The sequence below is a fragment of the Clostridium sp. AF22-10 genome, assembly GCF_003478725.1.
GTDB classification, from domain to species: Bacteria; Bacillota; Clostridia; order Lachnospirales; family Lachnospiraceae; genus Otoolea; species Otoolea fessa.
This window is the reverse complement of record NZ_QUFZ01000005.1, coordinates 1-57,671: the sequence shown is the minus strand read 5'-3', so window position 1 is coordinate 57,671 and position 57,671 is coordinate 1. Positions and strand designations below refer to the sequence as shown.

The 57,671-nt window shown below is 51.1% G+C and carries 45 protein-coding genes, 3 pseudogenes and 3 riboswitches (1 of these 51 running past the window's edge); of the genes and pseudogenes, 8 read left to right on the top strand and 40 right to left on the bottom strand.

All coding sequences use genetic code 11. The features are described 5' to 3' along the window. The 3 genes from rplC to DWX91_RS05040 form a co-directional block, all read right to left on the bottom strand. Window positions 1-101 carry the beginning of a 50S ribosomal protein L3 gene (gene rplC / locus DWX91_RS05050; RefSeq protein ID WP_022360575.1) on the bottom strand. It extends 535 nt beyond the left edge of the window, so only the first 101 of its 636 coding nucleotides appear in the window; the start codon lies at window positions 99-101; its stop codon lies off the left edge, out of view. Window positions 102-206: 105 nt separating this feature from the next. Next, a complete protein-coding gene (gene rpsJ, locus DWX91_RS05045; protein ID WP_022360576.1) occupies window positions 207-524 on the bottom strand; it encodes a 30S ribosomal protein S10 in 318 nt (105 codons plus the stop codon). Between the two features lie 423 nt (window positions 525-947). Then, the gene (locus DWX91_RS05040) at window positions 948-2,336 is read right to left on the bottom strand and encodes an N-acetylmuramoyl-L-alanine amidase family protein (RefSeq protein WP_118471548.1); all 1,389 of its coding nucleotides are present in this window, start codon (window positions 2,334-2,336) and stop codon (window positions 948-950) included. A 407-nt stretch (window positions 2,337-2,743) separates the two neighbouring features. Between DWX91_RS05040 and DWX91_RS05035 the strand changes: the two genes are divergently transcribed. Next, window positions 2,744-3,610: a class I SAM-dependent methyltransferase gene (locus tag DWX91_RS05035; protein WP_117796499.1), complete on the top strand. Its 867-nt coding sequence runs from the start codon at window positions 2,744-2,746 to the stop codon at window positions 3,608-3,610. 46 nt (window positions 3,611-3,656) lie between these two features. On the opposite strand, the gene DWX91_RS05030 is transcribed toward DWX91_RS05035, so the two are convergent. The 8 genes from DWX91_RS05030 to DWX91_RS04995 form a co-directional block, all read right to left on the bottom strand. Further along, entirely contained in the window at window positions 3,657-4,451 is a 795-nt protein-coding gene (locus DWX91_RS05030) for a creatininase family protein (protein WP_107000797.1), read from the bottom strand. 183 nt (window positions 4,452-4,634) lie between these two features. Next, complete coding sequence (locus DWX91_RS05025; RefSeq protein ID WP_022360580.1) at window positions 4,635-5,246, bottom strand: ECF transporter S component; 612 nt, start codon at window positions 5,244-5,246, stop codon at window positions 4,635-4,637. A gap of 180 nt (window positions 5,247-5,426) precedes the next feature. Further along, window positions 5,427-5,544, bottom strand: a riboswitch (FMN riboswitch). A 271-nt stretch (window positions 5,545-5,815) separates the two neighbouring features. Next, complete coding sequence (locus DWX91_RS05020; protein WP_243017747.1) at window positions 5,816-6,997, bottom strand: S8 family peptidase; 1,182 nt, start codon at window positions 6,995-6,997, stop codon at window positions 5,816-5,818. 28 nt (window positions 6,998-7,025) lie between these two features. Further along, entirely contained in the window at window positions 7,026-9,047 is a 2,022-nt protein-coding gene (locus DWX91_RS05015) for an alpha amylase C-terminal domain-containing protein (RefSeq protein WP_243017748.1), read from the bottom strand. A gap of 189 nt (window positions 9,048-9,236) precedes the next feature. Then, window positions 9,237-11,105, bottom strand: coding sequence for an ABC-F family ATP-binding cassette domain-containing protein (locus DWX91_RS05010; protein WP_118538448.1), 1,869 nt, complete (start codon window positions 11,103-11,105; stop codon window positions 9,237-9,239). Beyond that, window positions 11,102-11,872, bottom strand: a complete 771-nt coding sequence (locus DWX91_RS05005; protein ID WP_118471552.1) for an exodeoxyribonuclease III — start codon at window positions 11,870-11,872, stop codon at window positions 11,102-11,104. Before DWX91_RS05005 ends, DWX91_RS05010 begins: the two co-directional genes overlap by 4 nt. Before the next feature lie 136 nt (window positions 11,873-12,008). After that, window positions 12,009-13,199, bottom strand: coding sequence for a dicarboxylate/amino acid:cation symporter (locus tag DWX91_RS05000; RefSeq protein ID WP_117796583.1), 1,191 nt, complete (start codon window positions 13,197-13,199; stop codon window positions 12,009-12,011). Window positions 13,200-13,235: 36 nt separating this feature from the next. Next, window positions 13,236-14,162 carry a nucleotidyltransferase family protein gene (locus DWX91_RS04995; protein WP_107001017.1) on the bottom strand — a complete coding sequence of 309 codons (927 nt, stop codon included), beginning with the start codon at window positions 14,160-14,162 and terminating at the stop codon, window positions 13,236-13,238. A gap of 287 nt (window positions 14,163-14,449) precedes the next feature. On the opposite strand from DWX91_RS04995, the gene DWX91_RS04990 reads away from it, so the two are divergent. Beyond that, the gene (locus DWX91_RS04990) at window positions 14,450-14,812 is read left to right on the top strand and encodes a helix-turn-helix domain-containing protein (RefSeq protein ID WP_022360587.1); all 363 of its coding nucleotides are present in this window, start codon (window positions 14,450-14,452) and stop codon (window positions 14,810-14,812) included. A 127-nt stretch (window positions 14,813-14,939) separates the two neighbouring features. On the opposite strand, the gene DWX91_RS04985 is transcribed toward DWX91_RS04990, so the two are convergent. From DWX91_RS04985 to DWX91_RS04955, 7 genes are all read right to left on the bottom strand, one after another. Continuing rightward, the gene (locus DWX91_RS04985; protein WP_107000800.1) at window positions 14,940-16,577 is read right to left on the bottom strand and encodes an ABC-F family ATP-binding cassette domain-containing protein; all 1,638 of its coding nucleotides are present in this window, start codon (window positions 16,575-16,577) and stop codon (window positions 14,940-14,942) included. 142 nt (window positions 16,578-16,719) lie between these two features. Then, on the bottom strand, window positions 16,720-18,219 hold the full coding sequence (gene malQ, locus DWX91_RS04980; RefSeq protein ID WP_118538446.1) for a 4-alpha-glucanotransferase: 1,500 nt from the start codon (window positions 18,217-18,219) through the stop codon (window positions 16,720-16,722). 14 nt (window positions 18,220-18,233) lie between these two features. Continuing rightward, window positions 18,234-19,415 carry a dihydroorotase gene (locus DWX91_RS04975; protein WP_118538444.1) on the bottom strand — a complete coding sequence of 394 codons (1,182 nt, stop codon included), beginning with the start codon at window positions 19,413-19,415 and terminating at the stop codon, window positions 18,234-18,236. A gap of 216 nt (window positions 19,416-19,631) precedes the next feature. Beyond that, on the bottom strand, window positions 19,632-20,009 hold the full coding sequence (locus DWX91_RS04970; protein WP_022360591.1) for a VOC family protein: 378 nt from the start codon (window positions 20,007-20,009) through the stop codon (window positions 19,632-19,634). After that, window positions 20,006-20,722, bottom strand: coding sequence for an MBL fold metallo-hydrolase (locus tag DWX91_RS04965; RefSeq protein ID WP_118538442.1), 717 nt, complete (start codon window positions 20,720-20,722; stop codon window positions 20,006-20,008). The genes DWX91_RS04970 and DWX91_RS04965 overlap by 4 nt, the downstream gene beginning before the upstream one ends. 210 nt (window positions 20,723-20,932) lie before the next feature. Continuing rightward, window positions 20,933-21,349 carry a thioesterase family protein gene (locus DWX91_RS04960; RefSeq protein ID WP_118523490.1) on the bottom strand — a complete coding sequence of 139 codons (417 nt, stop codon included), beginning with the start codon at window positions 21,347-21,349 and terminating at the stop codon, window positions 20,933-20,935. A 120-nt stretch (window positions 21,350-21,469) separates the two neighbouring features. Continuing rightward, window positions 21,470-21,943: a zinc ribbon domain-containing protein gene (locus DWX91_RS04955; protein ID WP_412693831.1), complete on the bottom strand. Its 474-nt coding sequence runs from the start codon at window positions 21,941-21,943 to the stop codon at window positions 21,470-21,472. 259 nt (window positions 21,944-22,202) lie between these two features. Between DWX91_RS04955 and DWX91_RS04950 the strand changes: the two genes are divergently transcribed. After that, window positions 22,203-23,150 (top strand): DNA-3-methyladenine glycosylase family protein, encoded by a 948-nt coding sequence (locus tag DWX91_RS04950; protein ID WP_117796506.1) that lies wholly within the window; start codon window positions 22,203-22,205, stop codon window positions 23,148-23,150. Here DWX91_RS04950 and DWX91_RS04945 read toward each other — a convergent pair. The 14 genes from DWX91_RS04945 to glgB form a co-directional block, all read right to left on the bottom strand. Next, on the bottom strand, window positions 23,147-24,004 hold the full coding sequence (locus DWX91_RS04945; protein ID WP_022359449.1) for an EamA family transporter: 858 nt from the start codon (window positions 24,002-24,004) through the stop codon (window positions 23,147-23,149). The genes DWX91_RS04950 and DWX91_RS04945 overlap by 4 nt on opposite strands. A 6-nt stretch (window positions 24,005-24,010) precedes the next feature. Further along, window positions 24,011-24,889: a radical SAM protein gene (locus DWX91_RS04940; protein ID WP_117796508.1), complete on the bottom strand. Its 879-nt coding sequence runs from the start codon at window positions 24,887-24,889 to the stop codon at window positions 24,011-24,013. Next, window positions 24,852-26,573, bottom strand: coding sequence for a metallophosphoesterase (locus tag DWX91_RS04935; RefSeq protein WP_118538438.1), 1,722 nt, complete (start codon window positions 26,571-26,573; stop codon window positions 24,852-24,854). Before DWX91_RS04935 ends, DWX91_RS04940 begins: the two co-directional genes overlap by 38 nt. Next, window positions 26,570-27,067 (bottom strand): pyridoxamine 5'-phosphate oxidase family protein, encoded by a 498-nt coding sequence (locus DWX91_RS04930; protein ID WP_118538436.1) that lies wholly within the window; start codon window positions 27,065-27,067, stop codon window positions 26,570-26,572. Before DWX91_RS04930 ends, DWX91_RS04935 begins: the two co-directional genes overlap by 4 nt. Next, entirely contained in the window at window positions 27,067-28,083 is a 1,017-nt protein-coding gene (locus DWX91_RS04925; protein WP_022359453.1) for a LysR family transcriptional regulator, read from the bottom strand. The genes DWX91_RS04930 and DWX91_RS04925 overlap by 1 nt, the downstream gene beginning before the upstream one ends. Before the next feature lie 378 nt (window positions 28,084-28,461). After that, window positions 28,462-28,959, bottom strand: a complete 498-nt coding sequence (locus DWX91_RS04920; RefSeq protein ID WP_107000811.1) for an NUDIX hydrolase — start codon at window positions 28,957-28,959, stop codon at window positions 28,462-28,464. 24 nt (window positions 28,960-28,983) lie between these two features. Next, window positions 28,984-29,682: a hypothetical protein gene (locus DWX91_RS17185; RefSeq protein ID WP_243098974.1), complete on the bottom strand. Its 699-nt coding sequence runs from the start codon at window positions 29,680-29,682 to the stop codon at window positions 28,984-28,986. Continuing rightward, entirely contained in the window at window positions 29,634-30,446 is an 813-nt protein-coding gene (locus DWX91_RS17180; protein WP_243098973.1) for a metallophosphoesterase, read from the bottom strand. Before DWX91_RS17180 ends, DWX91_RS17185 begins: the two co-directional genes overlap by 49 nt. Before the next feature lie 282 nt (window positions 30,447-30,728). After that, window positions 30,729-31,001, bottom strand: coding sequence for a GIY-YIG nuclease family protein (locus tag DWX91_RS04910; protein ID WP_118469055.1), 273 nt, complete (start codon window positions 30,999-31,001; stop codon window positions 30,729-30,731). 467 nt (window positions 31,002-31,468) lie between these two features. Further along, complete coding sequence (locus DWX91_RS04905; RefSeq protein WP_118469053.1) at window positions 31,469-33,040, bottom strand: DUF3794 and LysM peptidoglycan-binding domain-containing protein; 1,572 nt, start codon at window positions 33,038-33,040, stop codon at window positions 31,469-31,471. Window positions 33,041-33,122: 82 nt separating this feature from the next. Then, window positions 33,123-33,803: a serine O-acetyltransferase gene (gene cysE, locus DWX91_RS04900; protein ID WP_022359459.1), complete on the bottom strand. Its 681-nt coding sequence runs from the start codon at window positions 33,801-33,803 to the stop codon at window positions 33,123-33,125. Window positions 33,804-33,949: 146 nt separating this feature from the next. Beyond that, window positions 33,950-34,513: an HD domain-containing protein gene (locus DWX91_RS04895; protein WP_118522233.1), complete on the bottom strand. Its 564-nt coding sequence runs from the start codon at window positions 34,511-34,513 to the stop codon at window positions 33,950-33,952. A gap of 43 nt (window positions 34,514-34,556) precedes the next feature. Then, window positions 34,557-35,447, bottom strand: coding sequence for a mechanosensitive ion channel family protein (locus tag DWX91_RS04890; protein WP_118469049.1), 891 nt, complete (start codon window positions 35,445-35,447; stop codon window positions 34,557-34,559). Between the two features lie 21 nt (window positions 35,448-35,468). After that, window positions 35,469-37,991: a 1,4-alpha-glucan branching protein GlgB gene (gene glgB, locus DWX91_RS04885; RefSeq protein ID WP_243098972.1), complete on the bottom strand. Its 2,523-nt coding sequence runs from the start codon at window positions 37,989-37,991 to the stop codon at window positions 35,469-35,471. A 549-nt stretch (window positions 37,992-38,540) separates the two neighbouring features. Between glgB and lepB the strand changes: the two genes are divergently transcribed. Continuing rightward, window positions 38,541-39,053: a signal peptidase I gene (lepB, locus tag DWX91_RS04880; protein ID WP_227589452.1), complete on the top strand. Its 513-nt coding sequence runs from the start codon at window positions 38,541-38,543 to the stop codon at window positions 39,051-39,053. Window positions 39,054-39,088: 35 nt separating this feature from the next. Beyond that, window positions 39,089-40,408: an aspartate kinase gene (locus DWX91_RS04875; protein WP_118538434.1), complete on the top strand. Its 1,320-nt coding sequence runs from the start codon at window positions 39,089-39,091 to the stop codon at window positions 40,406-40,408. Window positions 40,409-40,795: 387 nt separating this feature from the next. On the opposite strand, the gene DWX91_RS04865 is transcribed toward DWX91_RS04875, so the two are convergent. After that, entirely contained in the window at window positions 40,796-42,442 is a 1,647-nt protein-coding gene (locus tag DWX91_RS04865; protein WP_107000818.1) for a DEAD/DEAH box helicase, read from the bottom strand. A gap of 414 nt (window positions 42,443-42,856) precedes the next feature. Here DWX91_RS04865 and DWX91_RS04860 point away from each other — a divergent pair, with 414 nt between their 5' ends. Continuing rightward, on the top strand, window positions 42,857-43,669 hold the full coding sequence (locus DWX91_RS04860) for an amidohydrolase family protein (RefSeq protein ID WP_022359467.1): 813 nt from the start codon (window positions 42,857-42,859) through the stop codon (window positions 43,667-43,669). 96 nt (window positions 43,670-43,765) lie between these two features. On the opposite strand, the gene DWX91_RS04855 is transcribed toward DWX91_RS04860, so the two are convergent. Continuing rightward, window positions 43,766-45,424 (bottom strand): hypothetical protein, encoded by a 1,659-nt coding sequence (locus DWX91_RS04855; RefSeq protein WP_118538432.1) that lies wholly within the window; start codon window positions 45,422-45,424, stop codon window positions 43,766-43,768. 254 nt (window positions 45,425-45,678) lie between these two features. Then, window positions 45,679-45,758, top strand: a riboswitch (ZMP/ZTP riboswitch). A gap of 93 nt (window positions 45,759-45,851) precedes the next feature. On the opposite strand from DWX91_RS04855, the gene pflB reads away from it, so the two are divergent. Continuing rightward, on the top strand, window positions 45,852-48,146 hold the full coding sequence (gene pflB / locus DWX91_RS04850; protein ID WP_118538476.1) for a formate C-acetyltransferase: 2,295 nt from the start codon (window positions 45,852-45,854) through the stop codon (window positions 48,144-48,146). Window positions 48,147-48,148: 2 nt separating this feature from the next. Beyond that, window positions 48,149-48,960: pseudogene (locus DWX91_RS04845) on the top strand (radical SAM protein). A 195-nt stretch (window positions 48,961-49,155) separates the two neighbouring features. On the opposite strand, the pseudogene DWX91_RS04840 reads toward DWX91_RS04845, so the two are convergent. The 6 genes and pseudogenes from DWX91_RS04840 to DWX91_RS17175 form a co-directional block, all read right to left on the bottom strand. Then, window positions 49,156-49,844: pseudogene (locus DWX91_RS04840) on the bottom strand (response regulator transcription factor). A gap of 49 nt (window positions 49,845-49,893) precedes the next feature. Next, entirely contained in the window at window positions 49,894-51,369 is a 1,476-nt protein-coding gene (locus tag DWX91_RS04835) for a sensor histidine kinase (RefSeq protein ID WP_107000821.1), read from the bottom strand. 268 nt (window positions 51,370-51,637) lie between these two features. Further along, window positions 51,638-52,824: pseudogene (gene metK / locus DWX91_RS04830) on the bottom strand (methionine adenosyltransferase). A 78-nt stretch (window positions 52,825-52,902) separates the two neighbouring features. After that, window positions 52,903-53,046: riboswitch (SAM riboswitch) on the bottom strand. Window positions 53,047-53,142: 96 nt separating this feature from the next. Continuing rightward, window positions 53,143-54,435, bottom strand: coding sequence for a UDP-N-acetylglucosamine 1-carboxyvinyltransferase (locus tag DWX91_RS04825; protein WP_022359474.1), 1,293 nt, complete (start codon window positions 54,433-54,435; stop codon window positions 53,143-53,145). Window positions 54,436-54,725: 290 nt separating this feature from the next. Next, a complete protein-coding gene (locus DWX91_RS04820) occupies window positions 54,726-56,696 on the bottom strand; it encodes a hypothetical protein (RefSeq protein WP_243098971.1) in 1,971 nt (656 codons plus the stop codon). Between the two features lie 20 nt (window positions 56,697-56,716). Further along, window positions 56,717-57,205, bottom strand: coding sequence for a hypothetical protein (locus DWX91_RS17175; protein WP_243098970.1), 489 nt, complete (start codon window positions 57,203-57,205; stop codon window positions 56,717-56,719). Window positions 57,206-57,671 lie beyond the last annotated feature (466 nt).

Here is a 57,671-nt window from a genome sequence, read left to right as displayed (position 1 = left end):
ACACACGGTCCAGCCTGAAGAACGGTTACTGGAGTTAAAACTCCGTCTTCGTTGAAGATTTGAGTCATTCCGACTTTGGTAGCTAAAATCGCTTTCTTCATTAATCTGACCTCCTGTTTTTCTACAGCGGAACGCGTTCGTCAAACTCCCGCGTTCATCCTAGAACTGTCCAGATGTCTCTATCTAAACTAGTATAGGATTCTTAATTATTTGTTTTTCATCTTTACGTTGATGGACACGCCAGCCGGCATTTCCAGTCTCTGCAGTGCATCAACTGTCTTCTGGCTCGGAGCAATGATATCGATGAGTCTCTTATGAGTTCTCTGCTCGAACTGCTCTCTGGAATCTTTGTACTTATGAACTGCTCGCAGAATGGTTACTACCTCTTTCTTAGTTGGCAGCGGCACCGGTCCACTCACCTTTGATCCGTTTTTCTTTACAGTCTCAATGATTTTTGCAGCGGATGTATCTACCAGCTGATGATCATAAGCTTTCAGTGTGATTCTCATTACTTGACTTGCCATAAAAAAAGTCGCCTCCTTTTCGTACTATTAAGCACGACAAGCGGTGACTGTACACATACCCGTGTGTGTCCTCGCAGTCCACACACCAAATCCGTCATTTGTCTTCAGGATACTCTATTCTTGTACAGTGACTTGTCGCCAGTTTCCTAACTTGACATTCGCTCCGCGGAATAACCTGCTTATCATAAGCAGCAACCTCTCGTTTCATCGCTATCATGCCACAGCTTCGTTATAATAACACAGCTTTCTGGGAAATGCAAGTGTTTTTTTAAGAAAAAATCTATATTTTTCAAGAAAAAACAGGAGTTTCTTCTTCCGGTGGGTAATTACACCTTATATATAGAAGAAACTCCTGTTTATCCACAAGAATATATTTCCATGCAGAAATTTTATCTCAGTCGAGAAGACTCCCAGCTTTTTTAATTAATCCTCCCAATACGTCGGTTCCACCGGGGTTCTAGCCTCGTCGCTGCCATCGTCGCTTGTGCCGTCCACCTCTGTGACAACACCCGCAGAGCTTGTCTTAAACTTTGTGCCGTTCGCATCCTTCACGGTGCTGGATTTCACTACCTTGCCGCTCGTCGTTACCAGATAGTTTTTGTCATTGACTTCAATGACTTCATACTTGGTACCGCTGTCTGCCTTCTGAAGCTTACCCATGTAGTACAGGAATCCATCCTCCACACCTGAGTAGCCGCGTCCAGCCTTGTTGCCGCTGTCAGCGAAATAGAACTGTCCGGTCGTTCCGTCGCCCTCTACTACATTTCCCTTGCCTTTTACGACTGAGCTGGTCGCCTTGTCCGCGCCGAAGAAATAGCAGGCATACTGACCGCTCGTTCCTACCTCCAGACGTCTCAGACCATAGACCGGGTTGCCCTTCTCATTAAATAAGTAGGTAATATTGTTGATGCGAACCAGGTTGCTCGTCGAAGCGTCAGAAATCTTCGGACCCACCTTCGGCTCGCCGTTGCTTGAAAAATAATACCACTGTACATCGCTGCCGAGATCCAGATTGTAATCATCATCCTCCGGCGGAGTCGTGGAGAGCCAGCCAGTCTGTACCTGACCGTTGCTCTGATAATAACGGTAATTTGCAAATCCAGAGGAATTTCCCATATCGACCCAGCCGGTCTGCATCGCTCCGTTTTCGTCGAAGCAGTAGTAGGTTCCGTCAATCTTATACTGTTTATATTTAGCGCCGCCTAAAGAAGGCACATATTTCTTTCCTGAACTCTGAAAGTAGTACCAATGATGATCCTCATCATCGTCGCCGGGTTTCACTTCATCATCGTCCTTTTTGGTATCATCCGGATCTTCCAGATATGCCCAGCCGATCTGCATGACACCATCTGCATTCGTGTAGTAGGTGTCATCATCCACCCAGCCCGTCTGCATCGCTCCATCACCGTCGAAGTAATAGTACTTGCCGCCGATCTTGGACCAGCCGTCGGATACCATCTTTCCGCTGGTGGAGAAATAGTACCAGACCGTCGTAGCGGAAGTCTCGTTCCATGCCGGATTGCGCTTCGGCAGTTTCAGCCACTTGTCAGTCGCCATGATGCCGGTACTCTCGACAAAGTATTCGTCGTCCACCCAGCAGTTCGACGCGATGTTGCCCTGGGAATCGAGATAGCGCCAGAGATTGTCTGCGCCCTTCTTCCAGGTATTCGTCACCTTATTACCATTGTTGTCCACATATATCCAGCTGTTTCCAGACTGCTGCCAGCCTTCTGCCGCGTAAGATGTCAGGGTCGCCGCCCCTATCATCAGCGCTGCGGAAAGGACGCAGACTGCCAGTTTCTGTTTCTTCATATACAAGCCCTCCCAGTTCACGATTGATAACGTCTATTCTCCCACCTGCTGCGCATTCGCACACTTCCCGTCGTGTGGAGACTGCATCAGATGCTTATAACGCCTTGTTTTGTTCCAGATACGTGCAATCTATCATTTACCTAATATACATTTTAACAGGAGATGTAGGAATCTTCAAGGAGATTTATCTTTCAATTTATTTACTTTTTTGGCAGGAAGCCGTTCAAAAGGTTTGACACGCCAATCAATGACCGATATAATTAGGTATGCATTTCAACTGAACCGTTTTTTCCGGTCAGACAGACTGCGTTTTGGTTAGAAATGGCTTATGGATAACACCGATTATAAAGGCGGCAGATACCCTTTTCCGGGGTTTGCGCCTCATTTTTTTGAAAGGATAAAATTTTATGTGGATTGCAGATGGATGGAACGATTATGAAGTGATTGACTGCTCCGAAGGAGAGAAACTGGAGCGGTGGGGCGACTATCTTCTGGTTCGCCCGGACCCGCAGGTTATCTGGAACACCCCCAAGACACACCGCGGCTGGAAAAAGATGAACGGACACTACCACAGAAGCTCCAAGGGCGGCGGCGAATGGGAATTTTTCGACCTGCCGGAGCAGTGGTCGATCCATTACAAAGAACTGACCTTTAACTTAAAACCGTTCAGCTTCAAGCACACAGGTCTCTTCCCGGAACAGGCGGCAAACTGGGACTGGTTCGGTGACCGCATCCGCAATGCCGGACGCCCAATCAAGGTTTTAAACCTCTTTGCCTACACAGGCGGCGCTACCCTGGCGGCAGCCGCAGCCGGCGCCAGCGTGACCCATGTGGACGCCTCCAAGGGCATGGTAGCCTGGGCGAAGGAAAACTCCCGTTCCTCCGGGCTGGAAAATGCACCCATCCGCTGGATCGTCGATGACTGTGTGAAATTTGTTGAGCGTGAGATCCGCCGCGGCAACCATTACGACGGAATCATCATGGACCCGCCGTCCTACGGCCGCGGACCGAAAGGCGAGATCTGGAAGATCGAAACTTCGATTTACCCGTTCGTGCAGCTCTGTACGAAACTGTTATCGGACAACCCGCTCTTCTTCCTCATCAACTCCTACACCACCGGGCTGGCGCCGTCCGTCCTGACCTATATGCTCTCAACCGAAGTTGCCTCCACCCACGGCGGCACAGTGAAATCGGACGAGCTGGGACTTCCGGTTACCCGCACCGGACTGGTATTACCATGCGGTGCATCCGGACGCTGGGAATCTGGTAAATAACACTGGTATTCGGATGACATAGACACCCCATTTTTAAGTTTGATTCCTATTCATTCCAATCCCGGATATCTAACAGCCCCGGGACCAGTTCCCGCGCACTCGTCTCTAATATAATTCGCCCCTTCTCGGCGCTTGCACCAGACGGATCTCCTCCAATTCCAATCGGCGATCCGTCTTTTGTTTTCCAGTCCTCCGACACCCAGCCGATCGAAACCGGACCGTATGGCTTCAGGGCGCGGGTCTTCTCAAACGCCGTCGGCTCTCCCGCTTCCGAAAGTTCCAGCTTCACAAGACTCTCATCGACCGCCATTACCATCGATGTCTCCATCTCTCCACCGTGGAAATCCCAGATATTCCCCTTTGAAATCGTTGCTTTTACATCCGGATGACCAAATGCCCCCGATGAAAGGATAAACGGTGCAATCCCCAGCTCACTCCGAAGTTCCCGGCTTAAAACCTGCGCAATCGGCGCATTCCCACCATGGCATACCAAAAAAGCCAGCTTCTTAAAACCGTGATGCGCCAGGCTGACGCATATATCATATAAGAGATGATAGTAAGTGTCCGGCCGGACTGTGACCGAACCGCAGAAATTCTTATGCTCTGTACTTAAGCCCACCGGAATCACCGGAAACAGCAGCATCGGGAAGTCTTCTTCCCCCTCTGCCTCCAGTGCCTTTTTGATCTCCTGACTCATCGCCTCCGCGATAATATCATCCGTTCCCAGTGGTGCCTGATTGCCGTGCTGTTCCAGCGCCCCGAGCGGAATCAGGACAATCGTGTTCTCACGGTCCACCTGCTCCATTTCCCATCTTGTCAAATCTCTATAGTTACGTATCATAGTATCTCCTCCTCTTATAAAAACAGATATGTCTTTGCACGTTCCATCAAACAAAAAAGGATTGTCCGGGATTCTTCCCCCAGGCAGCTTTCCCAGCGGTTTCCCGACAATCCTTTCTATGAAATGGTTCTGCCGTTTCACAGCAAACAGCCAAATCCGTCAAACCATTCCTCTTATTTCATTTTATACTGCTTTCGGCACAATCTTCGCCGCACGCAGGCGTACAAACAAAAGCTGTCCAACGATATAGTTGAGTCCCACTTTCAATACGTTGAATGGGATCGTCGCCAGGATGATAAATCCATTCAGGTCTTTGATCGCCGGGTTGACCGACGCTACCATGCGGATCACTTCATCCAGCGGCAGGCTCATCGCTTTCGCATATAACGGAAGCGTAATGTTCGCATTGATAAAGCATGCACACGCGGTGCGGATCACGATACTGAGCAGAAGTGCTTCTACAGCTGCCTTACGGTTAGCGCCCAGCTTCTGATAGAGGAACCACAGCGGCCATACGAACAGGAACGCCGCAATCAGGTTGGCCAGCTCACCGACGTACATCGTGTTAGTTCCGACAGTAATCAGCTTGATTAACAGCTTGATGACTTCTACACAGATACCGGATACCGGTCCCATCAGAAACACGGCAATCACAGACGGTACATCACTGAAATCCACCTTATAAAACGGCGGCATCATCGGAACCGAAAATTCCAATGACATCAGCACGCCAGCAACCGCTGCCAGCATCGCCGTATAAATCAATTTTTGAATACTCCATTTTCCTGTCTTCATCTTAAATCTCCTTTCGGTTTTAAAACTCATTTCTCCGAAGGAGGAGTATGAATCAAGTGCCGGACTAGCTGCATTTGTAAAACTAAAAAATCCCAGGTTGTTCGGGACCTGGGATAATAAATCGCAACTTAGCCGATGTACACCAGCCTGCTTACGCTCAAGCGGTACACTCTCTGACTCCTGCCTCTTCTCTCATCCAGACTATACTGTCGGTTTCGGAATCTCACCGAATCGGCCGCCATCGCGGTTCGCGGACTATACCGCCGGTAGGGAATTTCGCCCTGCCCCGAAGAAATCATGGTAATTACTCCGTCTTCATACATATAAACATATGAATCTGCGGGGCAATTATCTCACCCGTTCATGGTATCATATACAAACAAGAATTTCAATATTTTTTTAACAATCTTTCTTTTCGTTTTTCCCATCGTTACTGTTCACGCATACGTGCCCAGTAACGGAATTTGCCGTGGCTTCGCATTTAAATACGGCAAATTCCTGCTGCCACCACGTTTTCTTACGGCACTTTCGGTTCCAAAAGTGCCTACCTGCGAACAGTAACTTCCCATCTACGGCATTGCCGCCCCGGCATCCAGCATACCTCCGGTTGCCACCTTGCCGGACAGACTCTCAAGCGGCCGCGCCGACTGCAGAATACGGTTTCTCACATCCATAAGCGACAGGGACGCATCGCAGGAGTACAGCATTGCCGCCGTTCCGGTCACCATCGGCGCCGCCATCGATGTGCCGCTCATGTAGGCATAGTCATTGCCCGTGATCGTGCTCAGGATATAATTGCCCGGCGCTGCCAGATCCACGCTTCTCACCCCGTAATTGGACGCACGGTCGAGCTGACCGTCAAAGCGCAGGTTTGCCACGGAAATGATATTGTCCAGTTCAAAGCTTGCCGGGTACATCGGCTGCTCATCGATGCTGTAGCCATTGCCGGAGGCGTCGCCGTTTCCAGCCGCTACAATAAACAGCATCCCCGAATCCTTGATCGCCTGATACAGCTCCTCGCTATATTTCATCGTGCCAAAGCTCAGATTGCAGATCGACGCGCCATTCGCCTGCGCATACCGGATCGCCTTAACCACGTTGCTGACGGTTCCGACACCGGACGATGTTCCAAGCGTCTTGATCACCATGATCTTCACATACGCCGGATCGCAGATTCCAACCGTTCCGACTCCATTTCTCGCCGCCGCGATCGTGCCCGCCGAGTGGGTACCATGATTGTCATCCGTCCCGGTAAATACCTGGGCATTATTATCATAGAAATTCCAGCCGTAAACGTCATCGATATAACCATTTCCGTCATTGTCAATGCCATCGCCCGGAATTTCCCCCGTATTCGTCCAGATCGAACCGCTAAGCTCCGGGTGAGTTATGTCAACCCCTGTATCAATCAGCGCCACAATCACCTGACGTTTTCCACTTTTCGCGTCATATTTCTTCCATGCCGGGACAATATTCATATCGATTCCTTCCAGAGAACGGACCGTTCCATCTGCTGAGAGCGCCGGGCTGCCGGTAATCGCCCCAATCGCTGCATCCACTGCCGCCGTATGGCTCGGCACCAGACGCAGTTCACCTGTATTTAAAAAAGCCCACTGATAGGAGGCATAGGAATCCGCATAGGGAACCGACTCCCGTGACGGACCCGCCGCATATGCCGGAAGCGCCGCGCTCCCTGCCATCATGGCAGCACACAGGGCGGCTGCCAGCCCTCTAAAAAGTTTCTTTTTCAACTTGCTTTATCCTCTTTCAATTCCGTTCTTACAGTTCGCGCGCTGCCGCAACCACAGTCTCCGCTTCCTTTGCCGGTTCTTTTCTGACATTCTGCCGTTTTACCGATTTTACCACTTTCCCAGCTTTTTTGCCATCCTTTTCGGATGCCGGACCGGAAATTGGCTTAAAGCCGCGAAATACCAGAATACTCCGCGGCGGAACCATATACTGGCGAAGCTCTTCCTGCGGCTCCTGCCCTGCCTCCAGGCTTTCTGGCGGACAGATTCCGTTATTGTCTGCGTCGTCTGTGTTGATGCACAGAGTCCACTGCATTCCCTTCGGAAGTTTCGGAAGATCAAATTCATGCGGCTCCCAGTGCATATTGTAGGCGACAAAGAAATAGTCATCGCTGGTGCCGTCCGCTCTTCGCCCGTACTCGCCGCAGTAGAGAATGCCGAGCTGGCGGCGGAAGTTTTCAAACTCCGGGCACCATGTTTTGACGCCGTGGTAGGAAACATCCGGGTGTCCGCAGACGAGGTAATCAATATTTTTCGGCTCCACCGGCAGATGGAACACTGGATGCGCTTTGCGGAACGCTATCATATATTTTACAAATTCGTAAATATCCCGGTTTGTCTCCAGCTGATGCCAGTTGAGCCAGGAAATCTCATTGTCCTGACAGTAAGCATTATTGTTGCCGTTCTGGGAATTGCCGAACTCATCGCCCGCTAAAAACATCGGCGTTCCCTGGCTCAGAAAGAGCAGCAAAAATGCGTTGCGGAGCTGTTTTTTCCGCATCTGCACAATCTTCTTTTTCCGCGTCGTGCCCTCGACGCCACAGTTCCACGTATAATTATAATCGCTTCCGTCCCGGTTATTCTCCCCGTTCGCTTCGTTGTGCTTCTGCTCACAGGAAACCATATCCATCATCGTAAAGCCATTTGTCGCCGCCATATAGTTGATCACGCCATACGCGTCCGGATTCCGGCGTGTCTGGTAAATGAGACGGCCGACCTGATCCTCATCGCCCTTTAATACCCGGCGCATATCGATCAAAAATCCTTCATTGTACTCGCCCAGATGCCAGCGGCGCTCCCGCAGCTTCGGTGCCGCTGCCGTTTTTGGCACACGCACGCCATCCCAGGAACCAGCTAATAGCTTCGTATCAGCTAACAGCGGATCCGACGCCAGCAGTTCGGCCGGCGCAAACCCGGACAGGTGCACGCCATCCACATGATACTCGTAAACCCAGAAACGAACCGCCTCCTGCGCCAGTGCCGCGCTCTCCTCGCCGGTAAAATAAAGCTCAACCAGCACTTCAATATCATTTTTATGAAATTCTTTCACCAGATCCTTAAATTCCCGCTCCGGTTCTTTCTCTTTCCCGGATGTGTACGAAGCTTTCGGCGCAAACAGGTATCCCGCCCCATAGCCCCAGTAATTGAGCCGTCCGGTCGGTGTCCCAGTCGCATACGGATTCCCGTCTGCCCCATCCTCCATCATCACTTCCTGAAATTCATTCGGCATCATTAATTCAACTGCTGTGATACCCAATTCCTTTAAATAGGGAATTTTCTCCGTCAGCGCACGGAACGTTCCCCGCTCCCCGGTGCCGGAAGAAGTATGACGGGTAAATCCGCGCACATGCAGCCGGTACAGGATCGTCTCATCATACGGATGTTTCAGCGGCTGATCCATTTCCCAGTCATACGTTTCTTCCGGGAAACGGCAGCGCACCGGACGGAGCGCCGCTTTTAGATCGCCCCAGCGCTCATGTCCTGTATAGATGCGCCCGCACGGATCCGGCAGCTCCCCCTGCTCAGTCTCGATCGTGTATTCCAGTCCCGAAAAATCATCGCCCGCAAGCTCCATCATCCAGAGATCCCCCACCCGTTCTTCCGGGGAAAATGGGATCCGAACACCCTGTTTTTTACCTGTCTCATAAATTGCCAGATGGCAGAATGTCCCCGGTGCCTCGACGCACAAGTGCATTCCCGTCTCTGTCCGCTTGATTCCCGGTGTAAAATCAGGGGTTCTTATCTTCTGTCTCACGATTTTTTCTGCTTTCACCTGTATCCCCTCCACGTTTTCATACGGCACTTTCGGTTCCAAAAGTGCCTATTTGTGAGCAGCCGCCTGCGCCTGTTACAGTCCACACATATGCAGACTGTAACAGGATTTTGCCGATGCTTCGCATTCCAAATCGGCAAAATCCGCCACCTCCACGTTTTCATACGGCACTTTCGGTTCCAAAAGTGCCTACTTGTGAGCAGCTGCCTGCGCTTCTATTTTTTCCGCCAGATCGTTCAGATACATCCAGCGGTCCATCTTTTCTTCCAAAAGAGCTTCTTTTTCCTCTTTTTCCTTTATGATGCCGTTCAGAGCCGTATAATCGCGGGCAGAGTCCTGCATCTGCTGCTCCAGATCCGCGATTGCCTCTTCCAGCGCCGCGATATCATCCTCGATCGTCTCCCACTCTTTCTGCTCCATATAGCTGAATTTGAGCTTTTTCTCGCGCTGGCGACCGCGGTTTTTATCCTTTGCCGTCTCCGCTGCATCTGACGTTCCCGCACCAGAAGCGCCTCCGGTCTTCTGGCCTCTGCCGTGTTCCTGACCGGATTCCTCCATCTCTGCCGCTATGCGTTCCCCGCAGGCTGCCTGATAGTCGGTATAGCCACCCTCATACTGACGAATCGCGCCGCCGCCCTCAAAGGCGAAGATCCGGCGCACTACGCGGTCAAGGAAATACCGGTCATGCGATACCGTAATCACGATCCCCTGGAAATGATCAAGATAATCCTCCAGAATCGTCAGCGTGCCGATATCCAGGTCGTTGGTCGGCTCGTCGAGCAGAAGGACGTTTGGCGCGCCCATCAGGATATGGAGCAGATAGAGTCTGCGCCGCTCGCCGCCCGATAGCTTGCCGATCAGCGTGTACTGCATATGGGACGGGAACAGGAACCGTTCCAACATCTGGGATGCCGATACCAGCCCGTCCGCCGTCCGCACGTACTCTGCCACATTTTTAATGTAGTCGATCACGCGCATCGACTGATCCATATCTTCGTTTTCCTGTGAAAAATAACCCATTTTTACGGTCTGGCCGATGATCGCCTCGCCCGAATCCGGTTTCACCCAGCCGGTAATCATCTTCATCAGCGTCGATTTGCCGCTGCCGTTCGGTCCGATGATGCCGATGCGGTCATCCTTCAAGAAGATATAGGAAAAATCATCGATCAGGAGGCGGTCACCATACGCCTTATGAAGATGGTGTGCCTCGACCGTGGTTCGTCCGAGACGGCTGGAAATCGAGCTCATCTCCACATTTCCATCTACTTTCGGCGCTTCCACCGCACTCAACGCCTCGAAGCGCTGAATACGCCCTTTCTGCTTCGTGCTGCGTGCCTGTGCGCCGCGTCGGATCCACGCCAGCTCCGTCCGCAGGATATTCTGGCGTTTCTGCTCCGAGCTCACCGCCATCGCCTCGCGCTCTGCCTTTAATTCCAGATAGCCCTCATAGCCGGACTGATAACTGTACAGCTTTCCCTTGTCCAGTTCGACGATGCGGTTCGTCACGTTATCAAGGAAATACCGGTCGTGCGTGATCATCAGAAGCGCGCCGCGGAATTTTTTCAGGTACTCTTCCAGCCAGTCCGCCATCGCACTGTCCAGATGGTTCGTCGGCTCGTCTAAAATCAACAGATCCGCCGTCGATAACAGCACCGCTGCGAGGGCAACGCGCTTTCTCTGTCCGCCCGAAAGTGTCTCCACCTTGGCACTATAATCGGTGATTCCAAGCTTATTCAGCATGGATTTCGCATCGCCCTCGAGATCCCAGGCGTGCTCATGCGCCATATTTTCCCGGATCACGCAGTCTAAGACGGTCCGTCCCGCTTCAAACTCCGGATTCTGAGGCAGATAACGGATATAGAGATTTCGTCCCTTTACTACCGTACCCTCATCCGGCTCTTCCAGACCGGCTACAATCTTTAGAAGAGTAGATTTTCCGGTTCCGTTGATGCCGATGAGACCAATCTTATCACCTTCACCGATGGAAAATGCCACGTCATCAAAAAGCAGCCGTTCCGTATATGATTTTTTCAGATGTTCTGCTGTCAGTAAATTCATGCCTCATCCCGATCCTTTATCTGTAATTCTACCGGGCAGTGATCCGAACCCAGTATCTCCGTATGAATCTGTGTGCCCGCCAGCCGGTCCTTCAGGCTCTTGGAAACACAGAAATAATCAATCCGCCACCCAGCATTCTTCTCGCGCGCCTTAAACCGGTACGACCACCAGGAATAAACGCCCTCTTTATCCGGGTAAAAATAGCGGTACGTGTCGATATATCCAGAGTCCAGAAGCTCCGTAAACTTGCTTCTCTCCTCATCCGTAAATCCGGCATTTTTCCGGTTCGTCTTTGGATTTTTCAGGTCAATCTCCGTGTGTGCCACATTCAGATCCCCACAGAAAATGACCGGCTTTTTCTCCTCCAGCTTCTTCAAAAACTGGCGGAAATCATCCTCCCACTGCATCCGGTACGGAAGTCTCGCCAACTCATTCTGGGAGTTCGGCGTATAGCAGGTCACCACATAATAATCCGGGTACTCCGCCGTAATGACGCGCCCTTCATGATCGTGCTCCTCAATACCCAGACCGTAGCTCACGCTAAGCGGCTCCTCCTTCGAAAACAACGCTGTTCCCGAATATCCCTTCTTCTCCGCATAGCTCCAATACTGATAATACCCCGGAAGCTCCAGATCAATCTGCCCTTCCTGCAGCTTGCTCTCCTGAATACAGAAAATATCCGCATCCAGCTCATGAAATACATCCAGAAATCCCTTTCCCACACACGCCCGCAAGCCGTTTACGTTCCAGGAAATCATTTTTTTCATTCTATCTCTCCTTTTTATCAAATAAGGTTTTTCCGATACATAAAAAGACAGCAGGCAGGTGGCAGACGCTCCGAAACTGGTCTGTGGATGCAGAGCAGTTTCGGGGCGGCTGCTGCCTGCCCCACCTCTCTCATTTTTATAAATCTACGTGTAAATCCTGATGTTTAATCCCATGTTTCTCCACATATCCCGTCAGCATCAGGGTCAGCGCGCCATCGCCCGTTACGTTGCAGGCAGTACCAAAACTGTCCTGAAGCGCAAAGATCGTCAGCATTAGCGCCGTTCCGGTCGCATCGAAACCGAGGACACCGGTGATCAGTCCCAGAGACGCCATAACCGTACCGCCCGGAACACCCGGTGCACCTACGGCAAATACACCTAAAAGAACACAGAACAGAACCATCGTCATCATATCCGGGAGGGCGCCGTACAAAATCTTGGATACCGTCATGACAAAGAATACCTCGGTCAGAACCGAACCGCACAGATGGATATTCGCAAACAGCGGAATACCGAAATCAACCATATCGTCACGAAGCGGCTCTGCCTTTTTGGCACAGCTGAGCGCCACTGCCAGGGTCGCCGCAGAAGACATCGTACCGACTGCCGTCAGATATGCCGGACCATAATGCTTGATAACGCCTCTCGGGTCACGGCCAGAGTAAATACCTGCCAGTGTATACAACAGCGCCATCCAGATATAGTGGCCTGCCATAACAATCAGGATAACCGAAATGAAGATCGGAGCCTGTTTTGTGATAGTTCCCTCATATGCCAGGGAACAGAACGTAAATGCGATGTAAACCGGAAGAATCGGAATGACAATCTTCTGTACAATCTCCAGAACGATCTTCTGGAACTCGTCTAAGAGTTTCGTTACCGTCACCGCCTTGGTCCAGGTCGCTGCCAGACCAATCATAACGGAAAATACCAGCGCACTCATGACGCCCATGATCGGCGGAATGTCCAGTTTAAAGACAACCTCCGGCAGGCTGCGCAGTCCATCGACTGCCGACTGAATCGACATATGCGGAATCAGCGTATATCCGGCTGCCATCGAAAACAGCGCCGCGCCAAGAGACGATGTATACGCCAGAATCAGCGCTACTCCAAGCAATCTGGAGGCATTCTTTCCAAGCTTCGTGATCGACGGGGCAATAAAGCCGATGACGATCAGCGGTACACAGAACGAAATAATCTGCCCAAAAATATAATTCAACGTCACAACGAGATTCATAAAACTTTCATTTGCTATAAGACCGGCAATAATACCGATCGCTACACCCAGCACCAGCCGAAACGGCAGGCTTTTCATCAACTTGCTCATACCCATTTTTCCTTCCTAATACCTATCTCTTCATTCTTACTCTTCCCAAAGTTTTTTCGGATACAGACCGCCGTCCTTCATCCCCTGGATCGCGTCTGTCACCATCTTCTTATCTTCCTTGTAGGTCACGCCGTACCAGCGGTCCACGCTCTTTAATACGGTCACCTCGGCTTTCCCCTCTTTCAGAAGTTCATCCACCACAAACGGGAGGAAATACTCACATTTGAGTGGATTTACCGACAGATTTTTCTCCAAAAATGGAACAAAACGCGCCTTTAACTCCTTTAAGATGCTGGAAGTAAAGCCCCAGAGGTTCATCGATACAAGCGTATCCTCCCCCAGCTGCTCCCAGGTTGCGCCGTCATCCTCGGTATATTCCGCCTGATCGCCGTGCTTCTCGATGCGCGTTCTCTCGTGGATATCTGCCAGATGTCCATCCGCATCCACCGTACAGACGCCGCGCGCCACATGCCCATTTTCCGTCAATGTGTTGTAGAGATGATAGGCAACCATCGCATACTGATATTTGTCATCATCACCGCAGGATGCCAGACGATCATAGATCGCCTTGAATGCCGATTTTCCATAGTAATCATCCGCGTTGATCACCGCAAACGGTCCGTCGATCACCTCGCTGCAGCAGAGAATCGCATGACCGGTTCCCCACGGTTTGACGCGTCCCTCTGGAACCTCAAATCCATCCGGAAGGCGGTCATTTTCCTGATACACATACTCCACCTGCACGTGCTTTTCCATGCGGTTTCCGATATGTTCCTTAAACTCTTTCTCAATCGATTTCTTGATAATAAATACGACCTTTTCGAATCCAGCCTCGACTGCGTCGAAGATCGAAAAATCGATGATCAGATCTCCTTCCCGATCGACCGGATCAATCTGCTTCAAGCCGCCGTACCGGCTGCCCATACCAGCCGCCATGATCACCAGAACTGGCTTCTGACTCATGAAAATTGTCCTCGCTTTCTGTTTCTTATCCACAATTCTGCCCGTTTTCATTCAAAGCAGAATTGCCTATTTCCTTTTATTTTAAACCAATTCGGGCAGACTGTAAACAGTAAAACAAAAACCCGGCTGCCGTTTTATTCCATAGAGCGGATATTCTTTTTTGTTTACATTTTTATAAATGTATTTTTTACTGTTTCTACACCAGTTAATTGTATCTTTTAGTTCTGCGCATACTTGTATGATAGATTGTTTTCACAAATATTTGATGTATGCGGGAGGTGCTTTAAATGATTGCTGCTGGTGACCGGCTCCGTGATTTACGGGAGGACAAAGGAAAAACGCAGGCGGAAATTTCCAGTCTGCTGGGTACAACTCAGCAAATCTATTCCCGCTATGAAACAAACCGGACGGATCTGCCTCTTCGGCATCTGATAAAACTGGCGGATTATTACCAGGTCAGCGCCGATTATATTCTCGGTCGAACCTCCTACCCGAAGAATCCGCCCGAAATGGCGAAACCATTTCTTAAAAATGTCACCTATGGAGAGGTCAATGGGCGTATCTCATCATTCCAGACTTCCACGAAAAAGCAGTTGATCGAATACATCAATTACCTGGTTTATCTGGAATCACGCCATAAGAAGGATTGATCACGCCAAAAACGGGACATTGACACCATAGATGTGCAAAAGACAGCTCCAGGCATCGCTCACATGCAGCGTCTGGGGCTGTCTTTTATCTTTCAGACTTTTGTCTAAATCACTTTGATTCCAGCTCTTAGTCGTCCTCTTCCTCACTATCCGTAACAGTAAATACCTGACGTTTTCTCGCCATCTCATCGTTTGCCAGATACTCATCGTAAGTAGTAATCTTATCGATCAGCTTGCCGTTTACGATTTCCATGATACGGTTTGCGGTCGTCTCAACGATCTGGTGGTCACGGGAGGAGAATAACAGCACGCCCGGGAACTTGATCATACCGTTGTTCAGAGCGGTAATGGACTCCATATCCAGATGGTCGGTCGGCTCGTCCAGAATCAGGACATTGGAACCGGAGATCATCATCTTAGAAAGCATGCAGCGCACCTTCTCACCGCCAGAAAGAACGCGGACCTTCTTCACGCCGTCCTCACCGGCAAACAGCATACGTCCTAAGAATCCGCGGACATAGGTCACGTCCTTAACCGGAGAGTACTGGGTCAGCCAGTCTACGATCGTGTCGTCGTTATCGAACTCTTTCGAATTGTCCTTCGGGAAATATGCCTGACTGGTGGTCAGACCCCATTTATAGGATCCCTCATCCGGCTCCATCTCGCCGGAAATAATCTTGAAGAGAACGGTCTTCGCCTGCTCGTTCGGTCCTACAAATGCTACCTTGTCCTCGCGTCCGAGAATGAAGGAAATATTATCAAGAACCTTCACACCATCGATAGTCTTAGACAGGTTCTCTACGCTTAATACCTCATTACCAATCTCACGTTCCGGACGGAAGTCGATATACGGGTACTTACGGCTGGACGGTTTGATCTCATCTAACTCAATCTTCTCCAGAGCACGTTTTCTGGAGGTTGCCTGCTTAGACTTGGAAGCATTGGCAGAAAATCGCTGGATGAACTCCTGCAGCTCCTTGATCTTCTCTTCCTTCTTCTTGTTGGCTTCCTTCATCTGCTTGATCATCAGCTGGCTGGACTCGTACCAGAAATCGTAGTTTCCGGCATAGAGCTGAATCTTGCCATAGTCGATATCTGCGATCTGGGTGCAGACTTTATTTAAGAAGTAACGGTCATGGGATACCACGATAACCGTATTCTCAAAGTTGATCAAGAACTCCTCGAGCCATGCGATCGCATCGAGATCCAAGTGGTTTGTCGGCTCGTCGAGAAGCAGGATGTCCGGGTTTCCGAACAGTGCCTGTGCCAGAAGAACTTTGACCTTCTGGGCACCGGTCAGATCTGCCATCTGTTTGTAGTGGAGATCCGTCTCGATTCCCAGACCATTTAAAAGGTTCGCCGCGTCGGACTCTGCCTCCCAGCCGTTCATCGTGGCGAACTCGCCCTCCAGCTCGGCAGCCTTGACGCCGTCCTCCTCGGAGAAGTCTTCCTTCATGTAGATGGCTTCCTTCTCTTTCATGATCTCGTAGAGTCTCGCATTTCCCATAATAACGGTATCAAGTACCGGATATGCGTCATATTTAAAGTGATCCTGCTGTAAGAATGAAAGTCTCTGTCCCGGTGTGATGATAACCTCACCATTGGTCGGTTCCAGCTGTCCGGACAGGATTCGTAAAAAGGTAGACTTTCCGGCACCGTTGGCACCGATGAGTCCGTAGCAGTTTCCCTCGATAAATTTAATGCTTACGTCCTCAAATAACGCCTTCTTTCCTACTCGCAGTGTTACATTGCTTGTACTAATCATGGCAATTTCCTTTCATACTGTTCAAATCGTTCATACTCCCCAGGTGCATCTTTGCCCCGGGCGGGTGCAATCCATGTATATTTTACAGGTTTTTCCCGAATTTGCAAGCATTTTACGGGTTTTTATTCCCATCCGCCAAAAACTAAAATCTTCCGAACGTATCCACCAGCCAGGACAAATAATCTGCCCGCTCATCCGTAAACTGCCCCGGAACCAGACGCCAGCGCCAGTTTTCCCCGAGGGTTCCCGGCGTATTCATGCGCGCCCAGTTATCAAGTTTCAACACATCCTGCATCTGGAAAATGGCAACGCTCGCGACTGAACCGTATGCCGCGCGGAACACGCGGTCTACCACCTCACTCTGGTGTGCTGCACCGAGGTAATCAGCAATGTACTGAAGTTCCCACCACTGACGTTTTTCCGGTTTAAAATACCCCGCCAGCGTCTCATTGTCGTGCGTTCCACCGTAGACTACGGAGTTCGGGTCATAGCAGTGCGGCAGATGCTCGTTGAAACGGTCGCCACTGAACGCAAACTCAATGATCTTCATGCCCGGATAGCCCGTCTCTGCCAGCAGATCCTTGACCTCCTGACAGAAGACACCCAGATCCTCCGCGATGATCTTCGTCTCGCCTGCCGCCTCGTCAAGTGCGTCGGTCAGCTTTTTGCCCGGACCTTTCTCCCACTCGCCGTCTTTCGCAGTCACAGCGCCATACGGGATTGCATAATACTGCACCACACCGATGAAATGGTCGATCCGCACCGCATCGTAGAGCTTCGCGGACGCTTTCATCCGGCTTCGCCACCAGGCGAAATCGGTTTGTTCCATTTTCTCCCAGTCGTAAAGCGGGTTGCCCCAGAGCTGTCCATCCTCTGAAAATGCATCCGGCGGCACACCCGATACCTTGAGCGGCGTCAGATTTTCCTCATCGAGCTGGAACAGCTCCGGGTGGCTCCAGACATCCGCGCTGTCGAGCGCCACGTAAATCGGAATATCGCCGACGATCCGAAGTTCTTTTTCTTTTGCATACTGTTTTAATTTTTTCCACTGTTCAAAAAACTTAAACTGTAAGAACTTCCAGTAATTTATTTCTTCTGCCAGCTCTTCGCGGCATGCCGAAAGCGCCTCCGGACGGCGGAACCGGATGTCCTCGTCCCAGTCCATCCAGCCTTTTCCTTCATATTTACCCTTGACTGCCATGTAGAGCGCATAGTCGTCCAACCATTCTTCATTTTCTTCCAGAAATGCCTGATATTTCACACTTTCCTTATGGCTGCTCCGCTCATACGCCTTGCGCAGAAGCGGAAAACGGTAATAATACAGCGCGTCATATTTGACCTGGTCCTGCTTGTCGCACCACCAGCAGGCGTCTATCTCATCCTGGGTCAGAAGTTTCTCGTCTTTCAGCGTATCCAGATCAATAAAATACGGATTTCCCGCAAATGCAGAGTAGGACTGGTACGGGCTGTCCCCATAGCAGGTCGGTCCCATCGGAAGCACCTGCCAGTACGTCTGGCGTCCGCGTTTTAACTGATCAATAAACTCATACGCCGCCCGTCCGAACGTACCGATTCCATACGGCGACGGCAGGCTGAAAATCGGCATCAGCACGCCTGCGCCGCGTTTTAACATTGTCTTCATCGCTTCGTTTCCTCCTATTCTGCCCGATATACTGTCTCACCGCTGCAGATGGTATAGTGAACCTTTCCATAGAGCTTCGCTCCCACAAACGGGGAGTTGGACGCCTTGGAATGGAATTTTTCTACGGTATATGGTGTCTGGTCGTCAAAAAGAACCAGATCCGCCGCGCCGCCCTCGCGGATGCGTCCCGCCTCCTTCATCCGGTACAGCTTCGCCGGATTCAGGCACATTTTCTCAAACAGAGTCAGATAATCAATGTGACCAGCTTTTACCAGCCTGGTAACCGCCAATGGCAGGGAGGTTTCCAGCCCGATGATGCCGCTCGGCGCCTCGGTCAGCGGTTTTGCCTTCTCCTCGGCGCTGTGCGGTGCATGATCCGTCGCAATCATATCAATCGTGCCGTCCTTGATTGCCTCAATCAACGCCTCGCGATCCGCAGCACTCCGCAGCGGCGGATTCATTTTCGCCAGTGTTCCGTACTCCAGAACCGCCGTCTCGTCCAGTGTAAAATGATGCGGTGTCACCTCCGCCCAGACATGCGCGCCCAGCTTTTTCGCCAGACCGACCATCTGCACCGCATTGCGGGAACTGATGTGCTGGATATCCACATCTGCGCCCGTGTGAAGCGCGATCATGCAGTCGCGCGCCACCATCGAATCCTCCGCCAGCGCCGGGGAACCGCCGATTCCCAGCTGCTCGGACACCGGACCGCGGTTGATGCCGTTGTTGAAAATAAACGCCGGATCCTCCTCATGGAAGCTGAGCGGCACATTGAGGCGTTTCGCCGTCTCCATCGCCTCTTTGACCAATTTTTCGCTCATCAGCGGGATTCCGTCATCCGTAAATCCGATCGCACCCGCCTCTTTGAGGGCGTCCATATCGGTCAGTTCTTTTCCCTGAAATCCCTTCGAGACTGCCGCGCAGGTTTCCACATGGATTCCCGTTTTCGCGCCCTTTTCCAGAATATACCGGACAATCTCCGGCGTGTCGGCAACCGGTTTCGTGTTTGCCATACAAACCACCGTCGTAAAGCCGCCCGCCTTCGCAGCCGCCGCGCCCGTCTCGATGTCCTCCTTGTAGGTCAGACCCGGATCGCGGAAATGCACGTGGACGTCCACCAGTCCCGGCGCAACGATCAGCCTTCTGCGTCCAGCACCTCGCATCTGCCGGGATGGACGGTGCGTCAGATGCCCCATCTGATTCTGCTTTTGTATCTTTTTTCACGATTTTCTGGATTTTCCCATTTTCAATCCACAAATCTGCCCTTCCGTCGAATCTGCTCTCCGGATCGATGACTCTGCCGTTTTTAATTATTTTTACCATTCTAACCCCTTTTTAACTCATATGTTAAAACGTAACTGTTCAGTACCTTCACAGTTACGTCAAAACATTTTTTCAGACAAACTCAGCCCTTAACTCCTCTTCGCCGGCACGATCTCCAGCCAGTATCCATCCGGATCGTTAATGAAATAAATACCCATCGCCGGATTTTCAAAACAGATGCATCCCATTTCCTTATGTTTGGCATGTGCCGCCTCCATGTCTTCCGTCTCAAATGCCAGATGGAACTCATTGTCGCCCAGGTTGTAGGAGTCCTTCTCCCAATCGCGCAGCCAGGTCAGCTCCAGCTGGTAGCCGGTCGTGGCGTCGCCCAGATAAACAAGGATAAAGCTTCCGTCTGCCGCCTCCTTGCGGCGTACCTCCTTAAGTCCCAGTGCTTCCTCATAAAATTTCAGTGACTTGTCCAGATCGATGACATTGAAATTGTTGTGTGCAAATGTAAATTTCATCGGATAAACTCCTCTCCTTCCTTGTGAATCTCTACAATCCGATCCCGCCAGCCTTCACTGGATGGATGTTCGATTAAATTTGGTATAATCGTATAATCTTCCCAGAAATGCATCGGGAAAATCCATTTTGTGTCCGCCTGCTCCATAAAACCGGCAGCGCCCAGATAAAACCACTGCCCCTGCCTCGGATCGACCGGGATAAATGCCAGATCCGCCGTGCGCCCGGAAAGCTTTTTCATCTCCTGTTTATAAGAAGCCGCCATATTCCGGTTCCATGCCATATCTTCGCCTTCCCACCACCAGTTATTTAAGTCACCGGCGTGATAAATCTCCTTTCCTTCGCAGGAGAGCCAGAAAGCGACGCCTTCGTCGGTGGAATGGAACGTCTCGACGATAAGGCTTTCTTCAGAAATATTCAGGCAAAATCTTTCTCCTGCCTTTACCAGCCGTATCCTGTCTTTATATCGTTTACGATATTCCTCCGGTATCTTTTTCCCAATCTCTTTTGAGAGAATATAAAAAACATTTTCCCGTTTCTCTCCCAGCTGAAAGATTACCGGAGCATAATGATCGGCATGGAAATGGCTCGCAAAGATAAAGAGGGGCTTCCCTGCCGGGAACTCCGGGAGAGTTCCCTTAAAATAATCAAACAGAATCACGGCATTTTCAAGCTCAACTGAAAACGAGCTGTGATGAATATATGTGATTTTCAAACGAATTAATTCCCTTCTATAATGAAAAAGAATGTGCCTTGGCACATTCTCGCGCCGAGCGCGGTCGCTTGCGACATGTTTCTGCTTCGCGCGAGTGCGCATCATTGGCACGTTAGTGCCTTTTTGTGTAATAGGAAATTTCAAGGAATTTCCTATTACACGAAACAACAGCCAGCCAAAAGTATCCCGCATACGATACTCGCAGCGCTTTCAGCCGGCTGTGCTCTCTTCGCAACCTTTAGTTTCTTTCTTGCTCTGTGCTTTTGCTAAGAATTTCTCATTTTTGATGATGAAACGCTCATGTGTGCCGCCGCCGATGGAACCTTTCGCGTCAAATGCCTCTACCTTAAATACGAGACGTCTGCCGTCTACTTCTACCAGCTCACTCTCGCACCAAACCTGCATGCCGACCGGGGTCGCTGCATTATGGGCAATTTCCAGCTTTGTACCAACGGTTCCCTCACCGTCGTTTAAGTACGGAGCCACGCTCATCCACGCGGTTTTCTCCATCAGTGCAACCATCGCCGGAGTTGCAAACACCGGTAACAGACCGCTCCCCACTGCTGCTGCGGAATTTTCATCCGTAACCATAACTTCCTGTCTTCCCTTGATACCAGCTTCTAACATATTGTCTGCCTCTCTTTCTTTTTTGCGCCAAAATCTGCGCTGTGTCAAATTTTTGTAACCGTCCCGTGCTTCCACAGCCGCCATCACTCTTTTAGCGGTATCCTTCTGTATTTCCCCGCCTTACAGCGGTTTGCCGCACTTTGGACAGTACGAAAAATCCTCATCCGTCTCAAATCCACAGGACGGACAGACCTTATGACGGTGTGATGCATCACTTCCCGTCCACGGATTTCCATTTCCATCCTGCCGAAGTGTCAGATCGCTTTCCGTGATCTCGACCTCCTCGCCCCGAAGCAGCCTCTTTCCCACCTCCGGATCCAGCTCATAGACCGCACCACAGCACGACATTTCTACGAAAAAGTGCCGGTTCCATTTAAAAATCGGGATAAAAAAGAAACTAAAATACATATAGGTCATGTACACCTGATACCGCCCATAAGCGCCGCAGCGCCCGCAGATCACTGTTTTCAGGTACTCCAGCGGCTTTACGCCGGAACTGATGCCACCGATAAAAAACATCCGTCTCCCCTCCTGCCATAGAACAAAGAATGTGCCCTGGCACATTCTCGCGCCGAGCGCGGTCGCTTGCGACATGATTCCTCTTCGCGCGAGTGCGCACATATATACATCATACCTAAGTAGCGCGTCTTTCGCAAGATTTTTTTACGCTCTGATGCAATTCTGATGCAATTCTCTTTCTGATAAAAGGTAACCGTTTGCAGTCAAAGGTCTTCTATGCTATGATACGTCTCATAAGAATTACATGATTTGATACTTTATGATTCAAGGTTTTATAACTTGATATTCCATTGATATAAGCAAAAAATATTTAAAAAAAAGAGGATGCCCTGCCATGAACACACATACAACAAACCTGCCTGCAATCGAAAAGCACAATTTTCCCAACTCCCACATCATCTCCTGCCTGAACCTGAACCTCGCCCAGATCGCCGCCTCCGGTCAATGTTTCCGTATGCTTCCGGTTCCGGAAAAACCGGGGATCTGGTCACTCATCAGCGGGACGCACTATCTGGAAATTTCCGGGACGCCGGACGGTTTCTTCTTCGACTGCCCGGACGAAGCGCTTCCTTTCTGGAAACAATACTTCGATCTCGGCACCGATTACGGCTCTTTCATCGCCTCCATCCGCGCAGACGATGCCTACCTCGCGGCGGCGGCAGACGCCGGTTCCGGCATCCGGATTCTCCGTCAGGATCTCTGGGAAATGATGATCACCTTCCTGATCTCCCAGCAGAAAACCATCCCAAAGATCCGCGAAGCCGTCGAAGCTCTGGCAAAAAAATACGGTGCGAAGAGAACCGCCGCCCTGTCCGACGGTTCCATCCGCACCTACTATTCTTTTCCCTCGCCCGAAGAACTGGCATCTGCCAGCCTGGACGACCTATTAACCTTAAAACTCGGCTACCGCGCCAAATACATCCACCGCCTCATCCAGGATGTCCTCGCCGGAACCGTATCCTTAGAATCCCTCGCAGCCCTGCCGCCGGACGAAGCCATGACTGCACTTACCAGCCTCTATGGCATCGGTCCCAAGGTCGCCAACTGCGTCTGCCTCTTCGGACTCCACCACATCGACGCCTTCCCCGTCGATACCTGGATTGAACAGATCCTGACCAAAGAATACCTTCCCAAACACCCCATCCGCTACCGACGCCTTCCAAAAAGCCGCCTGTACACTACTATTATCCAGGATTTTTTTGGAAGCTATAAAGGATACGCAGGGGTAATGCAGCAGTATATCTTTTATTATGAGCGCAGCATCCGAAACGGAAAATCCTAAAGATTCAGCAGCGCCAACGCCACCAAAATAATCCCGCATCCCCCAATCTGTCTCCGGCTGATTGGATCCCCGAGTACCAGCACGCTCACAAAACTGACCACCAGGATCGTGCCGACACTAAAGCTCGGATACACGATAAACGCCGGCAGTCTCGACACACTCGCCAGCAGCAGCGAGGTTGAAAAATAGTTTGGAAATCCGACTGCCACACCACTCAAAAAGTCCATCTTTCCAATCTTGCGGCGGGTTCTCTGCTGCTCGAGAAATGCCAGAACCACAGTCAGAACCAGTGCGGTCAGGAACGTATAGAACAGAAACAGCGCATCAAACCGTCTCTCGCCGATCCTCTCCGTTACCTTGGACATCCCGTCTGCCATACCGCTGACGACAAATAAAACGAGCAGAAGTCCCGCCGAACCCATCCTCCGTCTGCGTCCGCAGCCGCGGTCCCCCTCGCTGTTGATGACCCAGATCGCCACAATAACCAGCACGATCCCCACCAGCTGGAACAGCGTTGGGATCTCACCTAAAAACAGGATACTCGCCGTGACCGGAATCACGATACCAAGCTTCGCAAATGCCGACGACAGAACTGCCCCATTTTCACGGATGCATTTCTGCATTAGAACCAGATTTCCTGTAAACAAAAATCCATTCACGATTCCCGTAAGAACCGCCGTCCGGCTGCCTGCCGCAAAGATATTTTTATCTGGAAGCAGAACAAACGCCACCACCAGGCAGGTCACATAATTTCCAACCAAAATCCCATACCGGTTATCGCTGAACGTCTCACTGATCCGCAGCGCCAGCGCCAGGGACGCGCTGAAAAGAATCGCAAAAATCAGATAAATCATACCTACTTATAAGAGATCGCCGGTCTCCCGGAATTTCCGGTAATGATGCGTTCTCTTTGCCTCCTCCAGTTTTTTTAGCATGGCCGGAATATCCCCGTTTAAGGTTCCCGCCAGAATCACGTAGTTCGACGCATGGTTCGTCCGGAATACTGTGCCCGGAGAATCCACATTTTTCAGGAAAATTTCCATTTCATCCACAATTTCATCCGGAGTTATCCGCTGGAACCGCCCTTCCACGACATCTGCATACATCGGCGTGCCCTCGTACAGGCGCAGCGTCAGGAAGGATGCGTACTCCGGGTTCATCGCCGTGATGAGCTTCGCACAGGACAAGGCATGTTCCTCCACCTTGCTGCGTCCGCCAAGCCCCGAAATCAGCGTCACTGAGGTCGCGATGCCGCAGCGTTTCAGCTTCTGCCCTGCCTCAATGGTCTGTTCCGCCGTCACACCTTTATTGATATATTTTAAAATCTCATTATCGCCGGATTCCGCACCCACATAGACGATTCCGAGTCCCGCCTCGCGCAGGCGGATCAGCTCTTCTTCCGATTTCCGCAAAATATCCTGTGCCGTTCCGTAGGAAGCCACCCGCTTCACGCCCGGATACAGGCGGTGGATCGCATCCAAAATCACCAGAAGATCCTCTGTTTTCATAACCAGCGCATCGCCGTCCGCCAAAAATACCTTCTCGATATACGGCGCATACGGATTGTGTGAAACCTCCGTCAAATCTGCCAGAATCTCCGCCAGGCTCCGGATCCGGAACTTCTTTTCTTTATACATATTGCAAAAGCCGCAGGTGTTGTGTGCACATCCGATCGTCACCTGAATGATCAGGCTGCGCGCCTCACTCGGCGGTCTGTATACAATTCCCTCGTAGTCCATATGATTCCTCCTTTTTCTGTATCTCCTCTGCCGGACTGCCCGCATCTGCTCCGACAGTTTCCTCTTTTTCTGCATTCTCCGGGTTTTCTATCGTCTCCCCCGGCAGCGGGAAATCCACACCCGCTTTCAGCTCCAGCACCGTGTTGTTCGTCCGGGCATCGTGCAGGATCGCCTGCAGCCTTGCCAGCCAGAAATCATTGCCGCTGTAACGGATCCAGTACTGATATGCCTCGCTTTTTCTGATCTTTGCCACATCAATCTTCGTGCCCGAACAATAATCACGGTTCATATCGGCATAGAGCCTTGCCATCTCTTCTTTGATATCCTTTGATGCCGACTGCAACGCCTTAAACGTCTGTTCCGAAATCACATCTACCAGAAACTGATCCGCATAAGCATCAAAATTGAGAAGATTCTCGTCTTCTTCCCCGTAGCGCTGCGCCCAGCCTGCTATGTCTACCTTTTTTGTATGGTAAGACAGGCTGCCATCCGCCTGCCAGTTTAGGATACTGTACTGGCACGGCGCCATCGGAAGCGGAGAAGTCACTATCTCCCGGATTCCATATCCGCCCGGTGTGTTCAGATTTGACGTATGCTTCTTGATTCTCTGCAAATGCAGATGCCCGCTCAAATACACCGGAACTCCATATGCTTCCAGAAGCGCGGTCACTTCTTTCGTATTTTCAATCGTGCATTCCTCCGGATAGAGTGTACTCTCATCCAGCAGATTGTGGTGTGAAACCGGAATGACCGTCACACCCTGTTTTTTCGCCTCCTCCAGCTGTGTTTTCATCCACGCAACCGTCTCTTCGCTTAGCTTTCCGCCCGTCTCATGGACCGGTTCACACATGCAGCTGTCCAGCATCATCAGCCAATATTTTTCATCCAGGCGGTAAACATAACTCAGCGAATCCGAAGCCCGGGACACCGCCTGATCATAGCCAAACTTATGGTAAATCTGGTAAAACTCTTCCGAACTTGTTCCCTCTGCCGGAGATACCTGATCATCAAAATACGTTGCCGCCCACGGGTGGTTAATATCATGGTTGCCCGGAATCACCAGCACCGGAATTCCCGCTGCCTGCACCCGCTCTAGCTTCTCTGCAAGCGCTTCATGGTTTGCTTTCTCACCATTCTGGGAGAGATCTCCGCTCAAAACCAGTGCCGATGGATGCGCCGTCCGCACCTCCTCCAGAAATGCCTCCGTGATCTCATCCAGATACGGCACGAGCGTCCCATCATTTCCCATCGTATAGGTATCAAACGCAGACTGGAAATCTGTCATCTGCGGGGACTGATAGTGAAGATCCGTCGCCAGCCAGATAGTCGGCGGCATATAAACTGTCTCTTCCTGTGCCTTCTGGGGCTCTTTTTTTCTTTTATACAGCTGTTTCCGGGAAGTCCGGCGCTTTAAAGCTGTTTCTCCATCCGAAGCGTTCTCATCTGCATCATCCTGTATCACTTCCCCGGCGGATGATTCATCCTCCTCCTGATTCCCGGCGGCTCCATTTTTTTCATTCTCCGCCACATCGCCGCCATCTGTCTCAGCTTCCGAAGCTTCCGTCCCGGATGCATGCTTTTTCCCTGCATCCGGCACCAGCCATACAACCAGAAAAAGTGCGAGGACCAGCAGCAGAAGCTGTGCCCCCCGCACCAGAATTGATATCTGTCTTAACTGTTTCATGCCTGCTCCGGTTTCGGCGCATTGCTCTTACCTGTCAGAGTTTCCACACGCAGGCAGAGGACGGTGGTTCTCGCCGCTACCTCCGGAGCAAACTCATACGGTCCGCCCTCCGGGTCATACTGCTGCATGATCCTTGTCAGTGCCTCTCCTTTCTCCCCAGGATCAGCCACACGGGATAACCGTCCAGTGCCGCAGACACTCTCATAAATCATCGTGCTTCTGCATGCCGGTTCCAGAATCTTTATCTCTTTTTCATTCTGCACACAGAATGCCACCCGGTTGTCGCGCTCCATATGCTCAATCTTCGTTCCCACCGGAGCGCCATGGAAATACAGCACCGGCGTCTCCTGGTCTTCGTTCCACACAAAACCATAATTTAACGGGATCACATACGGGTATTCATCCCCGGAAAAGGCGAGACTACACACCCGGCAGTGTTCCAAAATGGCTTTCTGCCCGTCTTTCGACTCAATCGCACGTTCTCCTCTTCGCATTATTTATCCCCCTTCTTATCCGAACCTTTCTTCTCCTGATTCTCTTTCTCCCGTTGCTCCCGTACCTTCTGGAACGCCTCGTCGCCGACTGCCACGCGGATAAACTCCTCCATCGCCTTCGTGAGGTACTTATTTCTCTTCTTGTACAAATAAACGTAACGGACCGCCAGCTCTTCATTCATCTTGTAAAAGCACAGCGGCACTTCATATGGAAGATTGACGATCAGGCCATCCGGGATGAAGGTCGCGCCCACGCCCCGTCCTGCCATGTTGAACGCAGAGACAACCTGGTCCGGTTTCATGATAATATTCGGCGAATAATTCTGGCGGCTGCACATCTTCATGCTGCGCTTGTAAATACTGTTTTCCTCTTTGACGAAGATAAACGGAGTACTCTTTAAGAGCGGCAGCGGCAGTACCGGGAACTCCGCCTGACTGTGGCGTCCTGCCCGGATATCTTCCGCGGTAAGCTGATACTGGGTCAGCTCCTCATTGATCGGAAAACTCTTCGGAACAGCCAGAATAATTCTCTCCGTGCTATAATAATACTTTTCATAATTTTTGTCATCCAGTTCCGAGTTATCGATCAGAAGATCCAGTTCCTCGGCAACCAGCTTATCGGTCAGCTGTGTGGTCGTGCCCTCCTGCAGATCAATCTTGATCTGCGGATACCGATGGGAAAACTCGCTCAACACGCCCGGAAGTACAAACGAGGTAAAAAAGATCGTTCCGCCAACCGACAGCTTGCCCGCCAGAAGCCCATTTAAGTTATTCAGTTGATTGAGCGTGTTCTGTTCCAGCGCAAACAGCTTTTCGATCGCGTCGATATAAACTTCACCGCCCGGCGTCAGTCCGATCGGAGAGGTGCTCCGGTCAAAAATCGGAGTTCCTATCTTTTTCTCCACCTTCTTGATCGCCGTGCTTAACGCCGGCTGCGTAATATACAGTTTCTGCGCCGCCTTCGAAAAACTCTTTTCCTCGTAGACCGCGTATACATACTCTTTTCCGTCGAACATGTTTCCTCCTATGTACCCTGCTTTTTCTCATCGCTGCATCCTGCGGGATATTTCATCCCGAAACTTCCCGCCCGTGAACATTCTCATTCTGTTCCATTCTTTCCCCTTTATCTACAGGGTTTCCGGCACTTTTGTCCACTTGTGATTCTATAACAAAAAATTTATAATAATTATCTTCTTATTTATATTTGATTATATACGATGAATGATATATAATCAAGTTAAAGATAAGGAACAAGAGAAAATAATTCATCTTCTTATCTTTCTGGCATAGCCAACCACCCCGATTTTCCCCAAAATCGGTTCCCATATATTGATTATTCCTCATGAGCACGCACTGCAGAACCCTCGTTCCCCAACCAACCCGCAGTTGCGTGCTTATTTGTATGTAATTTTTACCCCGTCCAGCTCAGTTTCTATCAGCTCGTCCCCATCATATGACAATTTCAATGAAAAAAACGTATCCCTTTCAATCAGAAGCTTCAAAAAGATCCGATCGCCGTCCCAGAGCCGCAGAGCCGATACATCCTTTTTCGCCACCCAGGCAAGCTCGCCCTCGTCACATTCGCGAAGCGTTCCCTCAAATCCATCCGCCGTGTACAGGCACATATATTCCGTCGGCCAGCCTTTCGCGATAAACGTCACGATTCCGCGGAAGCGCCAGGAAGTCAGAGTCAGCCCTGTCTCCTCCTTCACTTCGCGCAGCAGGCAGTTCTCCGGGCTTTCATTCTCCTCAAAATGTCCGCCGACGCCAATCCATTTTCCTTCATTCACATCCTGTTTCTTCTTAATGCGGTGCAGCATCAGATATGAATCGTCTTTTTCAATGTAGCAGAGCGTTGTCAGCGGCGAACGCTGTTTTTTTGTCTCTCCCATGCCTCCTGGTACCTCCATTTTTATTTAATGTACGCTCGGAATCTTCAGATGCCCGTAGTCCTTCGCCTCGTCCTCCAGGATATTCTGCAGAAAATCGCTCAGTTCGCTGACATAGCCGATCTTGTTCCAATCTTCCAGCACTGGATTTTCCTTTGCGGCTTCCTCGATCTGATACATCCGTCCTTCATAATAATTCACGCACAGATCCGCGTAGTACGAAGCCATTTCCTGTTTCTTCTCGTCCGTAAAAAATGCATGGCGATCCTCGATATGGCGATTCAGATCCCGAATTGCATCGCGGATTGCCGCCCGACGCAGGATCGACTCCGAATAAGCCGTAAAATCTGCCAGATCTCGGTTGTGGTACGAGTGGCGTATCGCCCAGCCGTCCACATCGACAGGTTTCGCATCATACTGGTAGGTCCCGTCGTTCCAGATGCGGACAATCCCGTAATGGCACGGAGCCATCACCATGGAACCCGTCACAACCTCATAGATGCCCGTGTCCTCGTCTTCCTTATAATGCTGGATATGCAGATGTCCGCTCAAGTGCAGGCGCACGCCATGATCCGACAGCATCCGCACCAGTTCCTCGTTGTGCTCGATCGTACAGTTGTCATAAAAGGTCCGGCTCACTCCGCTCTCATCCAGCAGGTTATGATGGCTGACGGATATCACGCGGGCGCTTCCCGCTCCGCCTCTTCCAGAATCGGCTCCATCCACTCATACGTTTCCCGGCGGATCATGCCGCCGACCTCATTTTTCGGTTCATACTGACAGGAATCCAGCATCAGCACCCAGTTTGCACTGTCTATCTTATAAAGATAACTCAGCGATGCCGGATCCCGGCTGTCCGCCGCTACATAGCCAAAATCAGCATAGATATCCCGGAACTCGTCCGCTGTGATGGACTCCACCTTTTCCGCTCCATCCGCCGTATAGCGGCGGGCATCCGGGTTATTGATATCGTGGTTTCCCGGTATAACCGCGACCTCAATTCCCGCCTCGCTGAGTCCTTCCAGAAGTTCTGCCAGTTCCTCATGGCTCGCTTTCTCTCCGTCCAGCGTCAGATCTCCGCTCAGAATCAGGAGGTCTGGATCTTCCTTCTTCATATCATCGAGAAAGGCGTCCATGACCTCCCAGCCGTACTCCAGCACGCGCCCGTCTCCGCCCCTCGCCATTCCGACAAAGGAATCACAGCGGTTTCCTGCCAGTTTCTCGGCAAAATAGTGCATATCCGTTGCCACCACGATCTTCTTTTCCACGAAATGGTCCTCGGTTTCCTCTTCCCCGCTTTCTTCGTCTTCGGCAGCCTCATGGCTCTCCTGTGTCTCCTCTGTCTCAGCTGTCTCAGTCTCCGACTCCTGTGTGGCACCCGGACTTTCCGTTTCCGCCTTGCTGGAAACCTCCGTCGCGTCTGCCTCCTTCGATAGAACGAACAGCCGCCAAGCAGCGCTGCCAGAAGGACTGTTGCCATCACTATACATCCTTTGTTTCTTCTACTTTTTCTCACTGTACCTATCCGCTCCTGTTTTCTCTCTATCTTTCAATTTCTGTAACTGTTCAGTACCTTCACAGTCACGCGCAAAAATCCATTAAAAATTGCCTACGGCAATGGGATTTTTGCCTGCTGGCCCATGTTTTCGTACGGTCAGCACAGTAAATGTGCAGACCTACTGAACAGTTACCAATTTCTACTGCTGTTTCTTGCCTTTACCGCTATTGTTTGTACCAATTCTCCGTACATAATCTGCCCCGGCGCGATATATCTACGTCTCGTCATCCACCGGAAGCTCCGTCCGTCCCAGCGCTGCCATCGCCTCTTTTTCCTTTTTGGTCAGTTTCTTGAGCGCTGCCTCCCGGCGCATCGCCTCGCTGCGCGTCGCATATTCTTCATAGTATGCCAGCACTACCGGACGGCGGGTTTTCGTGTATTTTGCACCTTTCCCGGCATTGTGTGCCGCCACCCGCGCTGCCAGATGGTTCGTCCACCCGCAGTACAAGGTTCCGTCCGCGCAGCGCAAAAGATATGTATAATTCATGCCTCATCCTGCCTTTATGGTTCGCACTCCCGACAAAAATTTCTCAGTACACAGGAAAACGCATCCGGATGCCCTATGTAAACGGCGCCGCGCCTTGCAATGCACGGGCACCGCCCGGTTCGGGAAACTCCTTCCCCGGATCTATCATCAAGCACCGGCCGGATGCGTTTTCCTGGCTTACAAGGCGAAAATCCTTTGTCAAAGTCAAATCTGCATGGATTTTTGCTTGTAACTGTGAAGATATTGAACCGTTACAATAATAGTATATAAAGTTTTCCCCCAAATGCAACCATTCCGGCTGGATTTTTTGTTACTGTACACGCATACGTGTCCAGTAACGAAATTTGCCGTGGCTTCGAATTTCAATACGGCAAATTCCTGCTGCCACCACGTTTTCTTACGGCACTTTCGGTCCCAAAAGTGCCCACCCGTGAACAGAAACGATTTTTTCTCTCTAAAATTCCTACCTATGAACAGTTACCCGCCGTTACCTCTTTGATCAGAAGCAGCCGCGCCCCTGCACCGGCTTCCTCCCCGTCGATTTCATTCATTTCCCGCACCTGATCCACCGTCGTGTGGAATTTTTTTGCAATTTTCCACAGAGAATCCCCCGGCTGCACAATATAACCCACAATCCCTGGCTGCTGCTCCCAGCGCTTTAAATCGAACGGCTGTGTCTGCACGGATGTAACCACCGCTTCCTGCATCGGCTGGAATACAAGCAGTTCCACCGTGAGCTGCGCCTTGACCTCCGCCTCACCGCCACCCAGCATCACCGCGCCGAGCTGTTCCAGCCCCAGATTCAACTGCCAGACGCAGTCTTCCCGGATCCCCTCCGCCTCGACCGTGCCGGAAAATGGCAGAACCTCAGAAATTGCCCCGACCGGCGCCGCGTCATCATCCGTCAGATACAGGAGACTGACTTCCAGCACTCCCTCGATCGCCAGACCGTTTTCTGACGGGCGGCTCTCATCCAGCCGGACAATCCCACTGCTGTGGCAAATCTGCAGAATTCGATCCGGTTTCTGAAAAGAAACGCTTCCGCCCACCCGCATTTTGCAGCTGTTGCGCGTCAAAAGCCGGTCAAAGCACACCTCCCCCTGCTCGCTCACGACCTCGCAGCCGGTCGAATAGAGATCGCTTAAAAGTTCCACTGATTCTTCTTTATAAAGTCGGATGTCCAGCTCCAGCACCGCCTCCACTTCCACTTCGCGCATCTCCCCATCGCTGTCCGGCTTTTTGTCCGCCTCTGCATGAAGAATCCGGACCCCGACCGCCGGGATCATCTCCTCCACCGCCTCCGAGAGTTCCACTTCACCGGAAAACGGAATACTCTCCTCCAACCACTGAACCGGCGTGTGCTCGCCCTCGCCGCTGTAAATCAGGAACACCGACAATTCACCGTCCAGATGCAGTTTTCCATCCAACGGGCGCACCGAAACATCCCGAAGACGCATCTCCTGCCAGAGAATCGTCTCAATATTCGGCTTATTTGCCGATACGCTTACTTCCTCCCGGACCCGGTAGATATCTTTGCGCCGCACTGCAAGCGTCGCTGCCGGAACGCTTCTCTTCAGGACTTGCAGCCCCGCATCGTCCGTCTCGACGTCCGCGGCAGCCTGCGCATCGACGCGGCTTTCCGCCCGCACCGTAAGCGTCAGCACCGCTTTGGCGCTCAGCTTGCGCGAATGAATCATGGTAATATTCAAATCTTCGATATTCCATACGATCTGCGTATAGTCGCGCTCCGAAAGCTCCGGCACATTGACCGTTTCCTCAAATGGAATCTCCCCGCCCATCGCCTGCAGCCCGCCCGACTCCCGGCGGTACAGCACCCGGAACACAAGCTTTCCCCGGATCAGCACCTTTTCTCCCTGAATCCGTGAATTTTCTATCTGAACTTCCCCGTCTGACAGCAGTATCTGCACCGCATCATCCAGCGCATCCGGCACAATAAAATCATCATCCAGCGTCAGCTGCGACACCGCCGTCCCCCTCTGCCGATTCATATGTATCTCTTTTTTGATCAGCTCTATCATAAAAAACGCCCCTTTCCAAACCGCACGCATTTCTCTCAAAGAAATTTATGCAGCCGAAAGGGGCGTTATGAATAATTTTGTGTCAGGCTTTCTCCTGTCCTGCCCGCACTGCCTCCAGTTCCTTCCGCAGGTTTGCCGACTCTTCTCTAAGTTCCTGAAGCTCTTTCCGGAGCGCGTCGATCTGCTCTAAAATACGCTGATCGTCCTCGCCGATGATCATCTTCTGCTTCTTCGGCAGCGCCACGCCGTCCTTCTTGACCGGACGCGCCGGAATGCCGACAGCCGTGGTATTTTCCTCGAGCGGGCGGAGCAGAACCGCATTTGCCGCTACGGAACAGTTATCACCGACCTCGAAAGAACCGAGAATCTTTGCGCCGGAACCGACCGTCACATTATTTCCCAGCGTCGGATGACGTTTACCCTTCTGTGTTCCGACACCGCCCAGCGTCACACCCTGGTAAATCGTACAGTTGTCGCCGACCACCGCCGTCTCACCGATGACAACGCCGCAGCCGTGGTCGATCAGAATACCGTGTCCGAGCTGTGCACCCGGATGAATCTCAATCAATGTAAAGAAACGTGCCACCTGTGAAATCAGGCGCGCAATGAAAAACATATGGTGCTCATAAAACCAGTGCGCCACCCGGTGCCATATCAGTGCATGTACGCCCTGATATAAAAGTAGTACCTCCAATGCATTTCTCGCAGCCGGATCTCGCTCCTGAACCGCTTTTACATCCATCCAAATATCTTTTAAAATCATGTTTCTTCCCCTTTTACTGAACTGAATGACCTTTCCGTTTCCGCAAAATCTCAGAACCTATCATCCTTCTCTTCTCCGACAGCCATTCTTTCTGACTGGCTGCTGCAGTTTCTCATTGTCATCCTATGTTGTTTTTATGCTGCCGTTCATATATTTTGTAAACTACAACACCCTGCGATCCCGCCAAATACCTTGCCGCAGAGACGCACATATTCCTGATATTCCGGTGTCTCATTCAAGTCCTTTAAAAGGTCTATCATCGACGTGTAATACCACGCCTGTTTCTCTCTGTCCTTCATATTAAACCGCTGCCAGAGCTCCTCCCCGACCAACAGATAGTCACGCGCCATGCTGCGGATATTGCTCAGCTTGTCCGCCATCGTCAGGATCTTCTCCGCCGGACTCGCTGTTTTCAGATGTTCCAGCGTGTGCCCCTTGCGCTCAATCCAGGTTTTGGACTTATCCTCGCTCTCCGCCAAGACCAGATCTGCAACCCGGGTGCCAAACTCCTGTTTCAAATCCTCGTAGGTCACACCCGTGTCCTCGATCGTATCATGCAGAAGTGCCGCTGCCAGTATCTCCTCATCGTTCGTCAGCATCGACGCAATCAGCGCCGTCTCCAGCGGATGAACGATATACGGAATTCTGGTTCCCTTCCGATGTGCGCCCTTATGCGCCTGTTCTGCGAATTTTGCCGCTCTGTCAATCATGGTTGTTCCTCTGTCTATATTGCTTATACTGTTTAAACGATTGCTACTGTTTCAAATGTACATCCATCTTGTTGTATGGAATTTCGATGCCCGCCTCGTCAAATGACAGCTTGATCCGTTCCAGAATGTCCCATCTCGTCTGCCAGTAATCGGACGTCTCTACCCAGCCCCGGATACCAAGAACCACGCTGCTGTCGCCCAGGCTGTCCACAAATACCTTGATGTCCTCGTCCTTCTTCACCATCGGATGTTCCCTGTAAACGCGCTCTAACACTGCCTTTGCCGTCCGGATATCTGCCTCATAGGCGATACCGACCTTGAGTTCCAGCATCCGCTTGTCCATCGCCGTCACGTTGGTCACGGTTGAGTTTGAAAGGGTGCCATTCGGGATGGTAATTGCTTTATTATCGGTTGTCAGGATAGTCGTGTAAACCAGCCCGACCATCGAAACCCTTCCCTCCCCGGACGGGGAAATGATATAATCCCCCACCCGGAACGGTTTCATAATTAAAATCAAGAGTCCGCCCGCAAAGTTTCCAAGACTCTGCTGGAGCGCCAAACTCAGCGCAAGACCTGCCGCGCCAAGAACCGCCACAATCGAGGCGCTGTCCATGCCAAGCTGCCCTGCAATCATAAAAAGCAGGAATACATTCATCACAAACTGGGTCAGCGCCCGCAGGAAACGAGTCACCCCCACATCCATACCGGCATGCTCCATCGAGCGGGACAGCATCTTCTCGATCATCGAAATGACCTTACGTCCAATCAGGAAAATGATGAGCGCCACCAGTACCTTCTGTCCCAATGCCATAAGCCCCGGGCCAATCCGGTGCATGATCGCAGCCATCGTATCCACGTTCAAATTTGCCGGATCCGATAGTGACTCTGCTACCGCCGCGATCTCCTCGCCTGTCAGCTCTGCCGCTGTTGCCATCTATTTCATTCCTTCCTGTACTTACTCTTTTCCCACCTTTTTATCCAGACCTTCTTCCAATCCCGCCTGTCGTCTCGCAATCGAGGACAGACTGATAATCTTGGAGGAAAGCCCCGCCTTCGCCTCTGCCAGCTTATCTGAAATACCCGCCAGGCGTTCTGCTGCCGCAGCAGCTGTCCCCCCGGCTTTTCCATTGAATGCCGCCGCTGCATCCGCCATCATGCTCTGGAGATCGGTTTCAGCCTTTTCTTTTACACTCTTAGTGCTGTGGGTCGTCTTTTTCGTCTTCGCCGGTTTTTCTTTCTTCTCCGGCTCCGTCGGCGTGCAGCTGAAGACACTGATGCCAAGCGACGCCAGCTGGATCGTGATGGAATTTTCCTTTCCATCACATTCCTCTGCCTTCGAGGACTTCATACGCGGATTGACCTTTCCGCTTCCGCCGAACTTCTCCGCATCGCTGTTGAAAATCTCTTTGTATTTTCCCTTAAACGGTACGCCGACCGTCAGCTTCTCATGCAGCTGCGGGGCAAAGTTGCAGACAAAGAGCAGTGTCTCATCCGCGCCGCGCCGGAGAAATGCAATGATATTGTCCGCGGCATCCATGCAGTTGATCCACTCGAAGCCTTCCGTCTGATAATCTTTCTGATAGAGTGCCGGATGGCTGGTATAAAAGTGATTTAACTCCTTCACATACTCCTTCATCTGGCTGTGGATCGGATACTGCAGCAGCTCCCACTCGATCGATGCATTCTCATTCCACTCATCCATCTGGGCGAAATCCTGTCCCATGAAGAGGAGTTTCTTGCCCGGATGTCCCATCATAAAACCGTATGCCGCCCGCAGGTTCGCAAACTTGTCCTCAAACGTCTGTCCCGGCATCTTATTGACCAGGGAACCTTTTCCGTGAACCACCTCGTCGTGTGAGAAGACGAGGACGAAATTTTCACTGTAGGCGTAAATCATGCTGAAGGTCAGCTCATTGTAGTGGTGGCACCGGAAATATGGATCCTGCTCCATATAGCCCAGAAAATCGTTCATCCAGCCCATGTTCCATTTATAATCAAAGCCAAGACCGCCGTTCTTCACGTCACCGGTAACCTTCGGCCATGCCGTCGATTCCTCGGCAATCAGAATCGCGCCGTCCTTGCGTCCCCTGAAGACAGAGTTCAGATGCTTTAAGAACTCGACCGCCTCCAGATTCTCATGACCGCCGTACATATTGGCAATCCATTCACCCGGATTCTTGCCATAATCCAGATACAGCATCGACGCCACCGCATCAAACCGGATGCCGTCCGCGTGATAGCGGTCCGCCCAGAACATCGCATTCGCAATCAGGAAGTTTGAAACCCCCGGTCTGCCGTAGTTGTAGATCAGCGTACCCCAGTGCGGATGCGCCCCCTGTCTCGGATCCTTGTGCTCATAGAGGCAGCTTCCGTCAAACTGCGCCATGCCCCATGCATCACGTGGGAAATGTGCCGGAACCCAGTCAAGGATAACGCCAATCCCCTGTCCGTGCAGGTAATCCATAAAATACATGAAATCATCCGGTGTGCCGAAGCGGCTGGTCGGTGCGTAATATCCCGTCACCTGATAGCCCCACGAAGCATCCAGCGGATGTTCCATGACCGGCAGAAGTTCCACATGGGTATACCCCATTTCCTTCACATATTCCGCCAGCTTGACCGCGATCTCACGGTAATTGTAAAACTCCGATCCGACAATCTCGCGTCCTCTCTTATCCACCTCGGTCGGTTTTCGCATCCAGGAACCGAGATGTACCTCATAGATCGACATCGGCGCCGTCTTCGTGTCGAGCGCCGCCCGTTTCTTCATCCAGTCCTGATCGTTCCATTTATACTCGTCCAGATCCCAGACGATGGACGCCGTGTTCGGTCTAAGTTCCGCATAGTTCGCATAGGGATCCGCCTTGAGCGCCGGGTCACCGTTCTTGAACTTAATTTCATATTTATAAACAGCGCCCTTTTTTAGCTCCGGGATAAAAATCTCAAACACGCCCGAATCTCCCAACCGCCGCATCTGGCTGCGTCTGCCATCCCACAGGTTGAAATCACCGACGACGCTCACGCGCATCGCTTCTGGCGCCCAGACTGCAAAATAGACGCCGCTCACACCTTTGACCGTCATCGGATGCGCGCCCATCTTATTATAAATGCTGTAGTGGACACCCGCCTCGAATTTCTTCAAATCCGACTCCGTAAACTGCGGTGCAAAGGAATACGGATCGTGTATCTCGCTTAACGTACCATTATCATAAAACACAAGGAGGGTATAATCCGCCAGGGTCTTGCGCGGAATCAGCGCCGCAAAAAAGCCAGTCTCGTCCGCCATCTCCATCTGGTACTGCTTGCCGGTTGCCGAAAGTTTGACCGTAATATCGCGCGCCGTCGGAATAAATGCCTGTACCAGCATTCCCTCCGGCGTCATATGGGCTCCCAGCATCCGGTGCGGGTTTGCCGCTTCCGAATAGACAATTTCTTCAATTCCAGCCCAGTCCATCAGATCGTATAATGTTTTATCCATACATACGCCCCCTTGCGTTCCTTTGTGGTTTTTGGTTTTAGCTTCATTTTAGCATCCCGCGCCCAATAATACAATCATACACTTCAAAACATTTATGAATTTTCCCGAAATTTCGTGAAAAAACTTGATAAATCAAGGCATCTCATATACACTATTATGTCAGAAGGTTACCATTTACAGTAGCCTATTACTGCTCATGCGTTGCACAAACGTTACTGCCGTAGCAGACACCTTTGGAACTGAAAGTGCCATAAGATAACGTCACACAGACAGCAACAGCAGAGAGAGGAGATATATATGGAAGATCAAGATAGAGACCATATTTCGTCCCGAAGCAATTTCTCCGGGCGTTCCGATCAGGAACTGGATGAGATGCTCGATGAACTCCGCGCCGGAAAAATCGGCATCAACCAGCCAGGCCAGAACTCTTCGGAACACGATTTGGAAGATACGCCCGAAGAGAACAACAACGCTTCAGGTACCGGAAATGCCGCAAAATCCAAGAAGGGCAAGAGCCGCAAGGAAGGCTTCAATCTCAGGGACGAGGTCATAAGCTGGATTCAGGTCCTGGTTGCCGCCGCTATTATCGCATTCTGCGTCAACCATTTCATCATCGCCAACAGCGAAGTCCCGACCAGCTCGATGGAAACGACCATCATGGCTGGCGACCGCGTCATCGGCTCACGGTTAAGCTACAAATTCGGAGATCCGCAGCGGGGTGACATCGCCATTTTCATTTATCCGGATGATGAAGCGAAAGGCATCAAAACATACTATGTCAAACGTATCATCGGTATGCCGGGCGACACGATCGACATCGTAGACGGCAAGGTATACTTAAATGGTTCCGATACACCGCTCGACGAACCGTATCTGCATGAACCGATGGAACCGGAGGAACCGCAGCACTACGAAGTGCCGGATGGCTGCTATTTCATGCTGGGCGACAACCGGAACTATTCCAACGACGCCCGCCGCTGGACGCACAAATACGTCAAGCGCGACAAACTGGTTGCCAAGGTACTGTTCCAGTATTTTCCGAAGATCCAGAAACTGAATTAACCCCATATTTACTTTAGGAAGGAACAAAGAACATCATGAAGAAAGTAGTAAAGTTTGGCGGAAGTTCCCTCGCCAGCGCAAAACAGTTCAAAAAAGTCGGAGATATTATCCGTGCTGATAAATCCAGACTCTACGTTGTACCGTCTGCTCCGGGCAAACGCAACAAAAATGACACCAAGGTAACTGATATGCTCTATGCCTGCTACGAGGCAGCTTCCACCGGCGCAAGCTACGGCAAGCTTCTCTCCGCCATCAAAGAGCGCTATGAGCAGATCATCGACGGTCTGGAGTTAAACTTAAACCTTGATTATGAATTCAAGACCATCGAAGAAAACTTCATCGCCAAAAAGGGCAGCGATTACGCAGCTTCCCGCGGCGAGTACTTAAACGGTATCATCATGTCCCATTACCTGGGCTATGAGTTCATCGATGCAGCCGAGGTAATCTTCTTTGACGAGAATGGTACATTCCTGTCCGAGAAAACCAATGAAGAGCTGTCCGAACGCCTCGCGCACACTGAGCGCGCCGTCATCCCAGGCTTCTACGGGTCCAATCCGGACGGCACGATACACACCTTCTCCCGCGGTGGTTCTGATATCACCGGTTCCATCGTAGCCCGCGCGATTCACGCAGACCTCTACGAGAACTGGACCGATGTATCCGGTTTCCTGGTAACCGACCCGCGCATCGTGGAAAATCCGGTTCCAATCGAGACCATCACCTACAAAGAACTGCGTGAACTGGCTTACATGGGTGCAAGCGTCCTTCATGAGGATGCCATCTTCCCGGTACGCCGTGAGGGCATTCCGATCAATATCCGCAACACCAACAAGCCGGAGGATCCGGGTACACTCATCGTCGAGAATACCTGCCGGAAGCCGAAATACACCATCACCGGTATCGCCGGAAAGACTGGTTTCTGCTCTGTCACCATCGAGAAAGCGATGATGAACTCCGAAATTGGGTTTGGGAGAAAAGTTCTGGGTGTCTTCGAGGACTGCGGTATTTCCTTCGAGCATATGCCGTCCGGAATCGACACGATGACCATCTTCGTACACCAGTCCGAATTCGAACAGCATGAGCAGTTCGTTATCTCCAACATCCACCGCGCGGTACAGCCGGATTCCATCGAGCTTGAGTCCGATTTAGCACTCATCGCCGTCGTAGGACGCGGCATGAAATCCACCCGCGGAACCGCCGGACGTATCTTCTCCGCCCTGGCACACGCCCGCATCAACGTCAAGATGATCGACCAGGGTTCCAGTGAACTCAACATCATCATCGGCGTGAAGAACGCAGATTTCGAGGCGGCTGTGAAAGCGATTTATGATATTTTTATTACAGCGGAGCTGTAAGAGCAAATTTTAAAGTTATTAAGATAAAAAGTCATCTTTGAGACAAACAAAACATCTCAAAGATGACTTTTTATAATTTTATCTTTATGATATACTAATACAGCTACCACCCCTAGACAGGTGCAGAAAGGGGGTGTGCCATTTTGAATATATTTCTGTCTTTTCTTGTGTCCGTCGTGGCAAGTGTAATCGCCTATTACATATGCAAGTGGTTGGACGGACATCGTTAGGTAGTCAGCCAGAGGCTTAAGCCACCTCGCCCAAATGGAATAAAATCCCTCAGGTGTGCCCGCACCTGAGGGATTTGTTTTTGTGCCACTTTGAACACTTTTGTCTTTTCGCCTAATGGCATTATAGCATATGCCAAATATAATTTCAATATGCTCTTTACTTCCGGTTCGCCTTCTCCATATGCACGTTCTTGCCCTTGATCTTCGCACCGCGCATCGCCTGCAGTACAACGTCCGCATGCTCTCTCGGCACCTCGACGAATGTGTAATTATCGAACATATCAATACTTCCGACCATACGTCCCGGCATGCCGGATTCTCCGGCGATCGCACCGAGGATATCGCCTGGACGGATGCCCTGGTTCTTTCCGATGTTGATGAAGAGACGCGCTACGTCCTCATTTCTGCCACGGCTTCCTCTGCCGTTTCTTCCACCACGGCTGCGGCGGCTCTCATCCTCGAGATCCTCCAGCTCACGCAGCGGGCGGTTCTCCTCTAAGAGCTCCTCGCCCTCTTCGCCCATCATCATTTTGAGCAGCGCTGCTGCCAGATCGAGCGTCGTGTAGTCCTCTTCCAGCACACGTTTTTCTACAATATCGATCACCTTGCTCAGATCGCTGTCCTGCAGCACCTCGCCCACCTGGTCGAGAATCTTATCTGCCTTGATGGAGGTCACATCGTCCAGAGACGGAATCGCCTGCGGAATGATGCGGGTCTTGCAGTAGCGCTGGATCTCGCGCAGCTTGTAAACCTCTTTGCCGACTACGAGGTTAAACGCCTTGCCCTCGCGTCCGGCACGGCCGGTACGCCCGATGCGATGTACATAATACTCGTCATCCTGCGGTACATCATAGTTGAATACCGCCTCGACATCATCGACGTCGATACCGCGGGCTGCCACATCCGTTGCCACCAGAATGTCCGTCCGTCCGGTACGGAATGCACGCATGACACGGTCACGCTGCTCCTGTTTCAAATCGCCGTGAAGCCCTTCTGCAAAATAGCCGCGTCCCTGTAAGCCCTGTACCAGCTCATCGACCTGCTTTTTCGTGTTGCAAAATACCACTGAGAGCTTCGGATCATAGAGATCCAGCAGACGGCACATAACCTCCAGCTTGTTCTTCGGTTTTACTTCATAATAATACTGGGTTACCTTCGGAACGGTCAGCTCTTTCTTGACCACGCGCACAATCTGCGGATCTTTCTGGAAGTTCGTCGCGATCCGCTGAATCGCCTGCGGCATCGTCGCTGAGAACATCAGCGTCTGTCTCTCCTCCGGCAGTGCGCTTAAGATGGTTTCCATATCCTCTAAAAAGCCCATGTTCAGCATCTCGTCCGCCTCGTCGAGGACAACCGTGTGGATCTGATCCATCTTGACGGTTTTGCGGCGCATGTGATCCATCACACGCCCCGGCGTACCGATGATAACCTGCACACCATCCTTGAGGGAACGGATCTGACGTCCGATCTCCTGTCCGCCGTAGATCGGCAGAACCTTGACACCGTGCATGTATTTTGCCAGGCGGCGGATCTCCTCAGATACCTGGATGGCAAGTTCACGGGTCGGGCAGAGAATGATCGCCTGCGGCTTCTTATTCTTCGGATCGATCTTCTGTAACAGCGGAATACCAAACGCAGCCGTCTTACCGGTACCGGTCTGTGCCTGTCCGATGATATCCAGTCCCTGCAGTTCCAGCGGAATCGCCTGGCCCTGAATCGGAGAAGCCGCCTCGAATCCCATATCGGTGATCGCGCGCATGATCTTTGCATCTAACTCTAAATCTTCAAATCTGATTGTTTCCATTCTATTCCTTTCATTGTCTGATTAACGGTCTGCACATTCCGGAGATACATTTCATATATCATATTAGTTATCTTTTTTTTTGCATTCTTCCGGAATATTTACAAAAAAAGAAAGAGGCAGTTTGCCCCTTTGCAATACGCATAGCTATCACTATACCAGATCATAGTGTGGATGTCAAACAGATGGAGAAAAATTTGACATCCACCCCATTTGGGACTACACTAACAGTTGATTTCATACAGTTGCTGCATGCTCTATGAACCTGCCGGACTGTTACTGCATTTCTTATTCATATACACCCGAAGTTTTGTTGCACCGGATTTTCTCAAAACTTCCAGACATACATCACAGCAGAAAGGAGGACAGCGCCGTTCTTTTTCCAAAAGGTTTTTGATACAGGCGCCTGTTATCATTATGAAAATCATTGATTCACATTTGCACTTTTGTCCCGGTTACCCGCATTTCGATGAGATTGCCATCGAAGCCGGTCATATCAATAATGAAGAGCATCTGCGGGAATGCTTTCAGAAATATAATATCGTCGGCGGCATCGTCATGGGAAACCGCGGCGTTCACCCGGATAATCACACATACCCGGATTTTCTGCGCTATTGCGTCGGCGTCGAAGCACGAAAACTGACGCCGGAAAAGATTCAGAAGACATGCGATCTTGTCGAAGAAAACTTAAAACGGAATACCTGCGTCGGCATCAAACTCTATCCGGGATATGATTCCATCTACGTTACCGACGAGCGCTTCGAACCGATCTACGACCTCGCCAAGGCGTATAAAAAGCCGGTTGCCATCCACACCGGACAGACCGCCGGTTCCAAAGCATTCATCAAATACAGCCATCCGCTGACCCTCGATGAAGCCGCCGTCCGCCATCCGGATGTCCAGTTCGTCATGTGCCACTTCGGCAACCCGTGGCTGATGGATGCCGCCGCCGTTGTCGAGAAAAATGAAAATGTCGCCGCCGACCTCTCTGGGCTTTTAGAGGGCAAATTTGACATTCCGGAGTTTCTGGAAGAGCAGAGCGGGTATATCAGCACCCTGAAAACCTGGCTTGCCTACATCCGCGACTATGATAAGCTCATGTTCGGCACCGACTGGCCGCTCGCCAACTATGAAGATTACATCGAAATTACGAAACGGCTGATTCCGGAAAAATACTGGGAAACTGTGTTCTATCAGGCGGCGGAGCGGATTTATCATTGCAATTTTTAATGGATTTTTAGAAATCCTAACTCTTTTAAACCATAAAAAAGATACTGAAAACGGCTTATTTCAGGCTGTTCCCAGTATCTTTTTTATCTCAAACCATCATTCTTTCCCGGCACCTGTCACGTCTAAAAATACATCCGCCACTCTTTCCATCCCCAGATACGCATACGGCAGCAGCAGCATAAAATACACCACCGAATACTGCCCCTTCGCCTCCCAGACCAGATGGAACAGGAATCCCCCAATAAACACGATTCCCGGAAGCAGCATCCCCCATCTGTCCGGTTCTCCACGTTCCTGCCTCTCCCAGACCGTTTCCATTCCCTGTTTTTTCACAGCTTTCACAGTTTTTTCTGCCTTTTCTGCTTCTATCCTCTTTTCCCATGTTCGTTTCATCAGGACATGCTTACTTCGGCTTCCTTTGGCACTCATCCCGGCAATCACCCATACACACGCCATCGCATACACAAACGTCTGCAACAGATTCGCCGCAAAAACATAGAGCCGGTTCAGACCCCCTTCTTCCTTGAAAAGCTCCCATGGCGGGCTTCCCTCCGCCCAGGAGGTATTTCCCACCTCCTGGATCCAGAGACTCTGAAAGGTCGGTTCCGCCCAGATTGACTCGATCTTCCGAACAAAGAAATCAGCGGCTTTCGCCGGTTCCCCTGCCATATCTGAAATCGTTCTCCGCAAATCTGCCTGCGCCCATGCGGCCGCCAGATCCGCATCCCCATCTGCCTTCTGAAAGAGTTTTACCTGATAGCCATTGTACCAGCCCGGTCCACGTTTGCTCTCCTCCAGTCCCATCTGCACCCAGGCAATCATCGGCGCACCGTCCGATACCGTGCGTCCGGTCACGGAAGAAATTCCTGTCTGAATCCCCCGGTTTCCAATCACATACACTGTAATCAGAAGCACCGCTGCCACCAGCAGGCGTGCTTTCCTTCGAAAGACTCCCGAGGATGCCAGATACAAAAACAGCGCCACCAGCACAATCTCATAATTCGACTTGAGGATCACCGCCGCCGCTACTGCTGCCGCGCCAATCCAGAAGTCTCTTCCCCGCCCCTCTTCCACATACCGCATCAGACGTTCCATCGCCAGACACGAAAGTCCAAATCCTGGCATCGTGCCGTACACGAAGAGGATATAGAAAGAAAATGGCAGACAGCACGCCATCCACAAAAGCAAGCTGCACCTTTCGTTTCCCCGGACCGTCATCCGCTGCAGGCTCACGATTCCCAGAATAAAAAAACCGATATTTAAAATCTGGAAAACTGCATACGCCACATCCCCAAAGAAAAATACCAGCACTGCCATATAGAGAATCAGCCCGTTCTGAGACGGGTAAGTGTACGCATACCCAAGCGGTCCTTCCGCTGTCCCATACGAATACGCCACCGGCTCCCAGGCGCTGAAATCGCCCTGCAGAAGTCCCTGCGCAGACGCCATACACTGATGAGAGTCAGAACCGCCCCAGGACGGGACAAGGAGAATCCAAAAAAGATAGGCAGCAGCCGCTAAAAGAAGCCACTGGTTCTTCCGGCACTTTCGTTCCTTTCTCCGCCTGTAAAACACCGTCAGTCCAATCACACCCGCACCAAAAAACAGGTGCAGAAACAGACTGTCCCTTCCATACTGTACAATCTCAGAACCTCCATAGACCCGGCAGGTCACAACCGCGCTGAGCAGTGTCAGGAAAAAAAGAATTCCTCCCAACAAAATCCGCACCAGCCCGACACAAAATTTTTCCAGCATTTTCTTCCTCACTTCTGTCATTTCTGTCAAATTCAGGTTTCATCATTACTGTTCAAGCATCGTGCCCAGCAACTTTTTATCCCTTTTTCATTCCCATCTGCCCTAAAACTTTACTCATTTTATCAAGTCATTTGCCAAATGTCCACTCTTTCCGGCACTCTTTTTGTTACTATGAACAGCTACGGATTTGAACCGTTACCTCTTCCCCAAAATATAGCTTGACATTCCTCTTCGGTTCTGATATATCTTAAACATAGCAGTCATACAACTGACGGATAAGTGGATTAACCACATGAAGTATGACTGGAAATTGCCGACCGTCTGGGCGTCACAGCACAGACCGTGGGTATTTTTTTTACTTTTTTTCACTCTCACTGTCTCTGCTGGGATCGAAATTTTTCAACCAGGAGGGAAACACATGTCTGCTATGTATCAAACATTCCAAAACACACCTATCTTCCAAACGGCCTGGAGAGATTTTCTGGGCTCCAAATGGACCGACGAAGTGAACGTCCGCGATTTCATCCAGAACAACTATACGCAATATGATGGCGATGAAAGCTTTCTCGCTGCCCCGACCAGTGCCACTCATCTGCTCTGGGAACGCCTTCAAAAGCTTCAGAAGGAAGAGCACGAAAAGGGCGGTGTGCTCGAATGCGAAACTGAAATCGTATCCAGCCTGACCGCCTACGGTCCGGGATATATCGATCCGGAGCTTAAAGATCTGGAACGCATCGTCGGACTTCAGACCGACAAACCACTCAAGCGGGCATTTATGCCATTCGGCGGAATCAAGATGGCGGAGGAAGCCGCCAAAACCTACGGCTACCATGTCAATCCAAAATTTCATAAAATCTTTACCGAATACCACAAAACCCACAACCAGGCCGTCTTCGATGCATATACCCCGGAAATGAAAGCCGCCCGCCACTGCCATATTGTCACCGGGCTTCCGGATACCTACGGACGCGGCCGAATCGTAGGCGACTACCGCCGGATCGCCCTGTACGGAATTGATTTCCTAATTCAGGAAAAGAAAAAGGATCTGGAACGCTGCGGAAATGGTGCCATGTTTGATGACATCATCCGCCAGCGGGAAGAGCTCGCCGAGCAGATCCGCGCTCTAAAGGGCATTCAGGAGATGGCTGCCATCTATGGTTTTGATATCTCCCGTCCGGCTTCCAATGCCAAAGAAGCCGTCCAGTGGCTCTACTTCGGTTACCTCGCTGCCGTTAAGACCCAGAACGGTGCCGCCATGAGTGTCGGACGCGTTTCCACCTTCCTTGATATCTACATCAACCGGGATTTAACAGAAAAAACACTGACCGAAGCCGAGGCACAGGAATTAATCGACCATATGACAATGAAATTCCGCATGGTAAAATTTGCCCGGATTCCATCCTACAACCAACTTTTCTCCGGCGATCCGGTCTGGGCAACGCTGGAGGTTGCCGGTCTGGGACAAGACGGGCGTCCGATGGTAACGAAAAACGATTTCCGCTTTTTACATACGCTGGAAAATATGGGACCGTCCCCGGAACCAAACCTGACCGTCCTTTACTCTTCCCGCCTGCCAGAGGCATTTAAGAAATATGCTGCCAAAATCTCCATCAACACATCCTCGATCCAGTATGAAAACGACGATGTCATGCGTCCGATCTGGGGGGATGACTACAGTATCTGCTGCTGCGTCTCCGCCACCCAGACAGGCAAGGAAATGCAGTTGTTCGGTGCCCGTGCCAATCTTGCCAAATGCCTTCTCTATTCCATCAACGGAGGCAGAGACGAGAAATACACTACCAAAGACGGACGCCCGATGCAGGTTGGTCCGGCGTATACGCCGATCACATCCGAATACCTCGATTATCAGGAAGTCATGCATAAATACGATCAGATGCTGGACTGGCTGGCGGGCATTTATGTGAATATCCTCAATTTGATTCACTATATGCACGATAAATATTACTATGAATCCGCTGAGATGGCGTTGATCGACACGGATGTCCGGCGTACCTTTGCCACCGGAATCGCCGGTTTCTCCCACGTGGTCGATTCTCTCTCCGCGATCCGGTATGCAAAAGTGAAGGTCATCCGTGATGAATACGGCATCGCCCGCAAGTTTGAGACAGAGGGCGATTTCCCACGCTACGGAAATGATGACGACCGCGCCGATGAGATTGCCGTATGGCTGTTAAAAACCTTTTTACATAAAGTAAAAAAATACCACACCTACCGGAATTCCGAGGCAACCACCTCCATCCTCACGATTACCTCCAATGTTGTATATGGCAAGGCAACCGGCGCACTTCCGGACGGACGACCGGCATTCACCCCGTTTGCCCCAGGCGCAACTCCTTCCTACGGCGCAGAGCAGAACGGTCTGCTCGCTTCTTTAAACTCGGTCGCAAAGCTTCCATATGAATATGCGCTCGACGGCATCTCCAACACAGAAACGATTGCACCGGGGGCGCTCGGTCACTCCGAGACAGAACGGAAAAACAACCTGGTTCACGTCCTGGACGGATATTTTGATCAGGGCGCGCATCATTTAAATGTAAATGTCTTTGGAATCGAAAAACTGAAAGACGCGATGGAACACCCGGAAAAACCGGAATATGCCAACTTCACCATCCGTGTTTCCGGATATGCCGTTAAATTTATCAATCTGACCAGAGAACAGCAGCTCGACGTGATCGCCCGTACCTGCCATGAGGTGCTGTAACGATGCATACCGGTTATATTCATTCCATCGATACCTTCGGCTCCGTAGACGGTCCCGGTGTCCGCTTCGTGGTATTCATGCAGGGCTGTCTCATGCGCTGCCGCTACTGCCACAATCCGGATACATGGGTACTGCCAAAGGGACTTTCCCTCCCGGACGCCTCCACCCGCACTTCCGGCGCATCCGCTCTTTCCGAGGTGTTTCTTGTCCATCTAAACACACCGGTTCGCAGGAAATCACCCCGGAAGCACTTCTTCGCCAGGCACTCCGCTACCGGAGTTACTGGCGCGGGGGCGGCGGCATCACCGTCAGCGGCGGAGAACCGCTCCTTCAAGCTGACTTTTTGTGTGAATTTTTCCAGCTTGCCAAAGAACAGCACATTCACACCACACTGGACACCGCGGGACAGCCATTTACCACCGCCGAACCTTTCTTTTCCCGCCTGACCACGCTTTTAGAGCACACCGATCTTATTATTCTGGATCTGAAACACATCGATCCAGAAAAACATCGTCTTCTGACTGGGCACTCCAACGAATCCATTCTTTCCTTTGCCCGGTTTTTAGACCAGATTCATAAGCCCATGTGGGTCCGGCATGTTTTAGTCCCCGGCATTACCGATGATCCAGCCAACCTGCATGGAATCCGTGCATTTCTGGACACACTTTCAAATGTGGAAAAGGTAGAAATTCTCCCCTACCACACGCTCGGCATCTATAAATGGGAAACGCTTGGCATTCCCTATTCCCTGTCCGGCATCCGTATCCCGGACGAAAACGATCTGAAGCGGGCAAACCAAATCCTGTTGGAATAAAAAAGAATGTGCCTTGGCACATTCGGGCGTCTCGCGCGGTCGCTTGCGACATGTTTCTGCTTCGCGCGAGTGCGCATCCTCGCGGAGCATTTTATATTTCATAGGACGCAATTTCCTATGAAATATAAAACGGCCCTTGGAAAGCGCTCCTGTTTGCGTTTCCCAAGGGTCGTTTTTATGTGGCTTATCCAGTCATCAGACTTTAAACCGGTATCCAACGCCCCATATCGTCTCAATATACTGCGGTTTCGCCGTGTTGAACTCGATCTTCTCACGGATCTTCTTAATATGCACGGTAACCGTCGCGATATCTCCCAACGACTCCATATCCCAGATCTCGCGGAAGAGTTCTTCCTTGGTAAATACATGGTTCGGGTTCTGTGCTAAAAAGGTCAGCAGGTCAAATTCCTTCGTCGTGAAGTTCTTCTCCTCGCCGTTGATGTAAACGCGGCGGGCAGTCTTATCAATCTTGAGTCCCCGGATCTCGATGATCTCGTTTTCCGGCATACCGCTGCCGATCAGGCGCTCATAACGCGCCAGATGCGCCTTGACACGCGCCACCATCTCGCTCGGACTGAATGGTTTCGTGATATAATCGTCCGCGCCCAGTCCCAGACCGCGGATCTTGTCAATATCGTCCTTTTTCGCAGATACCATGATGATCGGTGTGTTTTTTACTTCCCGGATCTTCTTGCAGATCTCGAAGCCATCGACCCCTGGCAGCATCAGATCAAGAATCAGAGGTCAAAATCTTCCTCCATGCCGCGTTTCAGTCCCGTTTCTCCATTATTTTCTATCTCAACCTCAAAACCAGAAAGCTCCAGATAGTCTTTTTCCAGCTCTGCAATACTCTCCTCGTCTTCTACGATTAATATTCTGCTCATCTGTGAATTCCTCCTGCTGTTTTTATTTAAACGACCAAACTTCAAATCACTATGCCCCGACATACTTGCGCAAAACGAAATGGATCTCCGTTCCGATGCCTTCCTTGCTGGTCGCCCAGATGCGTCCGCCGTGATCTTCGATAATCTTCTTTACGATCGAAAGCCCGATGCCGCTGCCGCCCTTGGACGAATTTCTCGACGAGTCCGTCCGGTAGAAACGGTCGAAAATATACGGCAGATCTTTCGCCGCGATTCCCTTTCCGTTGTCCTCGATGATGACCTGGATAAAATCGCCGTCATCCTTGATGCGGATATTTAAAATACCCTTTTTCTTGTCCAGATATTTGAGCGAATTTCCGATAATGTTGTTGATCACTCGCTTCATCTGCTCCGCGTCCGCGATCACGACCACATCCTCGTCCACATAGTTGAAATATCCCAGCTCGATGCCGCGCGTCTCCATATCCAGACCAACTTCCTCAACACAATCACCAAAATATTCCGCCACATTGATCTTTGAAAAGTTGTACGGAATCTTGTTCGTATCAATCTTCGAATAGAACGTCAGCTCGTCAATCAGTCGATCCATATCGTTTGCTTTATTATAAATCGTCCGAATATATTTATTCAATTTCTCAGGTGAAGAAGCCACGCCATCCTGAATGCCTTCCACATACCCCTTGATCGCCGTGATCGGAGTCTTCAGATCATGGGAAATATTGCTGATCAGCTCTTTGCTCTCCTTGTCGTACTGGAGTTTTTCTTCCTGCGATTCCTTGAGACGCAGACGCATCTCCTCGAAATCCTGGCAGAGCATTCCGATCTCATCTTCATCATCCACATCGAGCGTAAAGTCCAGATTTCCATCCCGGATCTGCTTGGTCGCCTCCTGCAGCTTGTGCAGCGGACGCAGCAGAGAACGGTAGATCCACATGATCAGCAGACCGCCCATAAAACTGATGATCAGCACGCCGAGAAGCAGCATCTCTCCGAGCAGCGCCTTGATCTCCGGCACATAATCCCCGACGTTCGTCACGATGAACACACTGCCCTGTGAATCATCTGAAAACCGGAAATCGATCTGTTTGACCAGATGCTGTTCCTCGCCATCCATGTAAATACTGCCTGCCATACTTCCCTGATCACCGTACGGCGCCAGCCGTTCGCAGAGCTCGCGTCCATCCTCGCTTCCGCAGAATGTGATGTCCTTGCCCTTGCGGATGACCAGATACGAATATTTATCGCGCAGTTCTTCATTGACCTTGTTCAAATAAGCCGGTTCTTCAAATAAATCTGTATTTTCCCCGACCGCCTCGCGGATCTCCTCCTGGATTCCCTGCGTCAGCCGGTTAAACACCTGTGTCTGATTGCCGGAGAGCAGATCGATCTGCTCCGACAGCCCGTATGTTTTCTGAAACAGATGCTCCTGATAATTTACGAGTCCGAACGCCGCCACAAATATGAGCACAATCGGAACGACCGTAATCGTCACAAAAGCAATCGCCAGACGTGTGCGTATCTTCATCCTATTTCCTCCAGTCATTGCCCGGTCTGATACCAGATTGCTCCTACAAAAATCCTCCCGCAAAACTGCGTCGGACTTCTGCGCTTTTGCTCCTGATATCTTCCACAAATAGTGTATCATATTTTGCAGATTACGTCTCTAAAAGTATTATAAATAAAAAAGCATGTGCCTTTTTGTGTAATAAAAGAGACTGCCGCAAAAGCGGCAGCCCCCTCGTTCTGATCTTATGATTTTTTACGGGCAGATATCCCTGCAGCGTTTCCTACTTTTACAGATACGCCTTTAATTCATCCACCTTATCCAGCTTCTCCCACGGAAGATCCAGATCGTCGCGACCGAAATGTCCGTATGCAGCCGTCTGTTTGTAGATCGGGCGGCGCAGGTCAAGCATCTTGATGATGCCAGCCGGACGCAGGTCAAAGTGCTTGCGGATCATCTCAACCAGCTGATCCTCACGCAACTTGCTGGTTCCGAATGTATCTACCATGATGGAGGTCGGCTGTGCAACACCGATCGCATAGGAAAGCTGAATCTCACATCTGTCTGCCAGTCCGGCTGCTACGATGTTTTTCGCAACATAGCGGGCTGCGTATGCAGCAGAACGATCCACTTTTGTGCAGTCTTTTCCGGAGAATGCGCCGCCGCCGTGACGCGCCATGCCGCCGTAGGTGTCCACAATGATCTTACGTCCGGTCAGGCGCTGTCTCCGTGCGGACCGCCGATAACGAAACGTCCGGTCGGATTGATAAAGAATTTTGTATTCTCATCAACCATCTCTGCCGGCAGAATCTCGTCAAATACATATTTTTTAATATCCTTATGGATCTGCTCCTGGGTTACTTCCTCGTCATGCTGGGTGGAAAGAACCACTGCATCCAGACGGGATGGTTTGCCGTTCTCATCGTACTCTACGGTTACCTGTGTCTTGCCGTCCGGGCGCAGGTAGCGCAGGGTTCCGTCTTTGCGGACCTTGGTCAGCTGGCGTGCCAGTTTGTGTGCCAGATAAATCGGATATGGCATATATTCATCCGTTTCGTTGGTCGCATAACCAAACATCATACCCTGATCGCCGGCACCGATTGCCTCCAGCTCCTCGTCGGTCATCTTGTTCTCTTTTGCTTCCAGCGCTTTATCAACTCCCATCGCGATATCCGGGGACTGCTCGTCCAGTGCCACGATCACGCCGCAGGTATCACAGTCAAAACCGTATTTCGCACGGTCATAACCGATCTCACGGACGGTATTGCGGACTACCTTCTGGATATCCACATAGCCTTTCGTTGTGATCTCGCCCATAACCATAACCAGACCGGTTGTCGTCGCCGTCTCACAAGCCACACGGCTCATCGGATCCTGCTCTAAGAGCGCGTCCAGAATCGCATCGGAAATCTGATCACACATTTTATCCGGATGTCCTTCGGTTACTGATTCAGATGTAAAAAGTAATCTCTCCATATTTCCTCCTTTGATAAGTTTGTCGTAAGACATAAAAAAAGTCCGCAGCAACACGGACTTGATTATCTCGATCAAATCCTCTTATTGCTCGATAAACCGATCTCCCGGTTCCTCGCTCAGGCTGGCACCTTCCGTTCCCTGCTGAGACCAATTTTCAGTCCCATGTAACGGGGTTGCCGTGACTTCATAGATCCTTTGTATCTCCATCACTCTGAATAAGGGATATATACGAACTTTTTAATTGTTAAAAGTTTCAACAGTACGATAACATACTCCGCGGTGTCTGTCAAGCAATATGTGACACCGCATTCTTTTTTATCAGCCCACTTTGAGTCTGAACTTCTGCGCCTCTTTCTCGGAATCGACTTTCTCGATCACCGCGCCAAGTCCCTGCAGCTTCTTCTCAAAATGCTCATAGCCTCTCTGGATATAACCGATCTCATCAACGGTCGTATATCCTTCCGCTGCCAGCCCCGCAATGACCAGGGCAGCGCCTGCGCGCAGATCTGGTGCCTCCACCTGTGCTCCAGTCAGCTTCTTCACGCCGGTAATGATCGCGGTATTGCCCTCAACCTTGATGCGTCCACCCATGCGGGCAAGTTCGTCCACATATTTAAAACGGTTTTCAAAAATACTCTCGGTCACTACACTGGTTCCCTCTGCCAGTGCCAGTGTCACGGTGATCTGCGGCTGCATATCAGTCGGAAATCCCGGATACGGAAGTGTCTTGATATCGGTATGCACATGGCTCGGGCGTCCCACAACACGAACCGCCTCATCAAACTCCGTCACCTCACAGCCCATCTCGATAAGCTTCGCAGAAATTGCTTCCAGATGCTTCGGAATGACATTCTGTACCATCACGTCGCCGCGGGTGATCGCTGCCGCACACATAAATGTACCTGCCTCGATCTGGTCCGGGATGATCGAATATTCGGTTCCATGCAGCTTGTGGACGCCGCGGATGCGGATCACGTCGGTTCCGGCACCCTTGACATTGGCTCCCATGCTGTTTAAGAAGTTCGCCACATCGACGACATGTGGTTCTTTCGCCGGATTCTCGATGATCGTCTCGCCCTCTGCCAGCGTCGCTGCCATCATGATATTGATCGTCGCGCCGACCGACACCATATCCAGATAAATATGGGTACCAACTAAATCAATCGCATGTGCGAGCACCGCGCCATTTTCCACCTGTACCTTCGCACCGAGGGCACGGAAGCCCTTTAAATGCTGGTCGATCGGACGGCTGCCGATGTTGCATCCGCCCGGAAGCGGAACCTGTGCGCTTTTATACTTGCCAAGCAGGGCGCCAATAAAATAGTAGGAAGCCCGGATCCGGCGGATGTACTCGTCATCCACATGGATCGCATGAATCCCCTTCGCATTGATGCGGACAGTGTGCCGGTCAATCCGGTCTACCATCGCGCCAATCTCCGAAACAGCCTCCAGAAACACGTTGATATCACGCACGTCCGGCAGATTTTCTATTAAAACATCCTCGTCCGTCAGAATCGATGCCGCCAAGATTCCCAGCGCCGCATTCTTCGCTCCGCTGATAGTCACTTCGCCTACCAGCGGATTTCCGCCCTTCATAATAAATTGTTCCATTCTGCACCTCAAAATCTATTATCTTACGATACTTACACGCGCCAGACGGCGCCTCAAATCTTTAATATTTTCTTAAATTTATATCATGTTATCTACATGATTATATCATAACATCTCAATTTGTAAAGCACTGGCTTTCCGTTTATTACTGTTCACGCATATGTGCCCAGTAATGGAATTTGCCGTGGCTTCGCATTCTAATACGGCAAATTCCTGCTGCCACCACGTTTTCTTACGGCACTTTCGGTTCCAAAAGTGCCTCCCCGTGAACAGTAACTTCCGTTTTCTCCTTAATTAGCAAGGAAACAGATGAAATCATTGCCTCCATTTCCCTCGAAAAATGCTGCTGCATCGTTGAGTCCCATCTTATCCGTGTAGGCAAATTCCGTGCCCGGATACCAGAGACAGGAGATGTTGTACGCGTCGTATCCACAGATCAAACCATAGCTTCCGTCTCCCAGATATGCCACCACTGGCATGCCCGCGTAGACAAAGTAGAGAATCTGGTTCAGCGTCAGCCCGCGTGCGTCGATTAACTCTGTGCCATCCGAGGAGGTCGTCTTTCCGTCCGCCATATCCGACAGATAGCGGCTGACGGTTCCCGCCATATTCTGTACGTCGCGGATTGTCTTCGCGTCGCTCCGGTTTGCTCTCACCCAGACAACCCGGTCATTTTCATCCGTTACGAGTCCCATGCCATCGTAAGCTGCCTGCACCGCGCTGGAAAATTCCGCATACGAGCCTTTCAGGCGTCCCTCGCTGTAGGCACTGTAAATCCGCTGTGCAGCCGCGCCATTGTTCTGAAGCACAATCACATCATTTTCTTCTGCTGCCACCTGCTTCGGAACATGCACCTTCGTGCTCCGTGCCGTCTTGCCTGCATCCAGCTTGACGCAGTAGAGACGCCCCTTTGCGCTGTCATTTAATGTAGCGATTCCATCCAGTGGATCTTTCGACACTTCCTCATTACAGACCAGCGTGTCCTCGTCCATCGGCTGATAGCCGCTTCCTATCTGGTGCATCCGTGACAGATGAACCCGGCTGTCCTGAATCCGCACATCCACCAGGCTGACACCCGGCTTCTCATAGCGGGTCTCCATCTCCATATTGCTGCCGACGATCTCGACCGCATACAGCGGAAGCCCCGTCACGCGTCCGTCCATCGTAAGCTGCTCGTTCGGATGGGCAAGCCCGTAGACTAAGTCGGTTCCGACAAATCCGATCAGCCGGATCACGGTCTGCTCCTGGAAGGAAATCTCATCCTTCTTGCCTGTCTCCAGATTCATGACATGCAGCTTGGTCGAACGGTAAATATCCGCCCCATCCTGCCACGCAATCCGGGAGGCATCCGTGCTGACTGCAAAATTTTCCTCCGTCAGGCCATCTGCCACCACCATGTACTCTTTTCCCGTCAGATCGACACTGTAAACCGCATGGTTCATCAGCACATACAGCGTCTGCCCGCCGCTTAAGTAGCACAGCTGGTTGATATCCTGGCGCAGGTTGCCGTAATCGGTCGATGCCGGCAGATACAGCCGCTCTGTCAGGGCATTTCCCGCAGTCTCATAGCGGTACAGCGCGATTCCCGTCGTTCCCTCGTGGTTACCGCGGCTCATATAGCCGTACACGGCAAAATCAATCTGGCCTGCCTCGCTCACATCCAGAATCTTGATTCCGTAGGTATCATAATTGACCCTCGTATCATTCTCGCTCTTGCGGAACGCAAATACCTTTGTGCTCTCTTTTTTTCCTGTATCATAAATCCAGAGCGCCCGGTTTGCCACAAAGGCACGGTATTTTCCCGCTTCATCCTGCATCGACTGCAGATCCTCCGCATCCGAAACCCCCAGCTGAATCCGGTCGCCAGAATAGGCGCTGCTCTCCCCCGTAAAAATCTGGTCCGCGCGGCGGTCATAATTCATCATGTAGATGCGCTGTGCGCCCAGCTTCATCGTGAAGCTCTCGATCACATCGTAATAAGCAGCCGCCTTGCCATCCTTCATCTCACTTACAACATACTTTAAATCGATCGTCCCAATGATGCCTTGCAGCTCCCGCAGATGAATTTCCGGTTCGCTGACCCGCTCCATCGAAAGCCCTTTCCAGGTCAGCTGGCTGAAATCGCTTTTTAACGTCACATGTCCCAACGAACTGTTGTCCGCATTCGGATCCGTCTCCAGATAGGTCGTCAGCTCCCTCGCTGAATCATAATCAAACGTCTTTTCAGAAAAGGACACCGCCAGATCGACCATCTCCTGCACACGGCTCTCCTGCTGCCACATCACGCGCGTGTAAAATAGATCGCCGGGTGCTTTTCCGTCGTGATCGCAATCGTTAAGCGGTATTCGCTTTCCTCCGTCAGAAGGTTCTGGATCGGAAGCTCCGCAGAAACCTCTTCCCCTGACTGTTCCCAGTGGTCAAGCGTTGTCCGTTCTACCAGACGTTCGCCGTCCAGACTGCGGATCTCATACTGCATCCCCGTAATCTGGGAGTCCAGCTTGTCGATCGTCACCGACAGTTTCCGGTCTGCCGGAAGCAGCGTCAGATCCCCGCGTCCAGCCGCTTTCTGGCTGTCCTCCACGAAACCGTCCAGCTCGTTCATCCGCCGCCCCAGAATATTCACATAAGCGACTGGAAGGTTCGCGTCCTCAATCGAAGTATAGACTGCCCCATCCTCCCGCAGCTGCATCCAGGACCAGGTAAAATAACCGGCTACTGCCAGCACAAATAAGATCAGTAAAATCAGTATCTTTTTCAGGTTTTTCTTCATATATCAAATCAATTCCTTTTATCGCTCCACCATACCAGTTCCGTATCTTCACAGGTACAGGAAAATCTACCCGCCGAACTGTTTCCGTTTTGTCATGCACGCCAAAAACTGCCGCAGGCACCCATCTGTCCCGGCGGCAGCCTTTGTTTCAGTATAACACAAGCAGGCTCCAAATTCCAGAATTTCTATGATTTGTAAGAACTCCGATTGTGTTACTGTTCACACATACGTGCCCAGTAACCCGATTGTTCTTTTTCCAAATCGGTAAAATTCGTTGTCACAACTGGATGTTACCGCATTTTAATTCAAAAAATTTACACCTGAAAATTGCAATTTCAGCACTTCCGACACCGTCTTCGCTCCTGCAGCTCATTCATTAATAAAACCTGAAGAAAATCCTGAAGCGGCGCTCCCCACGGATTCCCCGGTCTCCCCGGGCGCCGATCCCGGCGGCGGGGGCGGCGGC

Excerpts from the sequence above, each read along its gene's own strand:
- rpsJ (WP_022360576.1), bottom strand. The coding sequence starts at position 524 with ATGGCAAGTCAAGTAATGAGAATCACACTGAAAGCTTATGATCATCAG.
- DWX91_RS05040 (WP_118471548.1), bottom strand. The coding sequence starts at position 2,336 with ATGAAGAAACAGAAACTGGCAGTCTGCGTCCTTTCCGCAGCGCTGATG.
- DWX91_RS05035 (WP_117796499.1), top strand. The coding sequence starts at position 2,744 with ATGTGGATTGCAGATGGATGGAACGATTATGAAGTGATTGACTGCTCC.
- DWX91_RS05030 (WP_107000797.1), bottom strand. The coding sequence starts at position 4,451 with ATGATACGTAACTATAGAGATTTGACAAGATGGGAAATGGAGCAGGTG.
- DWX91_RS05025 (WP_022360580.1), bottom strand. The coding sequence starts at position 5,246 with ATGAAGACAGGAAAATGGAGTATTCAAAAATTGATTTATACGGCGATG.
- DWX91_RS05010 (WP_118538448.1), bottom strand. The coding sequence starts at position 11,105 with ATGAATTTACTGACAGCAGAACATCTGAAAAAATCATATACGGAACGG.
- DWX91_RS05005 (WP_118471552.1), bottom strand. The coding sequence starts at position 11,872 with ATGAAAAAAATGATTTCCTGGAACGTAAACGGCTTGCGGGCGTGTGTG.
- DWX91_RS05000 (WP_117796583.1), bottom strand. The coding sequence starts at position 13,199 with ATGAGCAAGTTGATGAAAAGCCTGCCGTTTCGGCTGGTGCTGGGTGTA.
- DWX91_RS04995 (WP_107001017.1), bottom strand. The coding sequence starts at position 14,162 with ATGAGTCAGAAGCCAGTTCTGGTGATCATGGCGGCTGGTATGGGCAGC.
- DWX91_RS04990 (WP_022360587.1), top strand. The coding sequence starts at position 14,450 with ATGATTGCTGCTGGTGACCGGCTCCGTGATTTACGGGAGGACAAAGGA.
- DWX91_RS04985 (WP_107000800.1), bottom strand. The coding sequence starts at position 16,577 with ATGATTAGTACAAGCAATGTAACACTGCGAGTAGGAAAGAAGGCGTTA.
- malQ (WP_118538446.1), bottom strand. The coding sequence starts at position 18,219 with ATGAAGACAATGTTAAAACGCGGCGCAGGCGTGCTGATGCCGATTTTC.
- DWX91_RS04975 (WP_118538444.1), bottom strand. The coding sequence starts at position 19,415 with ATGGGGCATCTGACGCACCGTCCATCCCGGCAGATGCGAGGTGCTGGA.
- DWX91_RS04970 (WP_022360591.1), bottom strand. The coding sequence starts at position 20,009 with ATGAAATTTACATTTGCACACAACAATTTCAATGTCATCGATCTGGAC.
- DWX91_RS04960 (WP_118523490.1), bottom strand. The coding sequence starts at position 21,349 with ATGTTAGAAGCTGGTATCAAGGGAAGACAGGAAGTTATGGTTACGGAT.
- DWX91_RS04955 (WP_412693831.1), bottom strand. The coding sequence starts at position 21,943 with ATGTCGCAAGCGACCGCGCTCGGCGCGAGAATGTGCCAGGGCACATTC.
- DWX91_RS04950 (WP_117796506.1), top strand. The coding sequence starts at position 22,203 with ATGAACACACATACAACAAACCTGCCTGCAATCGAAAAGCACAATTTT.
- DWX91_RS04945 (WP_022359449.1), bottom strand. The coding sequence starts at position 24,004 with ATGATTTATCTGATTTTTGCGATTCTTTTCAGCGCGTCCCTGGCGCTG.
- DWX91_RS04940 (WP_117796508.1), bottom strand. The coding sequence starts at position 24,889 with ATGGACTACGAGGGAATTGTATACAGACCGCCGAGTGAGGCGCGCAGC.
- DWX91_RS04935 (WP_118538438.1), bottom strand. The coding sequence starts at position 26,573 with ATGAAACAGTTAAGACAGATATCAATTCTGGTGCGGGGGGCACAGCTT.
- DWX91_RS04930 (WP_118538436.1), bottom strand. The coding sequence starts at position 27,067 with ATGCGAAGAGGAGAACGTGCGATTGAGTCGAAAGACGGGCAGAAAGCC.
- DWX91_RS04925 (WP_022359453.1), bottom strand. The coding sequence starts at position 28,083 with ATGTTCGACGGAAAAGAGTATGTATACGCGGTCTACGAGGAAAAGAGT.
- DWX91_RS04920 (WP_107000811.1), bottom strand. The coding sequence starts at position 28,959 with ATGGGAGAGACAAAAAAACAGCGTTCGCCGCTGACAACGCTCTGCTAC.
- DWX91_RS17180 (WP_243098973.1), bottom strand. The coding sequence starts at position 30,446 with ATGTATAGTGATGGCAACAGTCCTTCTGGCAGCGCTGCTTGGCGGCTG.
- DWX91_RS04910 (WP_118469055.1), bottom strand. The coding sequence starts at position 31,001 with ATGAATTATACATATCTTTTGCGCTGCGCGGACGGAACCTTGTACTGC.
- DWX91_RS04905 (WP_118469053.1), bottom strand. The coding sequence starts at position 33,040 with ATGATAGAGCTGATCAAAAAAGAGATACATATGAATCGGCAGAGGGGG.
- cysE (WP_022359459.1), bottom strand. The coding sequence starts at position 33,803 with ATGATTTTAAAAGATATTTGGATGGATGTAAAAGCGGTTCAGGAGCGA.
- DWX91_RS04895 (WP_118522233.1), bottom strand. The coding sequence starts at position 34,513 with ATGATTGACAGAGCGGCAAAATTCGCAGAACAGGCGCATAAGGGCGCA.
- DWX91_RS04890 (WP_118469049.1), bottom strand. The coding sequence starts at position 35,447 with ATGGCAACAGCGGCAGAGCTGACAGGCGAGGAGATCGCGGCGGTAGCA.
- glgB (WP_243098972.1), bottom strand. The coding sequence starts at position 37,991 with ATGGATAAAACATTATACGATCTGATGGACTGGGCTGGAATTGAAGAA.
- DWX91_RS04875 (WP_118538434.1), top strand. The coding sequence starts at position 39,089 with ATGAAGAAAGTAGTAAAGTTTGGCGGAAGTTCCCTCGCCAGCGCAAAA.
- DWX91_RS04865 (WP_107000818.1), bottom strand. The coding sequence starts at position 42,442 with ATGGAAACAATCAGATTTGAAGATTTAGAGTTAGATGCAAAGATCATG.
- DWX91_RS04860 (WP_022359467.1), top strand. The coding sequence starts at position 42,857 with ATGAAAATCATTGATTCACATTTGCACTTTTGTCCCGGTTACCCGCAT.
- DWX91_RS04855 (WP_118538432.1), bottom strand. The coding sequence starts at position 45,424 with ATGCTGGAAAAATTTTGTGTCGGGCTGGTGCGGATTTTGTTGGGAGGA.
- pflB (WP_118538476.1), top strand. The coding sequence starts at position 45,852 with ATGTATCAAACATTCCAAAACACACCTATCTTCCAAACGGCCTGGAGA.
- DWX91_RS04835 (WP_107000821.1), bottom strand. The coding sequence starts at position 51,369 with ATGAAGATACGCACACGTCTGGCGATTGCTTTTGTGACGATTACGGTC.
- DWX91_RS04825 (WP_022359474.1), bottom strand. The coding sequence starts at position 54,435 with ATGGAACAATTTATTATGAAGGGCGGAAATCCGCTGGTAGGCGAAGTG.
- DWX91_RS17175 (WP_243098970.1), bottom strand. The coding sequence starts at position 57,205 with ATGAAGAAAAACCTGAAAAAGATACTGATTTTACTGATCTTATTTGTG.